This window comes from Brevundimonas sp., assembly GCF_035999125.1.
Lineage (GTDB): Bacteria > Pseudomonadota > Alphaproteobacteria > Caulobacterales > Caulobacteraceae > Brevundimonas.
Map to the genome: position 1 here is coordinate 163,307 of NZ_DASYGX010000006.1, position 55,869 is coordinate 219,175.

The 55,869-nt window shown below is 66.3% G+C and carries 57 protein-coding genes and 2 pseudogenes (2 of these 59 only partly in view); 35 read left to right on the forward strand and 24 right to left on the reverse strand.

Translation table 11 applies throughout. The features are described 5' to 3' along the window. Positions 1-147 carry the 3' portion of a helix-turn-helix domain-containing protein gene (locus VGN45_RS14645; RefSeq protein ID WP_414643387.1) on the forward strand. It extends 126 nt beyond the left edge of the window, so 147 of the gene's 273 nt are visible here — the last part of the coding sequence; its start codon lies off the left edge, out of view; its stop codon occupies positions 145-147. Between the two features lie 88 nt (positions 148-235). Here the strand turns inward: VGN45_RS14645 and VGN45_RS04725 are convergent, their stop codons facing one another. The 3 genes from VGN45_RS04725 to VGN45_RS04735 all read right to left on the reverse strand — a co-directional run bounded on the left by VGN45_RS04725 (position 236) and on the right by VGN45_RS04735 (position 2,512). Further along, positions 236-1,021: a hypothetical protein gene (locus VGN45_RS04725; RefSeq protein ID WP_327459884.1), complete on the reverse strand. Its 786-nt coding sequence runs from the start codon at positions 1,019-1,021 to the stop codon at positions 236-238. A gap of 117 nt (positions 1,022-1,138) precedes the next feature. After that, positions 1,139-1,354 (reverse strand): hypothetical protein, encoded by a 216-nt coding sequence (locus tag VGN45_RS04730; protein WP_327459886.1) that lies wholly within the window; start codon positions 1,352-1,354, stop codon positions 1,139-1,141. 246 nt (positions 1,355-1,600) lie between these two features. Continuing rightward, the gene (locus VGN45_RS04735; protein WP_327459888.1) at positions 1,601-2,512 is read right to left on the reverse strand and encodes a WYL domain-containing protein; all 912 of its coding nucleotides are present in this window, start codon (positions 2,510-2,512) and stop codon (positions 1,601-1,603) included. Positions 2,513-2,641: 129 nt separating this feature from the next. Between VGN45_RS04735 and VGN45_RS04740 the strand changes: the two genes are divergently transcribed. The 4 genes from VGN45_RS04740 to VGN45_RS04755 are packed head-to-tail and all read left to right on the forward strand — an operon-like array spanning position 2,642 to position 4,747. Beyond that, the gene (locus VGN45_RS04740) at positions 2,642-2,848 is read left to right on the forward strand and encodes a hypothetical protein (protein WP_327459890.1); all 207 of its coding nucleotides are present in this window, start codon (positions 2,642-2,644) and stop codon (positions 2,846-2,848) included. A gap of 15 nt (positions 2,849-2,863) precedes the next feature. Then, a complete protein-coding gene (locus VGN45_RS04745; RefSeq protein ID WP_327459892.1) occupies positions 2,864-3,148 on the forward strand; it encodes a multiubiquitin domain-containing protein in 285 nt (94 codons plus the stop codon). Beyond that, positions 3,123-4,310: a ThiF family adenylyltransferase gene (locus VGN45_RS04750; protein ID WP_327459894.1), complete on the forward strand. Its 1,188-nt coding sequence runs from the start codon at positions 3,123-3,125 to the stop codon at positions 4,308-4,310. Before VGN45_RS04745 ends, VGN45_RS04750 begins: the two co-directional genes overlap by 26 nt. Next, positions 4,307-4,747 (forward strand): DUF6527 family protein, encoded by a 441-nt coding sequence (locus tag VGN45_RS04755; RefSeq protein ID WP_327459896.1) that lies wholly within the window; start codon positions 4,307-4,309, stop codon positions 4,745-4,747. The genes VGN45_RS04750 and VGN45_RS04755 overlap by 4 nt, the downstream gene beginning before the upstream one ends. A 158-nt stretch (positions 4,748-4,905) precedes the next feature. Here the strand turns inward: VGN45_RS04755 and VGN45_RS04760 are convergent, their stop codons facing one another. From VGN45_RS04760 to VGN45_RS04780, 5 genes are all read right to left on the reverse strand, one after another. Then, entirely contained in the window at positions 4,906-6,075 is a 1,170-nt protein-coding gene (locus VGN45_RS04760; RefSeq protein ID WP_327459898.1) for a type IV secretory system conjugative DNA transfer family protein, read from the reverse strand. Positions 6,076-6,129: 54 nt separating this feature from the next. Further along, entirely contained in the window at positions 6,130-8,808 is a 2,679-nt protein-coding gene (locus VGN45_RS04765) for a type IV secretory system conjugative DNA transfer family protein (protein WP_327459900.1), read from the reverse strand. Then, positions 8,808-9,194: a hypothetical protein gene (locus VGN45_RS04770; RefSeq protein WP_327459902.1), complete on the reverse strand. Its 387-nt coding sequence runs from the start codon at positions 9,192-9,194 to the stop codon at positions 8,808-8,810. The genes VGN45_RS04765 and VGN45_RS04770 overlap by 1 nt, the downstream gene beginning before the upstream one ends. Before the next feature lie 951 nt (positions 9,195-10,145). Next, positions 10,146-11,600: a hypothetical protein gene (locus tag VGN45_RS04775; RefSeq protein WP_327459904.1), complete on the reverse strand. Its 1,455-nt coding sequence runs from the start codon at positions 11,598-11,600 to the stop codon at positions 10,146-10,148. 287 nt (positions 11,601-11,887) lie between these two features. After that, a complete protein-coding gene (locus VGN45_RS04780) occupies positions 11,888-12,145 on the reverse strand; it encodes a helix-turn-helix transcriptional regulator (protein ID WP_327459906.1) in 258 nt (85 codons plus the stop codon). A 254-nt stretch (positions 12,146-12,399) separates the two neighbouring features. Between VGN45_RS04780 and VGN45_RS04785 the strand changes: the two genes are divergently transcribed. From VGN45_RS04785 to VGN45_RS04845, 14 genes are all read left to right on the forward strand, one after another. Beyond that, entirely contained in the window at positions 12,400-12,885 is a 486-nt protein-coding gene (locus tag VGN45_RS04785) for a hypothetical protein (RefSeq protein WP_327459908.1), read from the forward strand. Positions 12,886-12,903: 18 nt separating this feature from the next. Continuing rightward, complete coding sequence (locus VGN45_RS04790) at positions 12,904-13,326, forward strand: hypothetical protein (protein ID WP_327459910.1); 423 nt, start codon at positions 12,904-12,906, stop codon at positions 13,324-13,326. A gap of 112 nt (positions 13,327-13,438) precedes the next feature. Beyond that, complete coding sequence (locus tag VGN45_RS04795; protein WP_327459912.1) at positions 13,439-13,888, forward strand: hypothetical protein; 450 nt, start codon at positions 13,439-13,441, stop codon at positions 13,886-13,888. A gap of 132 nt (positions 13,889-14,020) precedes the next feature. Continuing rightward, positions 14,021-14,551: an excalibur calcium-binding domain-containing protein gene (locus VGN45_RS14635; RefSeq protein ID WP_349256088.1), complete on the forward strand. Its 531-nt coding sequence runs from the start codon at positions 14,021-14,023 to the stop codon at positions 14,549-14,551. Positions 14,552-14,661: 110 nt separating this feature from the next. Further along, a complete protein-coding gene (locus tag VGN45_RS04800; RefSeq protein WP_327459914.1) occupies positions 14,662-15,132 on the forward strand; it encodes a helix-turn-helix transcriptional regulator in 471 nt (156 codons plus the stop codon). An 8-nt stretch (positions 15,133-15,140) separates the two neighbouring features. Continuing rightward, positions 15,141-15,500 (forward strand): hypothetical protein, encoded by a 360-nt coding sequence (locus VGN45_RS04805; RefSeq protein WP_327459916.1) that lies wholly within the window; start codon positions 15,141-15,143, stop codon positions 15,498-15,500. Next, positions 15,497-15,943 (forward strand): hypothetical protein, encoded by a 447-nt coding sequence (locus tag VGN45_RS04810; RefSeq protein WP_327459918.1) that lies wholly within the window; start codon positions 15,497-15,499, stop codon positions 15,941-15,943. The genes VGN45_RS04805 and VGN45_RS04810 overlap by 4 nt, the downstream gene beginning before the upstream one ends. After that, positions 15,915-16,163, forward strand: coding sequence for a hypothetical protein (locus tag VGN45_RS04815; protein WP_327459920.1), 249 nt, complete (start codon positions 15,915-15,917; stop codon positions 16,161-16,163). The genes VGN45_RS04810 and VGN45_RS04815 overlap by 29 nt, the downstream gene beginning before the upstream one ends. 831 nt (positions 16,164-16,994) lie before the next feature. Further along, a complete protein-coding gene (locus VGN45_RS04820; protein WP_327459922.1) occupies positions 16,995-18,539 on the forward strand; it encodes a DNA polymerase Y family protein in 1,545 nt (514 codons plus the stop codon). Next, the gene (locus tag VGN45_RS04825) at positions 18,536-21,865 is read left to right on the forward strand and encodes an error-prone DNA polymerase (protein ID WP_327459924.1); all 3,330 of its coding nucleotides are present in this window, start codon (positions 18,536-18,538) and stop codon (positions 21,863-21,865) included. Before VGN45_RS04820 ends, VGN45_RS04825 begins: the two co-directional genes overlap by 4 nt. A 404-nt stretch (positions 21,866-22,269) precedes the next feature. Beyond that, positions 22,270-23,634: a recombinase family protein gene (locus VGN45_RS04830; protein ID WP_327459926.1), complete on the forward strand. Its 1,365-nt coding sequence runs from the start codon at positions 22,270-22,272 to the stop codon at positions 23,632-23,634. A gap of 246 nt (positions 23,635-23,880) precedes the next feature. Further along, positions 23,881-24,414, forward strand: coding sequence for an RHS repeat domain-containing protein (locus VGN45_RS04835; RefSeq protein WP_327459928.1), 534 nt, complete (start codon positions 23,881-23,883; stop codon positions 24,412-24,414). A 4-nt stretch (positions 24,415-24,418) separates the two neighbouring features. After that, positions 24,419-28,699: an RHS repeat-associated core domain-containing protein gene (locus tag VGN45_RS04840; RefSeq protein WP_327459930.1), complete on the forward strand. Its 4,281-nt coding sequence runs from the start codon at positions 24,419-24,421 to the stop codon at positions 28,697-28,699. After that, complete coding sequence (locus VGN45_RS04845) at positions 28,696-28,920, forward strand: hypothetical protein (protein ID WP_327459932.1); 225 nt, start codon at positions 28,696-28,698, stop codon at positions 28,918-28,920. Before VGN45_RS04840 ends, VGN45_RS04845 begins: the two co-directional genes overlap by 4 nt. 199 nt (positions 28,921-29,119) lie before the next feature. On the opposite strand, the gene VGN45_RS04850 is transcribed toward VGN45_RS04845, so the two are convergent. Together VGN45_RS04850 and VGN45_RS04855 are read right to left on the reverse strand one after the other, a co-directional pair. Then, complete coding sequence (locus VGN45_RS04850; protein ID WP_327459934.1) at positions 29,120-30,736, reverse strand: recombinase family protein; 1,617 nt, start codon at positions 30,734-30,736, stop codon at positions 29,120-29,122. Next, complete coding sequence (locus VGN45_RS04855; RefSeq protein ID WP_327459936.1) at positions 30,733-30,939, reverse strand: hypothetical protein; 207 nt, start codon at positions 30,937-30,939, stop codon at positions 30,733-30,735. The genes VGN45_RS04850 and VGN45_RS04855 overlap by 4 nt, the downstream gene beginning before the upstream one ends. 107 nt (positions 30,940-31,046) lie before the next feature. On the opposite strand from VGN45_RS04855, the gene VGN45_RS04860 reads away from it, so the two are divergent. The 5 genes and pseudogenes from VGN45_RS04860 to VGN45_RS04880 all read left to right on the forward strand — a co-directional run. Then, the gene (locus tag VGN45_RS04860; RefSeq protein WP_327459938.1) at positions 31,047-32,411 is read left to right on the forward strand and encodes a hypothetical protein; all 1,365 of its coding nucleotides are present in this window, start codon (positions 31,047-31,049) and stop codon (positions 32,409-32,411) included. A gap of 99 nt (positions 32,412-32,510) precedes the next feature. Then, positions 32,511-32,834, forward strand: a complete 324-nt coding sequence (locus tag VGN45_RS04865; RefSeq protein ID WP_327459940.1) for a helix-turn-helix transcriptional regulator — start codon at positions 32,511-32,513, stop codon at positions 32,832-32,834. Next, the gene (locus VGN45_RS04870; protein ID WP_327459942.1) at positions 32,831-33,400 is read left to right on the forward strand and encodes a hypothetical protein; all 570 of its coding nucleotides are present in this window, start codon (positions 32,831-32,833) and stop codon (positions 33,398-33,400) included. Before VGN45_RS04865 ends, VGN45_RS04870 begins: the two co-directional genes overlap by 4 nt. Positions 33,401-33,462: 62 nt before the next feature. Then, positions 33,463-34,287 (forward strand): annotated as a pseudogene (locus VGN45_RS14650) (recombinase family protein); the annotation flags it as partial. A gap of 641 nt (positions 34,288-34,928) precedes the next feature. Continuing rightward, positions 34,929-35,444 (forward strand): annotated as a pseudogene (locus VGN45_RS04880) (ATP-binding protein); the annotation flags it as partial. A gap of 6 nt (positions 35,445-35,450) precedes the next feature. Here the strand turns inward: VGN45_RS04880 and VGN45_RS04885 are convergent. Continuing rightward, complete coding sequence (locus VGN45_RS04885) at positions 35,451-36,149, reverse strand: MarC family protein (protein ID WP_327459946.1); 699 nt, start codon at positions 36,147-36,149, stop codon at positions 35,451-35,453. Between the two features lie 102 nt (positions 36,150-36,251). On the opposite strand from VGN45_RS04885, the gene pyrF reads away from it, so the two are divergent. Then, positions 36,252-36,962 carry an orotidine-5'-phosphate decarboxylase gene (pyrF, locus tag VGN45_RS04890; protein ID WP_327460184.1) on the forward strand — a complete coding sequence of 237 codons (711 nt, stop codon included), beginning with the start codon at positions 36,252-36,254 and terminating at the stop codon, positions 36,960-36,962. A gap of 9 nt (positions 36,963-36,971) precedes the next feature. On the opposite strand, the gene VGN45_RS04895 is transcribed toward pyrF, so the two are convergent. Together VGN45_RS04895 and VGN45_RS04900 are read right to left on the reverse strand one after the other, a co-directional pair. Then, positions 36,972-37,625, reverse strand: coding sequence for a hypothetical protein (locus VGN45_RS04895; protein WP_327459948.1), 654 nt, complete (start codon positions 37,623-37,625; stop codon positions 36,972-36,974). Between the two features lie 97 nt (positions 37,626-37,722). Further along, complete coding sequence (locus VGN45_RS04900; RefSeq protein WP_327459950.1) at positions 37,723-37,950, reverse strand: DUF1674 domain-containing protein; 228 nt, start codon at positions 37,948-37,950, stop codon at positions 37,723-37,725. Between the two features lie 75 nt (positions 37,951-38,025). Between VGN45_RS04900 and htpX the strand changes: the two genes are divergently transcribed. Together htpX and arfB are read left to right on the forward strand one after the other, a co-directional pair. Then, positions 38,026-38,988 carry a zinc metalloprotease HtpX gene (gene htpX / locus VGN45_RS04905; protein ID WP_327459952.1) on the forward strand — a complete coding sequence of 321 codons (963 nt, stop codon included), beginning with the start codon at positions 38,026-38,028 and terminating at the stop codon, positions 38,986-38,988. Positions 38,989-39,013: 25 nt separating this feature from the next. Beyond that, a complete protein-coding gene (arfB, locus tag VGN45_RS04910) occupies positions 39,014-39,415 on the forward strand; it encodes an alternative ribosome rescue aminoacyl-tRNA hydrolase ArfB (protein ID WP_327459954.1) in 402 nt (133 codons plus the stop codon). Positions 39,416-39,417: 2 nt separating this feature from the next. Here arfB and VGN45_RS04915 read toward each other — a convergent pair whose 3' ends face one another. Genes VGN45_RS04915 through VGN45_RS04935 form a run of 5 tightly spaced genes read right to left on the reverse strand, consistent with a single transcriptional unit; the run spans position 39,418 to position 43,743 of the window. Then, entirely contained in the window at positions 39,418-39,894 is a 477-nt protein-coding gene (locus VGN45_RS04915; protein WP_327459956.1) for a hypothetical protein, read from the reverse strand. Between the two features lie 28 nt (positions 39,895-39,922). Continuing rightward, positions 39,923-41,524 (reverse strand): 2-polyprenylphenol 6-hydroxylase, encoded by a 1,602-nt coding sequence (ubiB, locus tag VGN45_RS04920; protein WP_327459958.1) that lies wholly within the window; start codon positions 41,522-41,524, stop codon positions 39,923-39,925. Then, entirely contained in the window at positions 41,512-42,285 is a 774-nt protein-coding gene (locus tag VGN45_RS04925; protein ID WP_327459961.1) for a class I SAM-dependent methyltransferase, read from the reverse strand. The genes ubiB and VGN45_RS04925 overlap by 13 nt, the downstream gene beginning before the upstream one ends. A gap of 9 nt (positions 42,286-42,294) precedes the next feature. Then, positions 42,295-42,984: a hypothetical protein gene (locus VGN45_RS04930; protein ID WP_327459963.1), complete on the reverse strand. Its 690-nt coding sequence runs from the start codon at positions 42,982-42,984 to the stop codon at positions 42,295-42,297. A 39-nt stretch (positions 42,985-43,023) separates the two neighbouring features. Then, the gene (locus VGN45_RS04935) at positions 43,024-43,743 is read right to left on the reverse strand and encodes a Crp/Fnr family transcriptional regulator (RefSeq protein ID WP_327459965.1); all 720 of its coding nucleotides are present in this window, start codon (positions 43,741-43,743) and stop codon (positions 43,024-43,026) included. A 93-nt stretch (positions 43,744-43,836) separates the two neighbouring features. Between VGN45_RS04935 and VGN45_RS04940 the strand changes: the two genes are divergently transcribed. After that, a complete protein-coding gene (locus VGN45_RS04940; protein ID WP_327459967.1) occupies positions 43,837-44,136 on the forward strand; it encodes a 4a-hydroxytetrahydrobiopterin dehydratase in 300 nt (99 codons plus the stop codon). Then, positions 44,136-44,918, forward strand: a complete 783-nt coding sequence (locus VGN45_RS04945; protein ID WP_327459969.1) for an SDR family oxidoreductase — start codon at positions 44,136-44,138, stop codon at positions 44,916-44,918. Before VGN45_RS04940 ends, VGN45_RS04945 begins: the two co-directional genes overlap by 1 nt. 3 nt (positions 44,919-44,921) lie before the next feature. On the opposite strand, the gene rph is transcribed toward VGN45_RS04945, so the two are convergent. After that, complete coding sequence (gene rph / locus VGN45_RS04950; protein ID WP_327459971.1) at positions 44,922-45,635, reverse strand: ribonuclease PH; 714 nt, start codon at positions 45,633-45,635, stop codon at positions 44,922-44,924. A 44-nt stretch (positions 45,636-45,679) separates the two neighbouring features. Between rph and VGN45_RS04955 the strand changes: the two genes are divergently transcribed. Genes VGN45_RS04955 through grpE form a run of 3 tightly spaced genes read left to right on the forward strand, consistent with a single transcriptional unit; the run spans position 45,680 to position 47,894 of the window. Beyond that, on the forward strand, positions 45,680-46,216 hold the full coding sequence (locus VGN45_RS04955) for a GNAT family N-acetyltransferase (protein ID WP_327459973.1): 537 nt from the start codon (positions 45,680-45,682) through the stop codon (positions 46,214-46,216). After that, a complete protein-coding gene (gene hrcA / locus VGN45_RS04960; protein ID WP_327459975.1) occupies positions 46,213-47,283 on the forward strand; it encodes a heat-inducible transcriptional repressor HrcA in 1,071 nt (356 codons plus the stop codon). The genes VGN45_RS04955 and hrcA overlap by 4 nt, the downstream gene beginning before the upstream one ends. Beyond that, positions 47,280-47,894 carry a nucleotide exchange factor GrpE gene (grpE, locus tag VGN45_RS04965; protein WP_327459977.1) on the forward strand — a complete coding sequence of 205 codons (615 nt, stop codon included), beginning with the start codon at positions 47,280-47,282 and terminating at the stop codon, positions 47,892-47,894. Before hrcA ends, grpE begins: the two co-directional genes overlap by 4 nt. Positions 47,895-48,023: 129 nt before the next feature. On the opposite strand, the gene VGN45_RS04970 is transcribed toward grpE, so the two are convergent. Together VGN45_RS04970 and VGN45_RS04975 are read right to left on the reverse strand one after the other, a co-directional pair. Next, the gene (locus VGN45_RS04970) at positions 48,024-48,932 is read right to left on the reverse strand and encodes a dienelactone hydrolase family protein (protein WP_327459979.1); all 909 of its coding nucleotides are present in this window, start codon (positions 48,930-48,932) and stop codon (positions 48,024-48,026) included. A gap of 75 nt (positions 48,933-49,007) precedes the next feature. Continuing rightward, positions 49,008-49,361 (reverse strand): hypothetical protein, encoded by a 354-nt coding sequence (locus VGN45_RS04975; RefSeq protein ID WP_327459981.1) that lies wholly within the window; start codon positions 49,359-49,361, stop codon positions 49,008-49,010. A gap of 242 nt (positions 49,362-49,603) precedes the next feature. Here VGN45_RS04975 and dnaK point away from each other — a divergent pair, with 242 nt between their 5' ends. The 3 genes from dnaK to dapB all read left to right on the forward strand — a co-directional run bounded on the left by dnaK (position 49,604) and on the right by dapB (position 53,707). Continuing rightward, a complete protein-coding gene (gene dnaK / locus VGN45_RS04980) occupies positions 49,604-51,514 on the forward strand; it encodes a molecular chaperone DnaK (RefSeq protein ID WP_327459983.1) in 1,911 nt (636 codons plus the stop codon). 256 nt (positions 51,515-51,770) lie between these two features. After that, positions 51,771-52,949: a molecular chaperone DnaJ gene (gene dnaJ, locus VGN45_RS04985; RefSeq protein ID WP_327459985.1), complete on the forward strand. Its 1,179-nt coding sequence runs from the start codon at positions 51,771-51,773 to the stop codon at positions 52,947-52,949. Beyond that, positions 52,946-53,707, forward strand: coding sequence for a 4-hydroxy-tetrahydrodipicolinate reductase (dapB, locus tag VGN45_RS04990; RefSeq protein ID WP_327459987.1), 762 nt, complete (start codon positions 52,946-52,948; stop codon positions 53,705-53,707). The genes dnaJ and dapB overlap by 4 nt, the downstream gene beginning before the upstream one ends. 79 nt (positions 53,708-53,786) lie before the next feature. Here the strand turns inward: dapB and VGN45_RS04995 are convergent, their stop codons facing one another. The 3 genes from VGN45_RS04995 to VGN45_RS05005 all read right to left on the reverse strand — a co-directional run. After that, the gene (locus VGN45_RS04995) at positions 53,787-54,209 is read right to left on the reverse strand and encodes a hypothetical protein (RefSeq protein WP_327459989.1); all 423 of its coding nucleotides are present in this window, start codon (positions 54,207-54,209) and stop codon (positions 53,787-53,789) included. Continuing rightward, the gene (locus tag VGN45_RS05000) at positions 54,209-55,324 is read right to left on the reverse strand and encodes an acyl-CoA dehydrogenase family protein (protein WP_327459991.1); all 1,116 of its coding nucleotides are present in this window, start codon (positions 55,322-55,324) and stop codon (positions 54,209-54,211) included. Before VGN45_RS05000 ends, VGN45_RS04995 begins: the two co-directional genes overlap by 1 nt. Before the next feature lie 181 nt (positions 55,325-55,505). Continuing rightward, positions 55,506-55,869, reverse strand: partial view of an acyl-CoA dehydrogenase family protein gene (locus VGN45_RS05005; protein ID WP_327459993.1) — the 3' end only. 821 nt of this gene lie beyond the right edge of the window; only the last 364 of its 1,185 coding nucleotides appear in the window; its start codon lies beyond the right edge, outside the window; the stop codon is at positions 55,506-55,508.

The following is a 55,869-nucleotide window of genomic DNA, read 5'->3' on the forward strand; positions in this document are numbered from 1 at the left end:
CGGCGTGGGCTTTCCATCGCTGAGGCTGCTCGCGGCGTCCCCGTTGACGAAGGGACGTGGCGGCGCTGGGAGCGGGGCGATTGGAAGGTCACGCGCCGCACCGTTGGCAAGCTCGCAACTTTCCTTGGATGCTCACCCGGAAACTAGGAAATGTCGCGGTACCTGAGAGCCGTGTGGCTTGAGCCGAACAGCCGAGACTACAACTTCCATCTGCCGACAAAACGCACCGATTGCATCAATCAGCGAAGATGCGTTTCAGCCCGTTCGGACGGGTAGGTTGAGGCCCGATTCGATGGTGGTGGAGGCCATGCTCCATCATGTGCCGATAATGAGAGACAAGCTCACGATAATCAGGATCATCATCGGACAAGCCGACTGCGCGCCGGTAGTCGGTCCATACACGCTCGATCCAGCCGTGCAGACGCCAGAAGCGTGCATTGTAAATGTTCACAATGGGGTCGCCCAGGTTGACGGGACTCGATCCGTCGGTCCAACGATTGTGCAAATAGTTGTGGACTGCAGTTCGCAAATCCGGTGTGCGCACGGTCGGATCTTCGGCCGTCGGGCGGATGTTGGTTTCTAGAAAAAGCGCGAACTCATCCTCTGAACCAAACCACTGATGATCCGACTCGATCATTCTGATGCCTTCAGCTTTCTCGGCTGAGAAGGCGTCCCCGCTGGCCACAGGGTCGTCAGCATCATGCGGATCGCGGGGCGGTGTCGTCCATCCTTGGAACAGCTCCTGGTGCTGCGGAAAGTTTTCCAACAGCAACTGGAACATGGCGCGATGCATGGCCAGGAAGTGAAGCCCGTGGCCGGGCGCGCCTTCTTGATACTCCCCGCGAGACCATCCCATACTATCGCCGTAGGCGACGATCTCCGCAGCAGCTTGGTTGCCGTTTGCTGCCAGATGACGCCAAAAGTCGTAGCGCTGCTCGTAGTGCCACTGGTCGTGGTGTTCGCCCCATTGGAGTGACTGCATGTATGCATCGATTTCAGTCGGCAATCTCGGATCAGCCATATCGAGCTCCAATCGTGAGTGTTGCGGAGGTTTCCCACCTTCGACGGGTCGCTGACAGTTAACAAGGGTTGAGACGCTGAGAGATGGCGGCCGAGCCGGAGCCCGGCCGCCTCGAACTCACGCAGCGTTAGCCGCCTCCTCGCGCGCACTGATCATCCGCATCACGATCCGCCCCTGAAGCGGCACGGCATCGCAGCTGATGCTGAACCCGCGCCCGTCCTTGTTGGGCCAGGCCGCGCCGATGGGAGTCCAGATCGCGGCGTCACCATCCCCGCTCACGCGGTACAGGCGATGCGTCGGACGGCGGCCGGGAATGAGTGTGGGTTGAGACATGGGACAGGCTCCTCAGCTAGGTGCCGCGGAACCGTCCGCGGCTTCATGGGGAGCAAGGGGAGCGGGACATGAGCTGGCGGTCAGACCCCGCGCGAAGCGCGCCCGCAGGGAGCAAGCTGCACGGAATCGCCGGAAGGCGATGGAGGAAGCGCCGCTGGGTTGACCGGCGGCGGTCCCGCTCCAAAACGCTCAACCCACGAAGCCCGACGAGGCCGCGAGCGTCCGTGGTGGGACACTGCAATCCGGTCAGCCTGCCAGCTCTTTCCGAGCCGCAATACGCGTTCTGGTGTCAGCTTGAGCGTCTCTAATGGCGGCCTGCACCTCTGCCAGGTTGTCGAGTGTGAGTTGCAGGCGTGAAGGTGTCAGTTGCTCCGTCGTGGGCAGGTCGAGGTTCATTCGGTTGATGAAGTAAAATGCCAGGGACGTTCGCACCGAGATTTGCGTGTAGCCGCCCGTCATCCCATAATCTTTCTCGATCGCGCGTTTCTGCTCATCACTCAGCCCTGGGTGCGGGCTGATCTTGAGCGACACGTAGCGCTCCCACTCCAGATCGTCGGCCGGGTCATAGGCTACCGGCACGAGCGGCCCGATGTCGCTGATGCGCGCAAGCACATAGTCGCGAAAGGCCCCCTTCTCGGCAGACCATGCCCGCGCGTGCCACCTATGTCCGTCAAACGCGAGTGCGTGCGGCGCAATCACCCGGCGCCCGGAGCGGGTCAGGGACTGATAGTTGACTTCCATGCCCTGCCGCAGGCGGATCGCCTTCAGGATGTCGCGCAGACACTGCGGGTCGACGCTCCGGACGATATCGGGCGCGACTGATATGGGCGGCATGTCTCGAAACCAGATGTCGCGGCGATCAAGGACACCCGACAGGTAGGCGCGCAGTTGCAGGAGAACGCGATCCGCCGACAACTTCAGGAAGCGCGGTACCAAGCCTGGCGTAGGCAGGAAGCCCTTCTCGGTGGCGTTGTAGTCGAAGTTGCCGGGCTCGATCTCGCGATAATTCTTGATGTCCGCAGACGCTTGCGGGGTCGAGATGTCGAACGCCTGCTCAATGTCGTCCCGAACGAACCGGCCGTCCCAGAACAGCTTCCACTCCATAAATTCGTAGCGCCGACGCTGTGACCACGTCGCGCGTGGGTCGGGCTCGGACATAAAAACCCCCATAGTCTCTTGACGGGTAAATAAACTTGACCCATATAGTTTGTAGCCGGGTCAACCGGCACCGTCTCTCACAATCGGCCGGGACGCAAGCCCGGCACTCCCCGAAAGAAGTCGACGCCCATGCCGAGCTACTACGCCAACACCAACCCCCAGGCCAACGGCGACCACGAGGTGCACACGGACTCGTGCCGCTACCTTCCGTCGCCGCAGAACCGTGATCCGTTGGGCTACCACCTCACGTGCCAGCTCGCCGTCGCCGAGGCCCGCCGCCGCTACCGGCGCGCCGACGGCTGCTACTGGTGCTGCACCGCCTGCCACAAGCGCTAACCAAGGAGAGTTTCTATGAACGACAAGCCGAACCATAAGCCCGACGTCGATCCGCCGCCGCGCAACGAAGTCACCATCATCGTCAACGGCCGCCGCAAGGTGGTGAAGAAGGGCCAGCTTTCTTTTGAGGAGGTGCTCCGACTGGGGCTGGGCGACGTGCCCACAGGCGAGAACTGGGTCTTCACCGTGACCTACACGAAGGGGCCGAAGCAGAACCCGAAAGGCACCCTGACCGCCGGTCAGAAGGTGAAAGTCGACGATGGGATGATCTTCAATGTCACAGCGACTGATAAGTCGTAGCCCCGATCTCCAGCGGCTGCGGGACGAGGGGTATGACGTCCAAGTCCGTGGCGGCTATCTGGTCCTGAACGACGTCCCCTATGTCGATTCCGCCCGCCAGGTCCGGCGCGGGGCGCTCGTGTCGTCCCTGGCATTGGCCGGGGACGTCACGGCCCGTCCGGACGATCATGTGGCGCATTTCGCCGGCGCTCACCCGTGCAACGCGGACGGCTCGGAACTCGTCAAGATCAAGCTCGGGCCGCAGATTCACAGGGTGGATGCAGACCTGCAAACGAGCCACTCGTTCTCCAGCAAGCCGCCCAATGGCTACATCGACTACCACCACAAGATGACCACCTACTGCGCCATCATCGAAAGTCAGGCGCAGCTCATCGACCCGACCGCGTCCGCGCAAACGTATCCTGTCGTCGAACCGGACGCGGACGATGCGAGCGCGGTGTTCAAATATCTCGACACGGCGTCAAGCCGCGCCGGCATCAACGCGGCGAGTCATAGGCTTGAACTCTCTCGTGTGGCGATCGTCGGCGTCGGCGGCACCGGCAGTTACATCCTCGATCTGGTGGCGAAGACGCCCGTCAAGGAAATCCACCTCTTCGACGGTGATGTGCTGTCGCAGCACAACGCGTTTCGTGCGCCAGGCGCCGTGCCCATCGAAGCGCTGCGCCAGCGTCCGAAGAAGGCCGACTATTTCGCGGAACTCTATGGTGCCATGCGGAGCGGCCTTGTGGCCCACGCCGCCTACGTCGATGCGGACAACGTCGCCGAACTTACGTCAATGGACTTCGTGTTCCTGTCGCTCGACGCGAGCGACGACAAGCGAGCGATCATAGAGGCGCTGGAAGCGGCGCAGGTTCCGTTCATCGATGTCGGCATGGGCCTGGAGTTGGTCGGCGATCAACTGCTGGGCCAGCTTCGCGTGACGGCAAGCGTCGAAGGGCAGCGAGATCACGTTCGGGAGAAGTTTCGCATCCCGTTGTCAAAGGGGAACGCGGAGAACGAATACGATCGAAACATCCAGATCGCCGACCTGAATGCGCTCAACGCCGCTCTGGCGGTCGTACGGTGGAAGAAGCACTTCGGATTCTACCTGAACGAGGGCAAAGAGCATCACACCATCTACGCCACGATCGACAACGAGCTGATCAACGAGGACTGCACGTGAGCGCCGTATCACTGCTTCGCCACGAGTTCGTGGAGTTCATTCCGGAGACGATCGAACGAGGCACGCTCTATGTGTCGATGCCGTATGCGACGGCCGTGCATAGCTGCTGCTGCGGGTGCGGGCGCGAGGTGGTGACGCCGTTCAGTCCCACCGACTGGCGTCTCACGTTCGACGGCGAGACCGTGTCACTCGCACCGTCCATCGGCAACTGGAGCTTTGAATGCCAGTCTCATTACTGGATTGAACGCGGCAGGATCCGGTGGTCGACGCAGTGGACGCCGGAGGAGATCGCCGCTGGTCGTCTGCGCGATCAAGCGGCGAAGGCACAGCACTACGGCACCATCGATACCGGTGTGGATCGCCCGGCTGCGGGTCCGGCCAAGACGTCGTGGTGGAAGTCGATCGCGGATTGGTTCTTCGGTCGCGGCGAAGCCTGAGAGGCGCACGTGGGAAACAAGGAATGGCCGGACGACTGGAAGGTGGGAAACGGTCCTGCCTACACCACGCTCGGATGCCTCTTCGCGCCGCTCCTTGGCATCGGACTTGGACTCATGATCCGGTGGGCTTGGCCGCACGTCGTGGGCCTGTGGAGTGGCTAGGCCCAGGGCGCAATTCGAGCGCTGAAGGGGCGGCTCGGCGCTCCATCAATCATGAGCTTCAGATAGAAGTTCTGGTTCGGCAGGTTGATGAGGTCGAGCACGTTGAAGGTCGGCTGAAACTCCTTCGCCATCACATCGGCGTCCTCCGGCCCCACGCGAAACGAGATGGTGGTGCCGACGTTGCCCAGCACGGCGTGACGAACCTCCGTATCGAGCTGGTGGAGATGCTGGTGCGCGAGCGTAAGGCCAACGCCATATTTTCGCAGTTCCGCGAGCATGTTTACGAACGAGAGCGTCGTGAAGCTCTGGAACTCGTCGATGTAGAGGAAGAAGGGGCGGCGGGTGTCTGATGGTGAGTCGGCGCGGCTGAGCGCCGCAAGCCCGATGGTGGAGGCGATAAGCCCGCCCAAGAGCGCCGCGCCGTCCTCGCCCAGCCGGCCCTTGGCAAGGTTCACCACGAGCGCGCCTCCCTCGTCCATGATCGTGCGGAAGCTGACTGGCTGCTCGGGCGCGACCAGGACGCGGTAAAGGCGGGGGTCGGTGAGGAGCGCTCCCAGCTTGTTCTGGATCGGAGCGACCGCTTCGGCCTTGAGGCGGTCGGGGTATTTGGCGAACTCGTGGGTCCAGAATCGGCGCACCACGCCGTTCCGAATGTCCTTCGTCACCTGCTTGCGAAATGCCTCATCCCAATAGAGGCGGAGAATGTCGGGGAGCGTTGAGCCGTCGCGCTCCAGAAGCGCGAACAGGCTGTTCCTCAGAACGTGCTCCATGCGTACGCCCCACGCGTCGGGCCAGAGCTTGCGAAGCGCGTCGAGGAAGCCGCTTGCGGCCAATGGGATGCGGTCGTCACGGATGCGACGGAGTGGATTGTACCCAAACGGCTGCGAGAGATCGGCGGCGTCAAGGTAGGTCAGCCGCTCGCCGCGGGTGGGACGGGGGGCGTCACGCACCCGCTCAGCCAGGTCTCCATGCGGGTCGATGAGGGCAAAGCCTCGGCCTTCCCAGATGTCTTGAACCGCAAGCGCCTCCAGGAGCGTCGATTTGCCCACGCCCGTTTTGCCGAGGACGTAGACGTGAGACAGGCGATCGGTCTGTCGGATGCCGAAGCGCTGATAGCGGCGATGGAAGGTGGTGTCGCCCAGGTATGAGACGGTGTGCTCGTCCATGCCCACACGATGGCGCATACGCTGGGAGATGACACGGGGCCACCTCCGGCGGTGCTACTCGTCCTTGGGAAGACCGCGTAGCGATCCCGCGACCACGCGCGCGATTGCCGCGCGGCGGTCCTTGGCCTCATCCGCTCCGACGACCGTTCTCGACACCTTCACCTTGTAGCCCCGCACCACGCTCGTCTCGTCGTCCGGGGTCCCGAAGGCGTCGAGCGCGCCTGGAATCTCCTCGGGCGTAAAGAAATCGATGCAGGCGAGCTGCTCGGGCGACAACCGGTCCTTCGCGGCGCTCTCGATAGCCTTTAAGCGCTTGGCATCGGCGGCAATGGCGAAGACGCGCGTGAAGCGGCCTTGGCTGCATTTCGCAAGGTTCTGGGCTTCGTATGCGGGCTTTGAGGTGACGGAAATCTCGCACGCGATCGAAAGGTCGCCCTTATAGAGGGCGACGTCGATCTGGCCGCCCTCAACTGGTTCCTCGATCACGGCCCGGAACCCCCGCTCCTCGGCCAGGCCCTTCACGAGGTGCTGCACGTAGCGGTGCTGCGACCCGCCCTTGCCGAGTTCCTGAGCTTCGAGGGTCGGCCGTGGCGCGGGAGCTTTCGGCTCGGATGGCTCGGGTGCGTGTCGCTCTTCCGGCGGGTCTCGCCGGATGGGCACGTCGTTTGCAGTCGTGGTGGGATCGGGCGCGGGCGTTGGCGGATCGGGAGCCCTCGCGGACGCAAGATCGAAGCCCAGCACGTCGTCGAGCGTGCCGCAGTATCGCTCGCGGTTCGCGTCGAGCACCTCCTCCAGCGCTTCCTCGGTGAGAAGGGGCTGGCGCTCCAGGAAGCCGAGCGGAACCGACAGCCGGATGGCCTGCGGCGTGGTCTGTTTGAGCCAGACGGCGAACTCGCTACGCCCATGCCGGCGCTTCATGCTCTCGATGAAGTCGGCCGTGGTGTGCAGCTCGTCGGCGAGCGCGCGCGCGTCTTTGGCGGAAACGCCGCCGACGCATTTGAGGCTCGTGTTCGAATGGATGGCTGAGCGAAGCCGTGGCGTAAGCTGGTCGAGCGTCTGGTGCGCGAGGGTGAGCCCGACGCGGTATTTTCGGGCTTGATTGAGAATGGTCTCAATCGAGTCGTCGAAATACTCCTGAGCCTCGTCGATGTAGACGAAGGTAGGCGTGCGATCCTCGGCAGGGATGGTGGAGCGCTCAAGCGCTGCCTGCGCCAGCATGGCGATGAAGAAGCGCCCGAGGAGCGAGCTGCCATCGGACTTCAGGAGATCCTTGGCGGTCGAGACGAGGATGATCTTGCCCTCGTTCATGGCCTCGAACAGGTCGAGCTTGTTTTCCGTCTGCGCGAACATGCGTTCGAAGGCGGGGGTTGAGAGCACGCCCCACAGCCGCTTCAGAATCTGCTTCCTCGTGGCGGCGAACGAGGGATGGAAAAACTCCGACTCGAAGAAGTAGCGGGCTGAGCCTTCCAGCTTCTCCATATGTGGCTTGAAGGGCCTTCCGTCCTCCATGAGGCGCATGAGGGTGTGGATGGTGGCGCCTGGGATCGTGAGCATGAGGCGCGCCAGATACCGGAAGATCACCCCCTGCTTCTGGGTTAGCTCCGCGCCCAGCATCGCGCCGAAGAACACCTCGTAGAGCTCGATCACGCCGTTCAGGACGCGCTCGCGGTCTATGGGCCGATATGCGCGAAGCCTGTCCAGGTGCGCGTCGAACAGATTGAGCGCGGCCGGAAATTCGATGTCGGCAGGGTCAATCAGCACGAGCCGATCGGCGAGGCTTTCCGGCACGTTTGGATCAAACAACGCAAGACGCACCAGCTTGTTGATCAGGTCGCCTTGGCTGTCGATCACGATAACGGAGCGGCGCTCGCGTTGGGCAACTGCGAGGTCCGCATGGATCATCCGCTGCATGAGCTGCGTTTTGCCGTGCCCGGTGCCGCCGACGATGTGACAGTGCTCGAACCGAGCTTCCTCGGGGATGTGGAAAGGCACCGGCAACTCAAGCACGTCGAGCAGTGGCGTGCCGCCGAGGTAGAGGCGGGCGAGGTCGGAGGGGCTCTTGCCCTTCTGGTCCTGCGGGCGGAGGAGCCGATCTGCGCGCGCGTAGATGTCGTCGTCCGGCCGGAAACCCGACGCCACGAGCATTTTCGTCGCAAGATGGTCCCGCAGTCGCAGAAACAGGCCGAGCCGTATCGTTTCATCGTCGTACGGAAAGAGCACGAGCTGGTGAATGGCCTCAGCCGGCTGATCCAGGAGCTCGACGAGCGGGACGCCAAAGGCGTCCTCGGCCTCGCGCCACTCTCCGAAGGCGGTCTCCGGGAGGGCACGGAAGAGGGTCTCGTAGGCGTCAAGGAAACGCGCCCGCGCGATGCCGCTCATCTGGTCGAAGTTGGCCGCCCAGCGCTTTCGGCGCACCATCATCTGGCGGAAGTTCGACGCCACTTCGACGTCGGCATCAATCGCGGTCCAGACCGCTTCGGCCGGCTCTATGTCTTCATGCAGGAGTAGGGTCTCTGTGGCGTTCGCAAGCTCGACGATTATTGGGAGCGCCGGGATGCGATCCACCCGCCGCATCAAGTCGCGCATGTAGTCGAGGGTTAGGTCGTTCAATCCGCTTGCCAGCGGTGACGCCTTCCAGAGACGCTCGGTTTCAGCCCAAGCCTCGCGGGTCTCATTGAGCTCCCGGTCGCGGCCGCTCCCGGAAAGCCAATTAGAGAGGTTGCCCCAGCTCACTACGCAGACAGGTCCACGACCTCCTCACCGCCAAACTGCGACGCGGCGGCGAGCACCTGGGCGAAGGTCTTGCCCGCTTCCTTGAGCTGGTCCTCCACGGCGAGCATCTCGATGATGTCCTTGCACTCGATCTTCTTGCCGCCCGTGAGGTCTTTGACCGTGACGTTGATGGTCATGGCCTTGTATGCGAAGCGGGAGGCCACGCCGAGAAGGCCGCTTCCTCGTTCGGTGAGGGTGTGGCTAGCGTAGAGCTCGGTGTCGCCAAGCTTGTACTTCTCGATAGCGGCTCTCTCGTCGGCGCTTATGTCGGCACGGACATTGAGGACAAAGACCGGCTTGGAGCCGATCAGAGCGGAGCGCTGCTCGCGTCGGAGTAGAAGCTTCAAGCGACTTCATCCTTCTCACGCCCAGGCCATCCAGACCAACGGACCTCGTCATCGAGCTGATCGGTGAGGCCGCGTCCATATCTGACGATAGCCATTGGCGCGTCTTGCTCCCAAGCTGCGCCAACGGTGCCGTGACAGGCCGCATAAGCGCCATAGAAAGTGCGAATCGCGCTCGCCGGTACTGGGGTGTGATCGGAGCGAGGCCGGTGATGAATGAATAAGCCGTATCGCCGAAGGCATAGCTGTGGATAGAGTTCCGTATGCTCAATAAGTTTGTGCCACAAGAGGTCGATGTTTCGGCTAATGACCGCCACCGGCGACGAAACTACTCTTGTTAGTACGAAAAACTTATCCAACTCAGCTGCTGCTTCTTCTGGCCGCTGCCCTCCCGCTGCCAAAAACGCCTCAACAGCCCAAGGGGCTTCACGGTAAAGCGGAACGCCTTCTCTCATCAGCTCGACCCCCACGCGTCGCTTCTAAACATGTCTCTTGCCCGCTTCCACTCACGTCCAAGCTTGACGCATAGGTAAAGCATAATTAGGCCAAACCCGATCTCGGCGTAGGGTATATGTATCAGTGACAAGAGGCCGGCCCCTTCATGGGGCTCTATTCCAAGTACAACCTTGAAAATTAATCCTAGCGCCTGAAGTATAGTGGTCAAAAGCAGCACGTGAGAGAGTTCAGTGATATGGTTATCTAGCCAGTGCTCTGTAGCTTCAGCGTAGTAATAAATGCCCAACCTAGAATGTTCTCGAGAGGCATGCTTAAAGCCGCCGACCAGCCCAGAATATTGCAGATCAGTGTGTTCTGCTCCAATCGTACTCACCAACTCCTTGATGTGCCTGAATGGTCGGAATCGCCAAAAAATTGACGGGATGAGCAAGCAAGCGATTGCGATCGCGGCCAGGACTACAATCGAGATAAATCCGTCGGCGAACCCGGCTAGCACATTCAATCTCCGACCAGAACCTCAGGTTCTCTTTTTGGCAACGCGGCCAATGCCAGAGTGACAATCAGGGATGCCGCCACGGTCCCCACCGGAGCCCAGGTATAGAATTCCGGTTGACCCCAGAAACGCCCGCTGATCATCACCCCTCCGACCGCAAGCGCCGCTACGATCGGCGCAAAGCCCATCTTAAGCTGGCCGCCATTTGGTCGCGCCAGGCACAAAAGCACCGGGCCGACCAAGGACATCTGCGCAACTACAACTGCGTACACCAAGTCGAACAAAGAGACATTGCCTAACATCACCAGCCCAAGGACGGCCGCTGCGCCGCCCATGGCAAGCACCAGCACTAGCCCTCTACCGACGGCCAAAATCTTTCGGTCATCGGCGTTGGCTGGCCTGTCGCCGCCCAATGCCAGAAGGCGCTTGACGGTTTTCGGGAATAGGAGATCCCACGTGGTCGCTTGCGCGGCGGCCAGAGCGTAGCCGTCTATCGTGGACAGCATGGAGGCTGCAAAAGCACCCACGAGGAGGAGCGCTATTGCTGGTTCGCCACCAATGGCCACCACGAACTGATTGAGGATGTTCGTGTCAGTCACTTCGCCGACGGCCCCACCAATAGAAGAGAGGCCAACTCCGATCACCGTGCCGATCACACCCGGAAAAAGGAAAACAGCGACAGCCGAAGCCCAGATGGCAACGCCACGTTTTTCCGACGGCGTTGCAGACAGGTTTTGCCACACCGACATATCCACTATCTGCCAGAAAAGACTAAAAGTCAGATTAGCCGCCAAAGCCACTCCACCAAGAAGTCCAATCGCTGTCAAAAGATCGACAGGCTTGGCGGCTTGGAAAATCGACCCGCTGGCTGGAGGCAGGGCAAAAATATAGTATGCGGCCCCGCAAAGGATAACTATCTTGAATATGTTTTGCGCCGCGTTAATAATTGCATTACCGCGAAGTCCGCCGGTGCCGGTATAGAGGCTTGATATGAGCACGAGGGCAAGCGGTGTTGCTAGGTAGATGGTCGCGTTCTGTCCCACGAAATTCTGTATTACGGTCGCCCCGACAACCGCTTCCCAGCCAATCAGGATCGCGAACCCCAAGACTGACGCAAACGCTGCTACTTTCATTGCTCCGACGCCAAATCTACTGCCTATGACGCCATGCATGGTGCCCTGGTCGAGGAGGCCTCGAAACTTTCTCGAGAAGTATCCCAACAAAACAAAGCTAGAGCACCACACCAGTTGAATTAGTAATGCCCACCAGCCTATCAGATAACCAAGCCAGGCCTGATAAAGCAAGCCATTCAGAGAAAAGGAGCTGGATAATATTAGGGATAGAGAGAGCCTCCAAGATATCTTCTGATCGCCCCAGAAAAACCCTTGGATGGTCGGTTTAGAAGAACCGATCATCCAGCTAAGGACCAAACAGGCACCCATCACAAGCGTGAAGGCCATCAAGAGGCTAGTAGCGTTCACAGTTTCCCCCATGTGAGAAATACTACCACGCTTCCCGACGCCTTCGGTGTCGGTTCATGCCCTAGGGCTGGTTCGACGGTGCATCGAAAGACGCCTCCTGACAAGCCACTGGTCCCTCTGGAGCGCCGCGCGCACTGAGTGCCCCCATTATCCGAGGTATGATCTGGCGCGGTGCCTCGTCCGGATCTCATCGATCCTTGGAGTCGAGTTTTTTGGCTCTCTAAGCCGAGCGCACGCCTTGATGGTCGTAAAGGCGGGCTCCCTCCTTACAGGGTATGGTCTTGCGAGACCGCGTCAGTCGCCTTGGCAAACGCTGCTGCCGGCTCCAGTGCCATGGCCCGCGCCAGCACATAGAACTCAACCACGTCCACCCGCCGCACCCCACGCTCAATGAGTGAGATAACCGGCTGCTGGCTGCCCACGCGGCGCGCCAGTTCCGCCTGGGTGAGACCGGCCGTCTTTCGGGCCTCAATCAGCACCCGCAGCACCGACGCGTAGGCGTCGGAGTGGACGGTCTTCGGCATGTGCTGGCCCTACATCGCAACCAGCCCTTCCCGTATATTCGAACTTCAGATATATGATCTTCGAATAATTGGGCGCTTGGGAGGGCGTGATGCGGGTTGGGGTAGCGATACTGGCGAGCGTGTGTCTGGCTGGATGTGCCGGGGGCGGGTTAGGGTTCGGCGGGGCACAGCCCCCACAGGCAATTGCGCTTGAGACCTTCGCGTACGAGGCGGCGGCGAGTCGCTACGTGCGGGTATCGGTCGACGAGGTGATCATGGCCGGGCAGCCCGGCTTCATCCCAAGCGACCCCAACTGGCTCCAGATCCGGATGACGGTCTCAAACGTCGGCGCGCGCACCGTGAGCCTCACGCGGGTCCAGGAACAGATCGAGGGCGGCATCGTGCTTGATGCCGCGCAGGGAGCGGCCGAGCTCATCAAACCGCCCAACCTCGTTCGCGAAGGTCTCCTCACAGCGGGTGTGGGCACGGCCGGCATGGTGGCGGGGATGTTCCTGTTTCCGCCGGCCGCCATCATCGGCGGGGCGCTCGTCGCCTTCCGGCCTCTGTTTGAAGGCGATCGTATGGGCCGCATGGCCGAGCGCCTTTCGCGCGAGAGCCTAAGGGTAGGGCCCATCGCGCCCGGCACCGCGACCCAAGGCTGGGTCTTCGTGCCGGCCGTCCGCGGGCAGACCGGCCTCATCGTCTTCTACGAGGTTGGCGGCTCTGCCGAGTCCCTTGCCATCCCGCGCACCCAGCCCTAACCGAGAAGGATCCGCACCATGGGCAAGAGCCTCGGCATAACCGCCTTCGTCCTGCTTCTCATCTCGCTCCCCATCCCGGTCCTCGGGAACTACCTGAGCCTCCTCGCCGTCCTCATCCTTGCGGGCGCTGCCTGGGCCGGGGAGCGCCAGTGGGTGGTGATCGTCGATCTTCTGGCCTGGGTGAAGATGTTCCTCCTCTCACCGACCTGGCACCTCATGATGTTCGGCGGCGGCTACATGAAGAGCGTCAACCGCGACGTTTCCTCGCTCGGCACCGTTGACTCCGAGAGCCGCGCCCTCATCGAGGGCAGCACCAACGCCATGAGCGGCATGAACACCGTGACGCTCCTTGTGACTGTCGCGATCCTCGCTACCCCGATCGCCATCATGCTGTTGAAGAAGCGCGCGGCGACAGCCGCGACGGCCCCCTCCGATGCGTAAGGCGCTCCTCGGCTTGCTCGTCGCTGGAGCCGCTTCAGCCACCCAAGCCCAAGTCTTCCCCGGACCGTATCCGAAAACGGCTGTTAGCGCGGGTGGCCGGCTCACGTGGTACGTGGGCGAATTCGACATTCGCGGCCGCAAGTTCGGCGAACTGGACGCAATCTGCCAAAGCGTGCCGGTGCCCCAGGTCTCCGGGTGGCGCGCACCGACGATGGCGGAACTCCACACGCTGTTTCAACCGGTCGAGCGCACAAACAGCGTGGCTCGCTGGATCGAGCTCTACAGCTGGGATGAGACGAGCCTCGTGCCGAGCGTGCCGCCATTTCTTTATGGCGCGCGCAGCCACCCGCAGGTGAGCCTGATCTCGCGGGACGTGCAGAACTACAACGGCGGGCTCACCGACCTGCGGCGGGTCGAGCGGGGGAAGATGTACATCCTGCACTGGTACAATCGCTGGACGCACCCGTTTTGGACCCGCCAGCAAACCATCCGGCATAACCCCGCCGACTTCACCCTGGGATCAAGCTATAGACTGCTCTGCGTGTCGAAGCGTGCGCGCTAGGGGGCCGCGTCAGCAAGCACCCTGTGACTCTGGCGCGCACTTTGGTTACCGCTTGGCGGTCACGCGGCCCCTGTACTAGCTTCCCGGTTGTGGGAGTGAGGGGGCGATCTCGCAAGGCGAGAGCGAGCGGACATGGCGAACAAGCAAGCTGGCTGTGCGGGATGGATCGTGGCCGGGATACTCGGCCTTGTCGCGCTCAGCCAATGCATCGGGGACGACCCTGCCCCGCCTGACGAAGGCGACTCGCTCGCGCTCGCGCAAAACACGCCCGCAACAGACGAACCTGAGCGGGCGCGTGAGTTCCTCTACGTGAGAGCTGAGACGCTGAACTGCCGTGCGTCCCCAGATGTAAACAGCGCACCGGTCGCGCGTATCGGCGATCGGCAGTTGGTTGGCGTTGTTCGGGAAGAGAACGGGTGGGCGAAAGTCAGCGAGCCGTCGTGCTGGGTTCGTCGCGATTTCTTGGGCGCAAGTCCGCGTGAACGTCCCTCCGCTCGGCCCCAAACATTCTATGGCGGCGGCGAGTCCCAGCGGGCTAGCCGGTCAGCATATTACGCGAACTGCTCGGCCGCCCGCGCCGCAGGAGCGGCCCCCGTCTACGCGGGCGATCCTGGCTATGCGCGTCGCCTGGATCGCGACGGGGACGGCGTCGGGTGCGAGTAGCGTGCTGGGGGTTCGAGCGAGGTCGTCCACAGACCGCTGATTTGTGATCTCGATGCGCTCTGGACGCATGGCGATTCGCTCTCCAGCCTCGCGTAGGCTCGGAGACGTACATGCCGAAACGCCTGTCGGATCGCCAGCGGGAGTGCATCACGCTCTTTGCGCGCGGGATGATGGCTAAGGAGATCGGCCGGCACCTGGGCATCCAGACGAAGACGGTCCAGGACCACATCGCCGAAGCGTACGAGCGCCTCGGTGTGAACACGCGATGGGCGGCGGCGCAGGCGCTCGGTATTGAGCCCGGTCAGGATCGGACCCCGATACCGTCTCTCGGCTCGGATGCGCTTTCTGAACCCGTCGGCGGGGCCTCTCAGGTTCCGGAGACGGGCACGGGGACGCGCACCCTTTACGATCTCTACGTGGGGCTCGGGAAGTGGCGCGCACCTCCGCGAGGAGCAGTGGGGCGCATCCTTCGCATTCTCCTGTTCGCGTTCCTGATCGCGGTGCTCTTCGGGAGCATCATCGCGGTTGGATCGCTCGTCTTCCGGACCGTGGACGTCCTGCACGACGTGACCCGATCGTGAGGACCAACATGAAGACCAAGGATCAGTTCGCTACCCTCATCGCGCATGACGTGCGCGCCATGGAGATCACCATCGACACCCTGCTCGCCCAAGGCGGCGCGCTGCTCCAGAACTTCGCCGAAGGACGCCGTATGGCGAACCTAGGCGTCCGCGTGGGCCAGCCGGCGCTCGTGAAGCTCACGAGCGCCCTCGCGTCCACCGCGGAAGCCCGCGGGCACCTTGCGCGTGCCCACGACCTCATGGCCGCAACCGCGGACGCGCTCAGCCTCGACTACGACAGCCCCGGTCCCTTCGAGGACAAGGGCAAAGAAGGCGAGAAGGAAGATCCGCGCGCGGCCCTCCGGGAGGGGAGCCCTCTGGACGCATGATCGCGCTCGCCGTGTTCGCGCTTAACCTGGTCGCCCTTGGCCTCGTTGCGTGGCACGGCGGAACGATCGATCGCGCGGCGGGCGCGGCCATTGTGCTCGCCGCTGTGGTCGAGCCGTTCGTCGATCACGTGACGGTGGGTACGTGGCGCGTGGGCGTCGGTGCGCTCAACCTGGCTCAGTTTCTGGTGTTGTGGGCCTTGGCAGAGCGCGGAGGGCGCTGGTGGCTCGAACTCATAGCGAGCCTTCAGCTCCTCATCTTCGCCACGCACCTCATGCCGCTCCTGTCGCCTGATCACTACACCCGCACCGGCGTCTCGCTGCGCCTCGCGCTCTGGGGCCTGGTCTCCGTTCTTCTTTTTGCCGCCGCCTGGGAATGCTGGGCCGCGCGCAAGTTCGCCCGGGAGGGGCACGATCATGTTCAAGACGTTCGAGGAGGCGTTTAACGCCTGGAAAGCGGCCGACAACGATGAGTCAGAAGCAGCTCAAGCGCGCTACGAAGCCGCTGAATGCTACCTGCTTTCGACAAAACCCGAGACGCTCGACGACGCGATCTTCGCGCTCCGTTGCGCCCACGCGAACCTCGCGGGCGGCGGGAGGAGTGACGGCAAAGACTTGAAGCAGTGCCGACGGGTTGAGGGCATGCTTCGATCAATCGCTGCCTGAAGTCTGCCGACCCTTAACACTCGGCCGAGCGACGGCATCTCAGGCTTGCATATAGCGCACATAATAGCTCCGGCGGTTGCCCCGAGGGGTGTCCGCCCGAGCGCCCTCTTGACTCATCCCCGCATCCGGGAGGCATATGAGAACAATACAGGAACATCATGCCTCCTTCCGCCACGCTCTTGGACCTTCGGGCCCGTCTGTCCGCCGTTCCTGCGACTGCCGGAACATGCCCTGTCGCGGGCTTTATGCTCGGCACAGCGAACGTGGACAGGGCCGTGGGCACACTGGCGCGAGGAACAATCCACGACGTCTACGCTGCGACCTCAGCCGACGCCGTGGCCGCGCACGGCTTCGCGCTCGGGCTCGCCCTGCGGGCATCCTCGTCTTGCGTGGTGTGGGTCATGCAGAACCGGGCGAGCACGGAAGCGGGCCGCCTCTATGGTCCGGGCCTCCGTGCCTGGGGCCTTGATCCCGAGCGCCTCATCCTCGCAACGGTGCGGGAGACCCGGCAGCTCCTTGCGGCGGGAGAGGAAGCCCTAGCGAGCGGAGCCGCCGGAGCCGTGATCCTGAGCGGGTGGGGCGAAGCGCGCGACGTCACCCTCACGGCAAGCCGCAGATTGGCCTCAGCGGCGCATCGGAGCGGATCGACGGGTTTTTTCGTGCGGGCGGCGGCCCGTCCCGCGCCGAGCGCCGCCCAAACGCGATGGTCGGTCGCCGCCGCACCGTCGCGGCCATTGGAAGCGGGCGCGCCTGGCCGTCCTGCCTTTCACGCGAGCCTGACCCGCAGCCGCTCCGGCGCGGAGCCCGGCGACTGGGTGCTGGAGTGGGATCGTGAGGCCCGCGCGTTCGTCGACCCGGCGGCATCTGGCGGCGTGGTTCCCGTTCCTGCCCACAGACCGGCTGGCGCACACGCGGCCTGACGGACTGCGCGGCCCGCTGGTGCTGCTCGATAAGCAGAAGAGCGCCCTAAGGCTCTCGGCGGTGAACCCGGCGGCCTTGGCGGCGGGGCTCGCCCCCAGCATGACCTGGGCGGACGCCCAGGCTCAGTGTCCTGAGGTCGAGGCGCGCCCGCACGACGTCGGCGCGGACGCGACATGGGAAGGCCGGGTGCTCCAGGCGTTCGGGCGGTTCTCGCCCATTGCGGCGATGGACCCGCCCTACGGCCTGATGCTCGACGTCACCGGCTGCACGCACCTGTTCGGCGGCGAGGCGGGGGTGGTGCGATCCGCTCAGAGGCTGGCGAGGCAGCTCGGCCTTCAGGTGCGCTTGGCCCTCGCACGCACGCCTCAGGCCGCCCGCGCCTATGCCCGGTTCGGCCCCGGCGGCATCATCCCTTCAGGAGAAGAGGCGGCCGCGCTGCGCCGCCTGCCGATCACGGCGCTGGAGCTATCGCCGGCTGACGCCGTCGCGCTCAGGCGCGCGGGTCTTCACACCCTGGCCGCCGTGGACGACCGCCCCCGCCAGGCGCTCGCCGCGCGGTTTGGGCAGGACTTTCCATCCCGCCTCGACCGCATCCTCGGGCGGGAGGACACGCGGATCACGCCCGTGCGTCCGTCCACGCCCATCCGCGCGGATCGGGTGCTGCTGGAGCCTATTCAGGACGAGGCAGCAGTACTCGCCGTGCTGAGCGATCTTCTGCACGACGTCGAGCGGCAATTGCGAACCCGAAGCCAGGGTGCACGCGGTTTCGCGCTCAGCCTGTTCCGGGTGGACGGCCACGTGAGGCGCATCGGGGTAGGCACGGCGCGCGCTGAACGCGATCCCGGCCTCGTCCATCGGCTGTTCCGGGAGCGTCTCGGTGCGCTCGACAACCCGATCGATCCGGGGTTCGGCTTCGATCTCCTGCGTCTGGAGGCCGAACGTCTGGAGACGGTCGCGCCCGCACAGATCAGCTTTGACGCCGCGCCGCGTCAGGACGTGCTGCGTGATGCGCTGGTCGACCGGCTGACCGCGGGGCTCGGGCCCGCGGCGGTGCTCCGCATCCATTCGGCGGACTCGCATTTGCCCGAGCGAGCGACGGCCCTATCTCCGGCGATTTCGGCGGCGAACGAACGTCTGCCCTGGCCAGACGTCGATGACGGCTCGCCGCCACTTCGCCCCTTGCAGCTCTTCGATCCGCCGCAGCCGATCGAGACCCTGGCCGAGCTTCCCGACAGCCCGCCGCGCCGCTTCCGGTGGCGCAGGGTCATGCACGAGGTCGTCCGCGCCGAGGGGCCTGAACGCATCGAGGGCGAGTGGTGGCGGCGCGGCGGCGGGCGGGTGCGCGACTACTATCGAGTCGAGGACGCCCATGGCCGGCGCTTCTGGTTGTTCCGCGCCGGGCACTACGGGCAGGAGCCGGGTGCGCGCTGGTATGTGCACGGGCTCTTCGCATGACCGCGCCCGCCTATGCCGAACTGGTAGCGGCGTCCAACTTCTCCTTCCTGCGCGGGGCGTCGCATCCGAAGTCGCTGGTGCTGAGCGCGGTGCTCAAGGGCCATGCCGGCCTCGGGCTTGCGGATCGCAACACGGTCGCGGGCGTGGTGCGGGCGTGGTGCGCGCTTCGGCAACTGAGGGAAAACGGCTGGTCTCCGCCGGAGAAGGTCCGGGAAGGCGGCTCGCCCGGCGAGATCGGGTGGATCGACGACCCCCTGAACCATCCGGCGCGGTCGGACCTTGTGCGGACCCGCGCACGAGATTTCCGTTTGCTGACCGGGGCGCGTCTCGCGTTTGCGGACGGCACGCCGGACGTCGTAGCCTATCCGGAAGATCGCGCCGGATGGTCCCGGTTGACCCGACTGCTGACCCTGGGCGCCCGTCGCTCGAGAAAGGGGGACTGCCGCCTGGGCCTGAAAGATCTGCTGAACGACCCCGAAGGTCTGCTGCTGATCGTGCGTCCCGAACGAGACCTGTCCGCACTGTCGGGGGTCCTGGCTAGGTTGAACGAGGCCCGGCCCGGCGCCGTCTGGCTGGGCGCGGTCATGCAGCGTCGGGGTGATGACCGGCGCAGGCTGGCGCGGTTCAGAAACCTGGCGGACGAGGCTTGCATCCCGCTGCTGGCGGTCAACGATGTGCTCTATCACGACCCCTCCGAGCGGGATCTGCAGGACGTGCTGACCTGCATCCGGGAAGGCACGTCGATAGACCGGGCCGGCCGACGCCTGGCGGCGAACGCGGAGCGGCACCTCAAATCTGCCGAGGAGATGGCGCGGCTCTTCGCGGATGCGCCCGACGCCCTTGCCGAGACTTTGGAGTTCCTGCGGCGTCCGCTCTTCGATCTGGCGGACCTTCGCTATGAATATCCCGAAGAGCCGATACCCCCCGGCCATTCGCCTCAAGGCTGGCTGGAGACCTTGGTCGAAACCCGCCTGCCCGTTCGCTACCCGGACGGCGTGCCGGACAAGGTACGCGACCTGATCCGCAAGGAGCTGGCCTACATCGGCGAGCGGAATCTGGCCCCCTATTTCCTGACCATCCACGACGTCGTGCGGGTGGCCGAGGACAAGCGCATCCTGTGTCAGGGCCGCGGGTCGGCGGCCAATTCGGCGGTCTGCTACGTCCTGGGCATCACCAGCGTGGACCCCGCCAGCCACGACCTGCTGTTCGAGCGGTTCATGTCCGCCGACCGCAACGAGCCGCCGGACATCGACGTCGATTTCGAGCACGAGCGACGCGAGGAGATCATCCAGCACATCTATGACCGCTATGGCCGTGAGCGCGCCGGCATCGTCGCCACGGTGATCCGGTATCGACCCCGAAGCGCCATCCGCGACGTCGGAAAGGCGCTGGGCCTGACGGAAGACGTCACCGCCCGCATCGCCGCAAGCCAATGGGGAAGCTGGGGATCGGCGATCCCGGACAGTCAGGTCGAACAGGCGGGACTGGACCCGACCAATCCCATGATCCGCCGCGCCGTGGACATGGCCGGTCGCATTCTCGGCTTTCCCAGACACCTCAGCCAGCACGTGGGCGGCTTCATCCTGACGCGCGGGCGGCTGGATGAACTGGTGCCGATCGGCAACGCCGCCATGGCTGACCGAACCTTCATCGAATGGGACAAGGACGACGTCGATGAGCTGGGCCTGATGAAGGTCGACGTCTTGGCTCTGGGCATGCTGACCTGCATCAGGAAGGCGCTGGACCTGATGCGGGTCCATGAGGGCGTCGATCACGACCTCGCCACGGTCCCGGGCGACCAGTCCGACGTCTACGACATGCTCTGCAAGGGCGATTCCATCGGCGTCTTCCAGGTCGAGAGCCGGGCTCAGATCAACATGCTGCCGCGCCTGAAGCCGCGCGCGTTCTACGATCTGGTGATTCAGGTGGCGATCGTGCGGCCGGGCCCGATCCAGGGCGACATGGTGCACCCCTACCTGCGGCGACGGAACGGGCTGGAACCTGTCGAGTATGTTCGTCCCGCCCCCCCTCACGATCCCGACGAACTGAAGAAGGTGCTGAACAAGACCTTGGGCGTGCCGCTGTTCCAGGAACAGGCGATGAAGGTCGCCATGGTCGCCGCCGAATTCGACGACCGCGAGGCCAACGGCCTGCGCAAGGCCATGGGCACGTTCAGGGGCGACGGCTCCTTGCACACCTATGAGGAACGCTTCGTGGGCCGCATGATCGCGCGGGGCTACGATCCGGACTTCGCCCGACGCTGTTTCGACCAGATCAAGGGCTTCGGATCTTACGGCTTCCCGGAAAGTCACGCGGCCAGCTTCGCGCGGCTGGTCTACGTGTCCAGCTACATCAAATGCCGGCATCCGGCCGCCTTCGCCTGCGCCCTTCTGAACAGCCAGCCGATGGGATTCTACGCCCCGGCCCAAATCGTGCGAGACGCCCAAGAACATGGCGTGGAGATCCGCCAAATCGACGTCAATCACTCCGCTTGGGACAACACGCTTGAACCTGGAACGGAGGGGCTGGCCTTAAGGCTGGGCTTTCGTCAGATCGACGGCTTCCGGCAGGCCTGGGCCGAGGCTTTGCAGGATGCCCGCGGGTCGGGGTTCGGCGGATTGGAAAGCCTGATGCGGCGCGCGCGTCTGCCGGTCGCGGCGATCTGCAAACTGGCTGACGCCGACGCCTTCCGATCCCTCGGCATGGATCGACGCCAGGCTCTGTGGGAAGCGCGCCGTCTCCCGGACGACGATGCCCTGCCGCTGTTCCAGGCGGCCGCAGCCCATGAGCTGGGCGAGGAAGCCGACGCGCGTTTGCCCGTCATGGCGCTCGGCGAGCATGTGGCGGCGGACTATCAGACCACCCGTCTCAGCCTGAAGGCGCACCCCATGGCCGTCCTTCGTCCCCACTTCGCCGAACGGGGCCTTCTGACCTGCGCCGAGGTGGAAGCCCGTCGATCTGGCTCACGCGTTCGAACGGCGGGGGTGGTGCTGGTCCGCCAGCGCCCTGGAAACGGGAAGGCCATCTTCATCACCCTTGAGGACGATACCGGCATCACCAACCTCGTTCTTTGGGTTTCCACCTTCGAGGCGCACCGCCGCGTGGTCATGTCCGCCCGGCTGCTGGAGGTCGAGGGAACGGTCGAGAAAAGTCCCGAAGGCGTGGTCCACCTGATGGCCCAGCGCCTGTTCGACCGCACGGACGCGTTGAACCGCCTTTCGCCGGCCCATGAACCGATCATCCAACTGTCAGGAGCCGACGAGTTCGTGCACCCGCAACATCCAAGGGACTTACGGATGCTGCCGGGATCGCGGGATTTTCACTGACAGACGAGGTGTAGGATGACTGTGGGACCAGAGCCGTATCCACGCCCCTTAATGTCCAAGTGCCGGCCGATCTCCTCGACCATCATCCCACGCTCAAAGAGCGTGATGCACTCGCGTTGGCGGTCCGGAAAGGTGCCTTCACATGCTGGTCTCCGGGCACGGGAAAGGCGGCGTGCCCGGTGATCTTCATAGCGATGTACGGATCCTCGTAGGACGGTACGCTGGGCCGGGTCAAAGCTGAAGCACCGGCGGTCATTGCCCGCGCCCTTAATCCTACTAGTTGCTGCCCAACTTAAGCGGAATCTAGGCCGCATCTACAGATCGTTGGCCCACGGGTCGTGCAACTTTCTGAAAAGTGAAGTCGTGACGACGTAGCCTTTCGAAAGTGGGCGCGTTTCCTGACTATGATCAAAGCAGCCCAATACGTCCGCATGTCCACCGAGCGCCAGGATTTCTCGCTGGAGTATCAGCTGGCTGCACTCGCTGCGTACGCACAAAGGTATGCCTACACGATTGTCCGCACCTACAAGGATGAGGGAATAAGCGGGGTCGGGATCGAAAAGCGCCTAGCGCTAAAGGCGCTACTAGCTGACGTACTCGCCGGCACGGCCGAGTTTTCAACGATCCTTGTGTATGATGTGAGCCGCTGGGGGCGTTTCCAGAACCCTGACCAAGCCGCGCACTACGAGTTTATCTGTTCAGAAGCCGGCGTATCCGTTCAGTACTGCGCCGAGCCGTTCGAGAATGACGGCAGCCCCACGGCAATTTTGATTAAGCAGTTCAAGCGCGCAATGGCCGCTGAGTTCAGCCGCGAGCTTTCGGTGAAGACGAAGCGCGGCAAGGAAGGGCTGCGCAAGCTCGGCTACTGGGTATCCGGGAAGCCTGGATACGGATTGCGGCGCATGGCCGTGACCCTGGATGGCGTGGTTCTTGGCGTCCGCGAGGATGGACACTGGAACAGCGGCCCGGGCCAGCGGGCCCGAACCCGCTTGGCGTGGGGCCCTCCGGGCGAAGTCGCCGTGGTGCGGCGAATATTCCGCATGTTCTTGGGCGGTGCGTCCCTAAGCAAGATCGCTGCAGATCTCAATAAGGCTGGGTTTGCTCCCGCCGGGAGTTCTTGGAATCACAGCCGCGTACGCGACGTCATCACAAACGAAGCGTATGCTGGAACACTCGTCTCCGGCCGACAGGAGCAAACGCTGCGTGGTCGTCCTGTGTTCTATCCACCCGAGCGTTGGGTGCGTGCCGAGGGCGCCGTAAAGCCGATGGTCACTCCGGATCGCTTCAAGGCGGCACAAATCGAGCTTGCTCGGCGTAAGCGAGGCCCCAGTGAAGGGGAGCTCACACGCTCGCTGCAATGTCTGCTTCAGGAACACGGGCAGCTCAGCGCGCTCCTCATCCGACGTCATGCGCCGTATCCGATCTGTCGGTACGAGCGGCAATTCGGCACCCTGGCCGTGGCGTTCGAACGCGTGGGGTATGTTGAGGCCTGCAGCAAGAGAAAGCCTTGGGGGCCAGACGGTCATCTTCGAAAACGACGGGACGCTCTGAGGCCCACGGACGAAGCGCTATTGCTTGAACTACGGGATATCTGGATGGCTTCGGGCCATCTGGACCAAGCCACTATTAACGGTGCCCCAGGTGCTCGGAGCTGGGCGATATATACGCGTCATTTTGGAGGTGCTGCCCAGATGTACGAACGATTGGGCTACCCTCTATCTCTGCCGCAACAGGCGAGCCTGAGATCAGCCGACAGGGCTCCGAGGTAAGGCGTAGGTTCTCCGTGAGCCCCATCGACACAGCATGACCGTGCGTCGCCCCTTAACGCCACACATGCTGGCCGCGAGGCATCAGTGGTAGATCGATGACTCGACCGATAACGGTTGCTTCATCAGCGAAATGTCCCGCCTCCACCGCCAAGCCCGCGACCGATTCTGACGTACTCGCCTGCTAGTTGACGACCTACGTTATCCGTGTGCCCATTGGGGGAAGACGCGGGGATATGGAGGGGGCTCTTGTCACACGATCGTCGATCCACCCTACGCCAGCTATTGGCGGCGAGCGCATTCCTTGCAGCCTCCTGGCCAAAGGCAGCCTTCGCCAAAGATCCCGTCATCTACACGTATGACGCCTTAGGCCGTCTCACGTCGGCCGCGTACCCGAACGGCGTTACCATCACCTACGCCTACGACCCGGCGGGCAACCGGATCCAAGTCGTCGCTGCCTCCCCGCCGCCCCCACCCCCACCCGGCCCACTGACCGCTTCGGCCTCGGCCTCGACCTGGTTCAGCGGCCCGTCCGGCGAAGATCCGCCGGTGGCGGTGACGATCTCTGGGGGCACACCGCCGTACTTCCTGACCTGGCAAAAGGTTTCTGGAAACCCGGCGACGCAAGCCGTCAACCCAAGCGGCACGCCGACGACGTGGGTGTTCACTGGAACGCCTGGCTTCCCCTGGCAGAAGGTCTCCACCTGGCGGTGCCAGGTCTCCGACTCGGCCTCGGCAGTCGTGTTCACGAGTGACGTCGCCGTCACCATCGATGTGAGCTGAAGTCATGAAGACGCATGTGCTCCACCTCACTCCGCTGAAGTCCCTGCTGGCCATCACCGCCAGCGCTGTCGCTCTGGCCGCCGCTCCGGCGCTGGCGCAGAGCAGCATTCCGCCGCCGCAGACCTTCGATCCCATCGACGCCAACGGCGTGAACCTGTTCACGGGCGGCATTCAGGGGCCGAAGCACACGGTCAGCATCGGCCAGCCCGGCCAGGGAGGGCTGAGCGTCGATCTGTTCTACGACAGCTCGGCCGGGAACGGCATCTGGCGGCACAGTCTGGTCGGTACGCTGAATCGGGATCCGCTCGTTCCAGGGTCGCCCGGCTACAACACCCCTCAGTATCAACTCACGCTGCCGGGTTTCAGCGCTCTGTACCTGCGCGACGTGAACGGCGTCTTCGTGCTCCAGGACGGGACCGGCACGTTCGAAGAGACCGCGACCGACATCTTCACCTACACGGCGCTCGACGGCACGGTGGCGACCGTCGATCGCACCAAGCGGACGCTTTATCCCTACCTCGCCTTCATGGGCCAGGTGACGACGATCGCGCGCCCAAGCGGCGAGGTGCTGACCTATCACTACACGCAGGTGCTGACCGGAGAGTCGCTGCCGCTGTATGCGCGCCGGCTTCAGTCGGTGACCAACAACTTCGGCTACCAGATCCATTTCCAGTACGCCTCCAACACCTACGGGCCGGACTGGACAACGATCACCAAGATCACTGGCGTGAACAATGCGGTGGACTGGTGTGAGCCGCTTGCAAACAGCTGCACCTTCAGCCGCACGTGGCCGAGCATCACCATCGGCGGGACCAGCGCAGACCGCACGATCACGGACGCGACTGACAACACGACGCACTATCTGTTCGACAGCAGCCTGCTGACCGGCATCCGCCGGCCGAGTCAGTCGACGGGGACGAGCCTCTCCTACACCCGCTCCACAAGTCCCTATTCGCCGAACTACGTCGAGACCGTCTCTGACGGAAAAGGCACGTGGACGTACGGCTATTCGACCCCGCCGCCCGACCCGAACAACACCCCCTACTATTTCATCCGCACGACGGTCACCGATCCGACGGGCGGCGTGACCAAGGTCGACAACGGCTCCTGGCTTGAGGAAACCTGGGGCCGGCGCAGCACGCGGCTGGTGGCCGTCACCGACGGCATGAACAACACCACGACGTGGGAGTGGGGCGGGCCGGGCTGGCAGGTCTCGGCCGTGGTCCAACCGGAAGGCAATCGCCTGAGCTATGGATACACCGAACGCGGCGACCTCCAGGAGCTGTCGCGCACCGGCAAGCCGGGATCGGGCCTCGGGCCGCAGGTTGTGGCATTCGCCCAGTTCACGGACTGTTCCACTGCAATTCTCTGCGGACGTCCGACGTCGGTGCAGGACGCTCGCGGCGGCGTGACGAACTACACCTACGCCTCGCATGGCGGCGTGCTGACGGAGACGCGGCCGGCCCCCGCGCCGGGGCAAGATCGGCCGCAGACCCGCTACACTTATCAGTCCCTCCAGGCATGGCGGCGCACCAGTTCTTCGGCGACCCAGTCGGCGGCGCCGGCGGTAACCCTGCCGGTGCAGGTGTCGGCCTGCGCCACCGGCACCTCGCCCTCCTGCGTCGGTAGCCCGCAGGAAGTGCGGACCACGACAGCGTATCAGGCGGGGAACGCCTCGACCGGATCGAACCTGCTGCCGGTGACGGTCATCTCCGGCGCCGGCGACGGCTCGCTGCTGGCGACCACCACCATGACTTGGGACGCGAACGGGGATCAGAAGACAGTCGACGGCCCGCTGGCCGGCACGGCCGACACGACGTGGTACGCCTATGACGTCATGCGCCGGAACGTCGGCGTCATCGCGCCCGACCCGGACGGTTCCGGTTCCCTGCCTTATCCGGCGACCCGGACGGTCTTCAACGCCGACGGCCAACCGGTCGAAGTCGAGCAGGGCTCGGCCCCAGGGCAGTCAGAGGCCGCGCTGGCCTCGATGACGGTGCTGAGCGAGACACTCACCGCCTATGACGCCCAGGCCCGCACGGCCAAGGAGACCCAGGTTCTGGGCACGGGCACAATCGGCGTGACCCAATATGCCTATGACGCCGAGGGCAGGCTCAGATGCGCCGCCGTGCGGATGAACCCCGCTGAATACGGCGCCCTGCCGTCCGACGCCTGCGCCCAAGGCACGCCGGGCGCGTTCGGCCAGGATCGGATCACGAGGAACGGCTATGACGCCGCCGACCGGCTGACGCAGGTGGAGATGGGCGTCGGTACAGCCGTGGCGCAGGTCGCCCGGCTTCAGAGCTGGACGACGAACGGCAAAGTCGGCTGGGTCCAGGACGCCAACCAGAACCGCTCAAACTACACCTACGACGGATACGACCGGCTGCTAAAGCTAGAGTTCCCTCTGCCCACGGTGAGCGCGCAGGCGGCCAATCCGAACGACTACGAGCTGTACGGCTACGACGCGAACGACAAACTGACATCCCGCCGACTGCGCGACGGGCAAGAGATCACATTCCAATACGACGCCCTAAACCGGGAGACGCTGAAAACCGTCCCCGGCTACGGGCTCACCAACGACGTGGCGACGACCTACGATCTGCTCGACCGTCGATTGACTGCCGCTTTCCTAGAAGACCCAGGTGTTGGTCCTTTGGCCTGGACCTGGGACGCGCTCGGCCGACCGACGAGTGAGAGCCAGGGCATCTTCGTCATCGGCTCCACTTATGACCTAGCCGGCCGGCGAACGCGGATGACGTTGCCGTCGGGGCAGGGCGTGGATTTCGAGTGGGATCTCGCCAATCGCCTGGTCCTGGCCTGGGAGGCCAATCAATCTCCATCCGGGTCCGCCCTGTTTGGGAGCTACCAATACGACGCGCTAGGCCGCAGAATTTCTCTAGCGCGCGGCAACGGCGTCCTGACGAGCTGGAACTATGCCACCAACAGTCGCGACTGGTCGATGACGCATAACCTCTCTGGCTCGACCAGTGACGTCACGTATGCGTTCGTCTTCAACCCGGCCGGTCAGGCGGTGAGTCGGGATATCTCGAACTCGGCCTATCAGTTCGCGATGCCGACCCAGGCGGCCACACCCTATATCCGCGATGGCCTGAACCAGTACGATTCCGTCAACGGCGTCGCGTTCACCCACGATGCGCGCGGCAACCTGACGTCCGACGGGGTGCGGACCTATCAGTTTGACGCAGAGAACAAGCTGCAATGGGTCTATGGCCCAACGGTCTCGACACGCACCGACAACGACCCTATCGGCCGGCTGCGCACCATCCATCAGAACGGCGTGGTCACCGTCCTGCTATGGGATGGCAACCGGCTGGTGGGCCAACTGGACGGCTCGGGCAACTGGCAGGCGCGCTGGGCCCATGGCCGTGGGCCCGACGAGCCGTTGGCGGAATGGTACAAGCCCGCTCGGACGTGGCTGTTGGCCGACCACCAAGGCTCGATCGCGGCTGAGACTGACGCCTCCGGCACCCTGGTCGGCACGCCCTACACCTACGACCCCTACGGCCGCCCCGACGCCGCCCACGGCTTCGCCGGCCCCCGCTTCCGCTACACCGGTCAGACCAGCCTGATGCCGGACATCCCGCTCTGGCACTACAAGGCCAGGACCTACGATCCGGCGTTGGGAAGGTTCCTCCAGACCGACCCCATCGGCTATGAGGACTCGCTCAACCTCTACGCCTATGTCGGCAACGATCCGTTCAACGGGACGGATCCGACGGGGATGTGCGACCCAGAAAGTCGGAGCTTCTGGTGCTTTCTCAAGGGAGTCGGGGAAGGCCTTTGGGAGTCAGCAGTAGGTTCAGATGCGCCAGAGGTGTTACCAAACGGCTCTTATCGGCCGCCCGAACTAATGGACGATTTTCGACGACCGACCTTAGGACCGACCCAAAACCGTGAGCAAGCGAGAGGACGGACTATTGGAGGAATAGTAGGATTTGCTGCGGCCGCGCGATCGGGGCGAGTCCAGGGTCTGAGCCGAGCGACTATGACCGCCCTTCAACCGCGCGGTCGCCACGCCGGCCTGCTAGCTCAGTTCGACCGCATGGACTCCCGCTCGATCCAAAGGGGCATTCGCAGCGACGAGAGGGTGAGAGACGAGCATCTTGCAAAAATCGCTGATCCGGGTCGCTATATGCAGCGTGGAGATCCGAACAATCCAGCTGATGTGGCGGCTGCCGTGTCTGCATGGCGAGAGAGCGCGGAGAATGCGCAGGACAGAATTGATATTGCCACTGATGTCTTGAGGTTCAGGGACCAATGAACGCGTACGTACTCGCTTTAGGGGATTATCTACTCGATCTGGATGCGCTGATCGCGCAGGAAGATTCAGCCGATACACCTAACACACCATTCATCATTGGCCTGGAAGCGGCCCGTGAAGCGCTGAAAGTTAAGCTTTGCGCTTTTGGGTTAGATTTGGATGCCGACTATGACGCCACGTTGCGGGAAGCTGGGACGCCCCAACCTCGTCCCGTTGATTGATCGGCACATTGAACGTCCTGCCCGGTTCGAATGGCTACGACGTTGAAGAGACGGTACGTCACTTCTCGGGAAAAAAGGGCCTCAAGGTTCGTGCCATCGCCGATCGTCCCGCACTCCTTCGCCGGAGCACTTTGCTGCAGAACCTACTCGCGAACTTCGCCATGGTGTTGAAGCACAAGAACATGTCGCCACACAGCCTCTATCTGCTGTATCGGTCGCTATTCTCCGAGCGGAGTTCCTTCGACGGCGGAGGTAGAGGGGTTTTGGGCATGTTGGCTCGAAGCGTTCGATAGAAAGACGAAGGATTGGGTCGCTTTCTGTCATGAGCCCGTCTCGGTATGCCGGGCAAGAATAGAGTGGCCCCCTTTCGAGACTCGGTCCGACACGGTGCACCGCAGTGTACGATCCGCCATTTGGCGATCTCATCGAACGGAAAAAGCAAGGGAATACCTAGCTCTTTTCCGTGTGCGACCAAGTTCGAGTTTATGTTTTTGACCGTATCGCGCTTTTCGGCGGGAAATCCCGAACGGAAGCGTAGGTAAGCCGTTTGGCCGAGTTCGAGTTTTTTCGTGAGTTGGGTGGCAGGGCTGTCCGGTTCCGGGCTTTCCAGAGCGTCCAAGAGACCCCGCTTTTCGAGGATGAGCTCCGCTTTTCGATGCTCGAAGGTCTCCTTGTCGATGGAGGCGTCGAGGAAAGCGTCCGTCAGACGCGCGAGGCGGTCGCCACAGCGGCCGACGGCCATCTGGAGTTTCTGTCGCCGGACTGCGCTCGATTGGACTTCGGCCGCGTCTGCCGCCCTCAGGCGGTCGCGCAGCTCGGCGAGCTCCAGGTCGTCGAAGGCCAACAGGTGCAAGAGCTCAGCGATGCTCCGCTCTACGTCGGCTTCGCGGAAGGAGGTGCCGCGACAGGCGCGGGTATGGCACCGATAGTAGACGTTGCCCTTCTGGCGCTCGCCCACGAGTGAGCGTCCGCAGCCGTCGCACTGGATGAGCCGGCGGTAGGTGAAGTCGTTGCGCTCGATGGCCTCGCTGAAGCGGCCCGCCATCACGGCCTGGACGCGGTCAAAGAGCGCCTTGGTGACCAGCGGCTCATGGCAGCCCTCAAACGTCTCGCCCGTTCGCTCGACGCGGATGACGCCCATGTAGAACGGGTTATGGAGCATTCGGGAGAGGCCGTTCTTCGAGAACGCGCGCCCGGCGCGCCCAGTCAGTCCGCGCACGTGCATCGCCTCGCGCAGGGTGTCGAGCGAGTAGCGCCCGGTGGCGTAGCGCTCGAACGTCTCGCGGACCAAGGGGCCTGTGAGCGGGTCGATCTCCTTGGCCCTGGCCTTGCCCCGGTCGATGTATCCGGCAGGGGCGGGAAGCGGATAGAAGCCCTGTTTCAGGCGGCCGTAGAAGCCCTTGCGGACCTCTTGGCGGAGGTTGCGGATGTAGTCTGCGGCCACTACGGCCTGAATATCCGCCGACAGCCGTCCGCCCCGCGACGCGAGGTCAAGGCTCTCGTGCGCGAAATGCACTTCAACCCCTCGGTCAATGAGTTCTCCCAGGTGCGCCCAGTCTTTGAGGTTGCGGGCGCTGCGGTCGATCTTGTGAATGATCACGCCTGCGGCGCGCTCCCTGTCGAGCTCGCCGAGCATACGGTTGAACATCCGCCGGCCAATCTTGGCGGCCGTCTCCGTCTCCTCGAACCACGCCGAGATCGTGAGCCCATGCCGAGCCGCATACGCCTCGATGGCGCTCTTCTGTTCCTGGAGTGATGATCCGCGCTCGCCCTGCTTCACTGTCGAGACGCGGGTGTAGGCGAAATAGGCCTTCATAGAGGGGGCGTATCGACTCTACGGCGCCCGTCGAGTTCTGGCGAATTCTCGCCTTGTTCCAACAGCGCTCGCTCCCCCCAGCGCATCAAAATTCGGGCGTGCCGAAGAAGCGCCGCACGGGCCTCCACGCGCTCCTCAGGCGTCGCGTTGGGCAGGTAGCGGTCGATGATCAGGTCCGGTGGCTCGGGGTGATCGCGCTCCATACGGAAAGGATCGCAAACGCCCCTTCCTTCCAACAGGGGCCGCTCGATGCTTTCCGCGAATATGGTGGCCCCTGTCTCGGAAGCTGGGCGCTCCGCAGACTTGGAGCATGACCGACACCAAACCGACGCCCATCGTCTCCCGCGTGCTTGAAGACGGCACGCTCATCGAGGCGCTCTACGACCCCGCAACGTCCTCGAAGTCCTCAACGTCCCTCGCGGTCTGCACGCCGGACGGCACAATCGACATTGTGGCGTCGCACACCGGCCCGAGCGGCGAGCGTTTCCTTGCCTATTCCGCCGGCAACAACCTGCTCGCAACCGGCTGCGTCCTGCTCCCATCCGGCGTGGACATAGAGGACGTCGGGGATGTTGAGGACGTAGTGCGGGCTATCCGGGCCTTCCTGCATCGCTACGTCGATCTCTCGCCCGCGTTCGAGACGATCGCCGCCTACTACGTGCTCCTCACCTGGGTCTATGACGCTTTCAACGAGCTCGGCTACCTGCGCTTCCGCGGCGACTACGGCACGGGGAAGACCCGAGCGCTCCTTGCGGTCGGCTCGCTCTGCTACAAGCCGTTCTTCGCCTCGGGTGCGTCCACCGTCTCGCCGATCTTCCACGTGCTTGACGCCGTCGGCGGAACGCTCGTGCTCGACGAAGCGGACCTGCGCTTCTCGGATGCCACCGCCGACCTCACGAAGATCCTCAACAACGGCACCGTCAACGGCCTGCCCGTCCTGCGCACGATGGCGAACCGGCATCGCGAGCTCAGTCCTCAAGCGTTCCGCGTCTTCGGCCCTAAGCTCATCGCCATGCGCCACCGCTTCGCCGACGACGCGCTTGAAAGCCGGTTCTTGACCGAAGAGACGGGCGGTCGAACCCTGCGATCGGACATCCCGATCCATCTGCCAAACTCCCTTAAAGAGGAAGCCACCGCGCTTCGGAATCGGCTTCTCGCTTGGCGTTTTCATGCTCGCCATCGCGTCGGCCCCGATCCGTCGCGCCTCGTCCCAGGCATCGAGCCTAGGCGAAACCAGACGGCGCTTGCGCTCTTGTCGCTCGTGGATGATCCCGCCACTCGCGAGCTTATTGCGGCGGAGCTCGTGGGCGATGAGGCGCGCGTGCTGCATGAGCGCGCCTCCTCACTCGAAGCCACGATGCTCCGCGCTGTGCGGGGCGCACTCGCAGACTGTCCGGGCGCTTCCGCTCAGGTCTCGGACATAGCCTGCCGGTTCAATGCGCTGCTCGATCGCGACGACACGCCGCGAAGCGCACGGTTCGTGGGCTCATTCTTGCGCACGAAACTGCGGATCAGGACGGAGCGCAGCCGAGGGGTCTACGTCGTGCCCCGGAGCGAACAGAAGCTGATCGACGCGCTCGCCCTGCGGCACGGGATTGCGGGGTCCGACGACGACTCAGTCGTCACCGAGGCGGGATTGGCGCGCGAAGCGCGCGCGTATGCGTCGGGCGCATAAAGTGGCCCCGTGTGCACCGCTCGGCCTTGAGAGACGATACTGAAAGCGACGAGTTGCGCGTCGCCTAATCCCAACCCCTCTATGCCGCATCTCACACACGTGCGCCGCACCCGCCGGCGCTGGGCGCTCTCCCAGGCAGAGCTCGCCCATTTGATCGGGAGCACGCAAAGCGTGGTCTCACGCCTGGAAGCGGGCTCGGTTGTGCCCGACCTCGCCTTGGCCTTTCGGCTTCAGGCGGTGTTCGGAAGTTCGCCGCGTGCGCTGTTCCCGGAGCTCTATGGACGCGCCGAAGAAATCGCGATGGCGAACGGTGCCGTGCTCGACGCGAAGCTCGGGTCGCGTACCGACTATGCCGCAGGCCAACAGCGCAGGCTTCTGGCGTCCATGGTCCATCGCGCAAGCCCTAACAACCGCGAGGCATGACCGCGCCCACGCGCTCGATTACCCTCGCAGTCCATCCTGACCGGCGCGGCTTCGGCTGGGTCGCGTTCACCGGGCCGTTTGCGGTGTATGACTGGGGCCGGTCCTCTGCGAAGCGCGACAAGAACGCCGAGTGCCTCGCCAAGATCGAGGCGCTGATCGAGCGCCTCAGTCCCGAAACCCTCGTGCTCGAAGCTTTTGATCGGCGCTACTCGGTGCGTCGCGACCGCGTCGCTCGTCTCAGCCGGGCAATCATCGCTCTCGCCACCTCGCGCGGCGTCGAGGTTGCCATCTACACGCGCGCCGACGTCACCGCGTCATTCGCTGACGCCGGTGCTCGGACGCGCTACGAGATTGCGCAGACGGTTGCGCGCCATGTGCCCGCGTTTGACCAGAAGCTGCCGAAGCGCCGCAAAGCATGGCATGCGGAAGACCCGCGCATGGCTGCCTTTTCAGCCGGCGCGCTCGTCCTCACGCACTATCGCCTCGGGGCGTCGTCGCTCTTGGATCAGTTGATCGCTGAGTGCGCGGAAGGCTCAGGCGAGCAGAAGAACAACGAGGCCACATAGGGCCAGGACGTGCTTGGCGAGCGCTCATACAGGCGTAGAATTCCGCTCTGAAGGAGACCGGCATGTCTACGCACATCGCACCCAAATCAGTCGGCATCTGGATACGGGTCTCAACCGAGGACCAGGTGAAAGGCGAGAGCCCTGAGCACCACGAGAAGCGTGCCCGCGCCTATGCTGAGGCGCGCGGCTGGGAGGTGGCCGAGGTCTATCGACTGGAAGCCGTGAGCGGAAAGTCCGTCATGGGCCATGCCGAAGCCAAGCGGATGCTCGCGGACGTGCGCTCGGGCGCGATCTCCGGCCTCGTGTTCTCGAAACTCGCCCGGCTCGCGCGCAACACCCGTGAACTTCTCGAGTTCTCCGAAATCTTCCGATCCTGCGGCGCGGACCTCGTGTCGCTCCAGGAAGCCATCGACACGAGCTCTCCGGCTGGCCGGCTCTTCTTCACGATGATCGCAGCCATGGCGCAGTGGGAGCGCGAGGAGATCGCTGAGCGCGTCCAGGCGTCGGTCCCCATTCGAGCGAAGCTGGGCAAGCCCCTCGGGGGCGCAGCGCCGTTCGGCTACCGCTGGGTCGACAAGAAGCTGGAGCCGGACCCCAAGGAAGCACCGGTTCGCGTCCTTCTGCACGAGCTCTTCCTCGAACATCGCCGCCGCAAGACCGTCGCGCGCATTCTGAACGAGCGAGGCTATCGCACCCGGAACGGCTCGCGTTTCTCCGACACCACTGTTGCGCGCCTCCTCGAAGATCCCACTGCTAAGGGCCTTCATCGCGGGAACTACACCCGCACGAACGACCGCAACGGCTCATGGCACCTGAAGCCCGAGAGCGACTGGGTCTATACGCAGGTCGAGCCCATCATCGCGGAAGAACTCTGGGACGAATGCGCCCGCCTCGTCGCCACCCAGCGCGCGAGCGTGAAGCGCCCGGCGCGCAAGTCCACGCACCTCTTTGCGGGCTACGCGTTCTGCGCCTGCGGTCAGAAGATGTACGTGTGGAAGGCGACGCCCAAATACGTGTGCTCGGCCTGCCGCAACAAGATTCCGGTGGCGGACCTCGAAGCGGTGTTCCGTGACCAGCTCCGACACTTCCTCGTCTCTCCGGACGAGATCGCGATGCACGATAGGGCGGCCCAAGACGCCATGGGCGAGAAGGCGCGGCTCATCGCGTCGGCCGAAACCGAACTCAAAAAGATCGCTTCCGAAGAAGACACCGTCTTCCAGCTCTACGCTGCTCGCGAGCTCTCGAAGGAAGACTTTGGCCGCAGGCATCGCCCGCTCTCCGAGCGCCGCGCTCAGCTCGAATACGAGCTGCCGCGTCTCCAGGCGGAACTGGACGTGCTGCGTATCGCAAGCGTGTCACGGGCCGAAGCGCTTGAAGAAGCCCGAGACCTCACCAAGCGATGGGAAGGTCTGCCCCATGAAGAGAAGCGGCAGATCGTCGAGGCGATCACCGACAGAATCGACGTGGGTCGAGGCGAGGTGGAGATCACGCTTCTCCACCTCGGAAGGTCGGAACTAGCGGTGACAAGGCAACACGGCCATGCCGCTGCGGCCTCGGCGGGGCGGGCAAGGGGGCGTGCGGCAAGGCGCCCCGGTGCCAGCGAGACTATGCCGGCCGCATCTCCGGCCCCCTGTTCGACCGCATCGACCTGACTGTGGAGGTGCCGGCCGTCACCGCGGCCGACATGGCCCTGCCGCCCCCGGCGGAGGGCACGGCCGAGGCCGCCGCCCGCGTCGCCGCCGCCCGCGACGCCCAGACCGCCCGCACCGGCGGGATCAACGCCCGGCTGGAGGGTGAGGCGCTGGACCGCTTCGCCACGCCGGACGAGGCGGGCAGGGCCCTGCTGACCCGGGCGGGTGAGGCGGCGGGCCTGACCGCGCGCGGCTGGACCCGCACCCTGCGGCTGGCGCGCACCATCGCCGACCTGGACGGCGCCGACGGCATCCGCCGCACGCACGTGGCCGAGGCCCTGCTTTACCGCCGCTCGACCGTCGCGGCCCAGGACGACTTCGACCGGCGCACGGCGACGGCCCCCGCGTTCTGATCCGCCTCAGTGACCGGAGTCCGGATAGGGCGTGGTGACGGCGCCGCTGATCATTCCCGGGATGGCCTCAGACAGTCCCAGAAGGATGAACTGGATGGCGAGCGCGCACAGGATCAGGCCCAGCACGCGCACGATGATCGCCATGCCGACCTCGCCCAGCAGGCGGCTGATCGGTCCGGTCAGGGCGAAGCAGATGAAGGTGACGAACGCGGCGGCGGCGATGGCGACGTAGCCCGCCACCGTGGCCGCCGGCCCGATCTTGGCCGCCTCCCCCGCCTGGATGATCATGGTCGAGATGGCGCCGGGGCCGATCATCAGCGGCATGGCGAAGGGCACCACCAGACGCTGGAACCGGCGCCGGGCATAGCCCCGCACGTCCTTCAGGTCCGCCCCGGCGTCGGCGTCGGTGAAGCTCTTCAGGAAGTCGTCGCCCGTCATGTGCAGGCCCAGCAGCAGCAGCAGGATGCCGCCCGCGATCCGGAACGCCGCCAGCGAGATGCCGAAGAACTGCAGCAGCGACAGACCCGTCAGGAAGAAGAAGCCCAGCAGGAAGGCCGCGAAGATGCAGATCAGCGCCGCCAGCGAGGCTCTCTGCCGCAGGCTGGCCCCCGCCGTGGCGGCCGCGAAGATCGGGATGTTGCCGATGGGATCGACCAGGGCGAACAGCGCCACGAACAGGTTGACCCCCAGATCGACCGCGTCCATGTGATCCCCTTGCCGACAAATCAGCCCGAGCGCCCATTTGGGCGGACGCGACCGCGCGCGTCCACCCCCGAACGCGCCGAAAGGACCGTCATGACCTCGCCCCTGCTCGCCGACCCGCGCCTGATCGTCGGACTGGACCTGCCGTCGATCGACGAGGCGCGCGCCATGGTCGATCGGCTGGCCGACGGGGTCGAAAGCTACAAGGTCGGCCTGACCCTTCTGGCCCGCCCCGGCGGCGTCGCCTTCGCCCATGAGCTGCGGACGCGCGGCAAGATGGTGTTCCAGGACTGGAAGCTGCACGACATCGGCGCCCAGGTGGAAAGCGCGGCCCGCGCCGTGACCGAGGGCGGGTGCGACCTGCTGACCGTTCACGCACATCCTCAGGTCATGCGCGCGGCGGTGAAGGGTCGCGACGTCGGCGGCAAGGGCACGAAGATCCTCGGCGTCACGGTTCTGACCAGTCTGTCGGCCGCCGATCTGGTCGAGCTGGGCCACGCGGACGACGCCGCCACCCTGGTTGAGCGCCGCGTGCGTCAGGCGCTGGACTGTGGAGTCGACGGCGTGGTCTCAAGCCCGCTGGAGGCCGCTCGCGTCCGCGAGATCGCGCGTCAGGCGGGCCGCCAAGACTTCCTGATCGTCACGCCCGGCGTCCGGCCCGCCGGAGCCGACGTCGGCGACCAGCGTCGCGTCGCCACGCCTGCCGAGGCGTTGAATGCCGGGGCCACGCATCTGGTGGTCGCCCGTCCGGTTCTGGTCGACCCCGACCCTCTCATGGCCGCCGCGCGGATCGCGGCCGAGATGGCCCACGCCTGATACGTCCGCTCAACGGTCGTCGAGAACGGTGTAGCAGTCGCAGTCGCGGTCGGTACGACGCCGGCGATGATCGCGACCTGCCGGCGGTCGGTCGTCGTGATAGCCGTCGCGCTCATAATAGCCGCGCCCGCCACGTTCGACGCTGTACCCATAGCGCCCCCCCCGGTCGTGTCGGCCATAGGCCTGGTAGCGGCTCCAATGACCGCGGCGTTCCGACCAATGCGTGGCCTGCGAATAGGCATATCCGCCCGCATGGCCATGCCCCTGGCCGTATCCGCCGCACGGGCTGTGGCAGCCCTGCGGCGGCAGCGGGGGCACATAACCTCCGCAGGACGAACCGCAGTTTCCGTAGACGGGCGGCGGGTATCCTCCGCAGCGGTCGTGGCAGCCGCCTCCGTGGCCCACTCCTCCATAGCCGTAGCCGTAACCCGAACGCCCGTCCGCCCAGGCGCCCGTGGCGGCATAGGCGCCCGGCCGCGTCTCGACCACGGCCACCTGCCCGCCGTGGGCGTAACGGTAATCCTGAACCGTGGGCTGGCCATAGGTCACGTGCGCCTGGGCCCCGTAGCCGGGCTGGCCGTAGGTGACGTACTGGGCCGAGACGGCGCCGGCCGCCGCCAGCATGGCGGCGCCCGCCAGAGCTCCGAAGACGATGCGGCGCATGGGTCCCTCCTCCGCGTGGTTGCGCAAAGGTTAACGCCATTCGTGCCGGGCGGTTCGAAAATCCTGCGAAAGGCGAAATTCGCCTGTCCGGGGAGCGTCAGAAGTCGATCGCCAGGCCCTTCTTCTCCCAGTCGCCGTAGCGCGTAGGCTCCGGCCCGCGCGGACCGCCGTCCTCGGGCGGCAGGTCGGGGGCCGGGGCCGCGCGCCGACGCGCCTCGGCCTCCATCAGAACCGCGCGCTCGACTGCGGTCAGCGGCCGGTCCGGGCGCGCGCCCGGAACGTCGGGGTTCAGGTTTGCGTGAAGGTCGGTGGGCGCTTCGGTCACAGGGGCGATCTCTTGAGGCGGAGGGGCGGCTTCTCATTTAATGCAGCGCGGCGCGTTCCGCGACGAGGCCCGACCATGAACCATCTGAAGACCTTCATCCTGCTGGCGGCGCTGACCGCCCTGTTCGGCGCCGTCGGCCTGTGGCTGGGCGGCGTGAACGGCATGCTGATCGCGCTAGGGGTCGCGGGCGCGATGAACCTGTTCAGCTGGTGGAACGCCGACAAGATCGTGATGCGGCTGTACAAGGCCCAGGTGGTCGACGAGGCGCACCCCAACGCCATGGTCCGCGCCTATGTCGCCGACGTGCTGGAAATGGCCCGCGACGCCGGCCTGCCGCGGCCCAAGGTCGCGATCATTCCGTCGGATCAGCCGAACGCCTTCGCCACCGGCCGTGATCCGAAAAACGCCGCGGTCTGCGCCACGACCGGCCTACTTGACCTTCTCACCCGCGAGGAGGTGCGCGGCGTGATGGCTCATGAGTTGGCGCACGTGAAGAACCACGACACCCTGACCATGACGGTGACGGCGACGATCGCCGGCGCCATCTCGGCGTTGGCCAACTTCGCTCTGATCTTCGGCGGGGACAGGGAACGCCCCGGTGGGATCGTGGGCACGGTCGCCCTGATGCTGCTGGCGCCCATGGCGGCGGCCCTGGTGCAGATGGCCATCAGCCGCTCGCGCGAATACGAGGCTGACCGCGTCGGCGCGGAGATCGCCGGCGATCCCCAAGCTTTGGCCAGCGCCTTGCAGAAGATCGAGACCCATGCCCGGCGCATCGTCAACCTGACCGCCGAGCGCAATCCCGCCTCGGCCCAGCTGTTCATCATCAATCCCTTGGCGGGCAAGGGGGCGGACAATCTGTTCTCGACCCATCCGGCGACGGGCAATCGCGTGAAGGCGCTGATGGAACTCGCGCAGAAGATGGACATGCCGAGGCGGGCCGCGCCCGCGCCCATCCCGGCAGCCGTGATCAGCGCGCCATGGTCCGGGACCAGCGTGCCCGAAACGCCCGCGACGCGGTCCGGCCCTTGGGGCTGAGCGCCGGGCGCCGCATCATGGCGGCATGATCCGCCCGCCCGAGTCAGAGCTGGAGTTCCGCTTCTTCCGAGCCGGCGGGCCGGGCGGCCAGAACGTCAACAAGGTGGCCACGGCGGTGCAACTGCGCTTCGACGCGCGCGGCTCGCTCAGTCTGCCGGAAGACGTGCGTGAGCGGCTGATGCGGCTGGCGGGGTCGCGGCTGACCACCGACGGGGTGATCGTCATCCAGGCGGTCCGTTTCCGGACCCAGGAGCGGAACCGCCAGGACGCCCTCGACCGTCTGCACGAATTGATCGACCGCGCCGCAGTCCGTCCGGTCAAAAGGGTCGCGACGAAGCCCACGCGCGCCTCCCGCGAGCGGCGACTTCAGGCCAAAACCGCCCGATCCGGGATCAAGGCTGGGCGTGGAAAGCCCGCCCTCGACTGAGCTCATTCCTCGGGAGAGTCGTCGGCAGAAGTGGGAATGGGCGGGGCAGGGCGGAACAGAAGGGCGGCGATCCGGTCATCCTCATCGAATCCGATGATCCACTGCGTGTCGGCGTTCTCGAACCGAACCAGATAGTGGTCCGCGCCGTCGCGATGCTGGAACCATTCGACGCTTTCCAGCGCGCCCAGACTCCGCACCACCTCCACGGCCTGGGCTTCGCCGGGCCGCATCTGTTCGGCGACGTTCGGGGTGAAGGCGTTCCAATCGACCGTGCCGGTCTGAAGTCCGCCTATGAAGGCTCGGATCGCGGGCTCGGATCGCGGGTCCGGCTCGCTCCGCGCAGGAACCGCGACGGCAGTCTGCCGCCCCGTTCCGTCGAAGGTGTTCTGGATTCGTCCGGCCGCGACCGTCTCCTGAGCGGCGGCGGTTCCGGCCATGCCGGCGGCGAGCGCCGTCAGGACGACGAGGACGGTCTTCATGGCGCGGAACTCCTGAACAGGGCGCGTGTCATCCCAGAATGTCCGGCCAAAACGACCGAACGAGGGCAAGGGCTCCCGCCGCGAAGGCGATCACGGCCAGAACGGACGGCCACAGGGGCGCCTGGATTCGCTCGACCACGACGGCGGGAGGCGTGTTCGGGGTTTGCGCCTGCCGCGACAGGGCCTTCAGCACGGCCCGCGCCTCTTCCAGCAGGTCGCGGACCTGGGCCTGCGGGCCCAGTTCGCGCCGGATCCAGGCCGCGACCACAGGCTGGGCGGCGGCCCAAAGGTCATGATCGGGATTCAGCCGTCGCGCCACGCCCTCCACCGAGACCATGGTCTTCTGCAGCAGGATCAGCTCGGGCCTCAGGTGCATGTCGAACAGTTCGGTGATCTCGAACAGCTGGCCCAGCAGCCGCCCCATCGACACCTGCGACGCCTGCTTGCCGATCACGGGCTCCCCGACCGCCCGCAACGCCTGGGCGAAGGCCTCCACCGAATGCTCGGGCGGCACATAGCCGGCCTCGAAATGCACCGCGGCGATGCGGTCGTAGTTGCGGTTCAGGAACCCCCACAGGATCTCGGCCAGGTACTTGCGCTCGGCCGGGCCCAGCCGACCCACGATGCCGAAATCGACGGCCGTCAGCTCGGCCGGGGCGTGGCAGAACAGGTTTCCCTCGTGCAGGTCGGCGTGAAACGTGCCGTGGTCCAGCGCCTGGATGAGGAAGGCCCGCACCACGTTGTCGGCCAGGGCGTCCTTGTCGAGGCCCGGCTGCTCGGACGCCGCCGGATCGGTCATCGGCAGGCCGCGCGCCCATTCCAGCGTCAGCACCCGCTTGCCCACGCCGTCCCAGACGACGGCGGGGGCCGACATGTGGGCGCGGCCGGCGTCGCGGGTCCGGGCCATCACCTCGCCCAGTTCGGACGCGGCGGCGGCCTCCAGCCGCATGTCCAGTTCGATGACCATCGACCGCGCCACGATCTCGACGAAGGCGCGCGGCTCCAGCCGTCGGGACAAGGGCACGAAGCGGTGCGCCAGTCGCGCCGCCAGCCGCATGGCGTCCAGCCCCCGCGCCACGCGCCGCTCCACGCCGGGACGCAGCACCTTGACCGCCACCTTTCGACCGTCGTGCAGGCGGGCCGGGTGCGCCTGAGCCAGCGAGGCGGCGGCGACCGCAGGCTCCAGATCGACGAACAGGGCCTCGACCGGCCGCCCGAGCCCGCGCTCGATCTCGCGCCGCGCGTCGGCCAGCGGAAAGGCGGGCAGCTTGTCCTTCAGCCGCCCCAGATCGCGGGCGAACTCGATGCCGAAGATGTCGGCGCGCGTCGCCAGCACCTGCCCCAGTTTGATCGCGACGGGCCCCAGATGCTCGAAGGCGCGACCCAGCCTCTGACCCGGCCGGCCGTCGCGGGCCTGACGGCCGGCGAACAGGTGAATCAGGCCGGCCAGCAGCCGCGCGCCAGGCGGCAGCAGCGGCGTGGTCTCGCGGGGGATCAGGGCGTCGTGCCGCAGCAGCACCCAGCCCCAGCGCAGCAGTTGTATCAGGGCGTCGAGCGGCCGCCGCACCGGCTGGGCCGGCGGCGGGGGCGGGGGGGTGGCGACGTCGGCCAGCCGGGTCAGATCGCCCACCCCTGATGCAGGGCCGCGACCCCGCCCGACAGATTGGTCACGGTCACGCGGCCGAAGCCGGCGGCCTCGATCATGGTCTTGAAGGTCTGCTGATCGGGAAAGCGGCGGATGCTCTCGACCAGATAGACGTAGCTGTCCTCGTCCTTCGCCACCCACTTGCCGATCTTCGGGATGGCGCGGAACGACCAGGCGTCATAGGCGGCGCGGATCGGCGCGGCGACCGGACGGCTGAACTCCAGACACAGGAAGCGGCCGCCCGGCTTCAGCACGCGCCGCGCCTCGCGCAGGGCCTGGGCCACGTCGGCCACGTTGCGGATGCCGAACCCGATCGAATAGGCGTCGACCGAGGCGTCGGGCAGGGGCAGGGCCATGGCGTCGCCGACCACCCACGTCAACTCCGGCTCATGCCCCCGCGCGATGCCCGCGCGGATCATCTCGGCGTTGTAGTCGAGCACGACGACCGAGGCGTCGGGGCCGCCGTTGCGCTTCTGCGCCCTGCGGACCATGGCCGCATAACGCCGCGCCAGGTCGCCGGTGCCGCCCGCGACGTCCAGGATGGTCTCACCTGGGCGCGGGTTCATCCGCGCCGCGACGGCGTCCTTCCACAGCCGGTGCACGCCGCCCGACATCAGGTCGTTCATGCGGTCGTAGCTGGGGGCCACGCTTTCGAAGACGCCGCGCACCGCGCGCACCTTCTCGCCCGCCTCCAGATCGCGGAAGCCGAAGGGCGAGGTCTTCTGGGGGCCGGCGGCGTCGCTCATCGGGGCGGTTTAGCCGCCCGCGCGGCCCACGTCACTGGGCGGCGAAGTCGCGGGCGCATCGTCCGGATCCAGCCGAGCCAGAGCGCGGTCGTAGAGGCGGACCAAACCTTCCTCGCCCGCCACCACGTCCCCGAGGTGCAGCTGGCCCGAAACGATGGCCGCGCGCACGCCGTCGCCGCGTTCGAGGCTCGCCAGCATGGGCGGGAGGGTGGTGAAGAACTGGTCGTTCATGTCGGCCATGCGCGACTGGGCGGCGTAGACGTCGGCGAGCAGGAACACGTCCTCCAGCGGCATTTCGCCCAGCAGGTCGCCGGTCTGGACGCTTCGCCAGACGGCGTCGCGCAGCGGCGGCACGTGCAGGCCCGTCTCGAACATGGCGCCGTAGGCCCGCATCGCGTCCCCAACGGTCGGGGCGGGCAGCGACGCCGCGTCGTTGAAGGCGCCGCGCAAACGCCGATGGTGCGGCAGGATCGGGTCGCCGACCAGGATCGCCCGATTGGCGCGAATCTCGGCGATGAAGAAGGCGCGCGCCTCGGCCACCTCTGCGGCGACCCTGCGTTGCTCCGCCCAGTTGGTCAGCGCCAGCGCCAGCACCACGGAAAAGACGATCAGCAGGCTCTCGAAGACCGCGCGCGGGCCCCAGCGCCGCCAGTCGCGACGGGTTCTGCGGGGCGGCGGGGCGTCGGCGGGCGCGTCCATGCCGCACCATGGCCCGCCGAACGCCGTCCTGCCAAGCCGTCAGCCGAACTTCGGCAGCGGCACGCCCAGATCGGCCGAGACCGCGCGCATCATCCGGTAACAGCCGCAGGACGCCTTCTCCAGGCCCTTGCGGTCCAGGATCTCGACCCAGCCCCGACCGCGGGCGATCAGGCTGCGATCCTCCAGCATCGTGCCGATCTCGCTGACGGTGGCGCGGCGGACGCCCAGCATGCCGGCGATGTCCTGCTGCGTCAGCTCGAAGCGATCCGCGTCTGCGCGGTCATGCAGCGTCAGCAGCCAGCGCGCCAAGCGCTCGTCCAGCCGATGCTGGGCGTTGCAGGCGGCGGTCTGCTGCACATGGGCAAGCAGGCTTTCGGTGAAGCGCGACAGGGCCGCGCGCATCTTCTCGCTTTTGGACAGGGCGTCGGAGAAGACGTCGGCCGGACAGCAGGCGGCCGAGCCCTCGATCTGGGCGATGGCGCGGCTGGAGGCGCGGGCGTTCAGCGGGCCGCACGTGACGCCCACCAGCCCCTCGCGGCCGATGGCGGCGGTCTCGACCATCCGCTCGTCGGCCAGCACGGTCATCAGGGAGACCACGCCGTCCATGGGGAACCAGACCTCGTCCACCGCCTCGCCGGCGTCGAACAGGACCTGGCCCTGGGTGAAGGGGCGCTCGTTCAGGTGCGGCTCGATCCGCTTCCGGTCGGCGGGGTCGAGCGAGGCGATCCAGAGATTGTCCACGATGAGTTCCCACGACATGACGACGTTCGACAACGCCAAGCGTGGCCGTGCGTTCCGCGACGCTTGTCGGATGCGGCGCCCTGCCCTAGGCGGGTCTGGACGGAGGACGACATGACCGATCGGCTGGACCTGGACGTGGTTCTGAATGACCTGCCCCACTGGCGGGCGGAGGCGGGCGATCGCCCGGCGATCCGGCGCGATCTGAAGTTCGCCGACTTCAACGCCGCCTTCGGCTTCATGACCCGCGTCGCCCTGCATGCCGACAAGGCCGACCACCATCCGGAATGGTCGAACGTCTATGACGGCGTCCAAATCGTGCTGACCACCCATGACGCCGGGGGGGTGACGCACAAGGACGTGACCCTGGCGCGCTTCATCGACGAGGCGGCCGCCGCAATGGGGGGCAAGTGATGACCGGGCGGGTCGCAGGCAAAAAGGCCCTGATCACCGGCGGCGCGGGCGGCCTGGGCCGGTCGATGGCCTGGATGCTGGCGCGCGAGGGCGCCAAGGTCGCGATCACCGACGTGGACGGCGAGGCGGCGCGGGGGCTGGCCGCCGAGATCAATGCGGAGATCGACGGCGCCGCCTTCGGCTTCGACCATGACGTGGCGGACGAGGATCAGTGGGCCGCCGTGATCGCCCAGGCCGTGGCGGCCATGGGCGGCCTGTCGGTGCTGGTGAACAACGCCGGCGTCGGGGGCGACCTGGTCTTCGTCGAAGGCGACACGGCCGCCAACTGGGACCGGCAGTACCAGATCAACCTCCGCTCGGTGATGTTCGGCTGCAAGCACGCCATGCCGCACCTGCGAGACGCCGCCCCGGCCTCGATCGTCAACATCTCCTCGATCGCCGCCCTGGCCGCGGGGCCGGGCATGGGCGCCTACAACGCCACCAAGGCCGGGGTCTGGATGTACACCAAGACCATCGCGCTGGAGGCCGCCCGCGCCGAGTGGAACGTGCGCTGCAACTCGGTCCACCCCGTCTTCATCAAGACGCCGATCCTCGATCCCTTCGTCGCCAAGGCCGGCGGCGACGAGGGCATGGCGCATCAAAAGCTGGCGCGCGGCATCCCATTGAAGCGCATCGGCGAGCCGGACGACGTGGCCTACTGCGTCCTCTACCTCGCCTCGGACGAGTCGAAGTTCGTCACGGGGTCGGAGTTCAAGATCGACGGCGGCATGACCGCCCAGTGAGCCTCAGGCCAGGGCGGCGCGCTGCAGGGCGAACAGCTCGGCGCAACCGCCCTCGGCAAGGCTGAACAGACGTTCGAACTCGGCGCGGGTGAAGCCGCGCTTCTCGCCCGTGGCCTGGATCTCCACGATCGAGCCGGCGCCCGTGAGGACGAAGTTGGAATCGGCCTCGGCCTGCGAATCCTCTTCGTAGTCGAGGTCGAGCACAGGCACGTCGGCGAAGACGCCGCAGCTGACGGCCGCGACCTGATCCAGGATCGGATCGGTCTTCAGCACGCCCTCGGCGCGCAGATAGGCGAAGGCCGACGCCATAGCGGTCCACGCCCCTGTGATCGCCGCGGTGCGGGTGCCGCCGTCGGCCTGGATGACGTCGCAGTCCAGCGTCACCTGCCGCTCGCCCAGGGCCTTCAGGTCGACCACGGCGCGCAGCGACCGGCCGATCAGGCGCTGGATCTCCTGCGTCCGGCCCGACTGTTTCCCGGCCGCCGCCTCGCGTCGGCCGCGCGTGTGTGTGGCGCGCGGCAGCATGCCGTATTCCGCCGTCACCCAGCCCTGCCCCTTGCCGCGCAGCCAGCCCGGCACGCCGTCCTCGACCGAACAGGTCACCAGCACGCGCGTATGGCCGAACGTGACCAGGCACGACCCCTCGGCATGGCGGTTCACACCGGTCTCGAGGGTGACGGCGCGAAGCTGATCGGGGCGGCGGTCGGACGGGCGCATGAGCATCTCTTGGAAGCGGGAAGCGCCCCGCTTATCCTGAAAGCGTGAGCCCGGATACCGTCACCCTCAGACCCGCGACGGTCGCCGACGCCGCCCTGCTGGCGGCTTGGGATCGGCAGCCGCACGTCATCGCCTGCTCCAGCGACGACCCGGACGCCGAGGTGGCCTTCGACGGCATCGACTGGGCCGACGAGCTGTCGAACTCCGCCTATGAGCTCACCTATGTGATCGCCGAGGTCGCGGGCGAGCCGGTCGGGGTCATGGCCGTGTGCGACCCCCACACCGAACCCAGCCACTACTGGGGAGATATCGAGCCGGGCCTGCGGGCGATCGACGTCTGGATCGGCCCGCCGGAGTGGCTGAACCGGGGCGTGGGCACGCGGATGATGACGCAGATGCTGGACCGCTGTTTCGCCGAGCCGGGGGTGGAGGCCGTGGTGATCGACCCGCTGAACTCGAACGTGGCGGCGCACAGGTTCTATCGCCGATTGGGTTTCCGCGACGAGGGACGGCGGATGTTCGACGCCGACGACTGCCTCGTCATGCGGCTGACGCGGCAGGACTGGGAGGGACGCGCATGACGTATCTGGGCGCCTCCGCCCCCCTGACCGTGCTGGACCAACGGGCGCGCGACATCTTCCGGCGGATTGTCGAGAGCTATCTGCAGACGGGCGAGCCGGTGGGGTCGCGGACCCTGTCGCTGACGGGGGTGTCGCTGTCGCCCGCGTCGATCCGCAACACCATGCAGGACCTGACGATGGCCGGCCTGCTGGCGTCGCCCTACACGTCCGCGGGGCGCATCCCGACGCACGCCGGCCTGCGCCTGTTCGTCGACGGCCTGCTGGAGGTCGGCGACGTCGGCGCGGAGGAGCGGCGCGAGATCGACGCGCGTCTGGTGAGCCGGGGCCGCGGCTTCGACGAGGTGCTGAACGAGGCGTCGTCCCTGCTGTCGGGCCTCGCGGGCGGCGCGGGGATCGTCGCCAGCCCGGTGCGCGACGCGGGCGTGAAGCACGTCGAGTTCGTGGCTCTGGGGCACGATCAGGCGCTGGCGGTGCTGGTGGGCGACGACGGCACGGTCGAGAACCGGCTGATGCCGCTGAAGGCCGGCGTCACGCCCTCCACGCTGCAGGAGGCGTCCAACTTCCTGAACGCCCGGCTGAAGGGTCGTCCGCTGCACGAGGCGCGGACCGAAATGCGCACCGAGCTGGACGCGGCGCGGCAGGAACTGGACGCGGCGGCCGCCCGTCTGGTCGAGGACGGACTGGCGGCGTGGTCCGGCGGCGGCGAGCGCGAGCGGGCCCTGATCGTGCGCGGTCGGGCCAACCTGCTGCAGGACCGCGAGGCGGTGGAGGATCTGGAGCGGGTGCGCGTCCTGTTCGACGATCTGGAGCAAAAGGAACAGCTGATCGGCCTGCTGGACGGGGTGTCGGCGGCGCAGGGCGTGCGCATCTTCATCGGCTCGGAAACGCGGCTGTTTTCGCTTTCGGGTTCCGCCGTGATCGCGGCGCCCTATATGACGGGCCGGCAGCGGGTGATCGGGGCTCTGGGAGTCATCGGGCCCGCGCGGCTGAACTATGCCCGAGTGATCCCGTTGGTGGACTACACCGCCCGGGTTCTGGGCCGGATTCTGGACGGACAAGAGACGTGACCGACGCGACGAACGACCCCACCGACGCCGAAATCGACGCGGCCATCGCCGACGACGTCTTGGCCGACGACGACCTGGGCCCGATCGACCAGCTGATCGCCGAGCGCGACCAGTGGAAGGACCGCGCCCTGCGCGCCGTGGCCGAGGCCGAGAACACCAAGAAGCGCGCCGAGGCGCAGAACAACGACGCCCGCGCCTACGCCATCCAGCGGTTCGCGCGCGACCTGCTGGGCGTGGCCGACAATCTGGAGCGCGCGCTGCAGGCCGCGCCGAAGGATGCGGAGGGGGCCGCCGCCGGCCTGATCACCGGGCTGGAAATGACGCAGAAATCGCTGCTGTCGGCCTTCGAGGCCAACAATCTGGTGCGGGTCGCCCCGGCGGCCGGCGAGGCCTTCGACCCGCACCTGCACCAGGCCATGATGGAGCAGCCCTCGACCGAGGTGGACGGCGGCAAGGTGATCCAGACGCTGCAGGCCGGCTACGCCCTGTTCGGCCGCACGGTGCGCCCGGCCATGGTCGTGGTCGCGGCGAAAGGCTCGGGCGCGCAGGCGTCGGCGTCGGACCAGGTCGCGGGGGCGGCGGCCTATGCGAAGGCGAACGAGCAGGGGTGAGGCGAGGTCTTTCCCTCCCCTTCAGGGGAGGGACGGCGGCGCAGCCGCCAGGGTGGGGTCCGAACGACAATGCCCCACCCGGATCGCTCCGCGATCCTCCCTCCCCTGAAGGGGAGGGAAACGCCGGGGTCACACCTTCAGCCGGCTTTCAAACAACCCCAGCAATTTCGCCCAGCCGTCCCGCGCGTCGGCCTCGCGATAGCTGTCGCGATAGTCGGCGTGGAAGCCGTGGGGCGCGGCCGGGTAGACGTGGATGCCGCTGTCCGTGCGGTCCGCCCGCTGCAGCGCCGTGTTCATCGCCTCCACCGACGGCAGGGGGATGCCCCGGTCCGCCTCGCCGTAGAGGCCCAGCACCGGGCATTTCAGGTCGTCGGCCAGATCGACGGGCCACGGCTCGCCGGCGGCCCGCTGCTCCGGCGTGGCCTCGGCGGCGGGGGCCAGACGACCGTACCAGGCGACGCCGGCGTCCAGCGACGCGAACCGGGCGCAGGCCTGCCAGACCACCTTGCCGCCCCAGCAGAATCCGGTGATGCCCATCCTGTCGGCGTTGGCCCACAACTGGGCCGACGCCCACTCCATCGTCGCCGACAGGTCGCCCATGACCTGGGGATGCCGGGCCTGGGCCACGATCTCCTGCACCCGGCGCATGTCCGAGAGGGGCGCGGGGTCTTCCACCCGAACGAAAAAGGCCGGCGCGATCGCCGCATAGCCGGCCTTGGCCAGGCGACGGCAGACGTCGCGGATGTATTCGTGCACGCCGAAGATCTCGGACACGACGATCACGACGGGGAACGGCCCGGCCCCCTGCGGCCGCGCGACATAGGCGGGCAGTGCGAAGCCGTCGGGCGCCGGATAGGTGACGTCGCCGACCTCCAGCCCCTCGGCGTCGGTGCGGATCGGCGCGGCCTGCGCCGCCAGCGCGGCGGGGGCGTATCCCGCGAAGAACAGGCCGCCGGCCGAGACGCCCGCCAAGGCGCGGCGGCTGAGGGCGAGGTCCTGGGGCTCGGAGCCCTCGGGGCGGGTCAGGCGGACGGTCATGGGCGCGCTCCTTCGACTGAGGCGCGGACCTTGGCGGGCGGGGGCGCGGGCGTCGAGTCCCGGCGGCGTGACGGATCAGCGCGTCAGATAGACGTCCGCCACGCGGCACACGTTCACGGCGGCCTTCTCGACCGTGCGGCCGTCGGCCAGGGAGGCGCGCAGGGTGAAGACGCAGGATCCGTCGCCCGCGTCGATCAGGGTCGGGCGGCTCTGCCCCGGCTCCAGCGGTCCCGACAGCAGGTCGCCGCCGAACCCGCCGCCCGGCGTCGCCGCGCTGAGCGCGCGGATGGAGACGCCGGTCTGGTTATGGACGCGGACGCGCCGGTTCTCGCCGTCCGACGACCGCGTCTGGGCGGCCGCCGCGTACGCCGCCGCCAGCGCGACGACCGCGAACGCCACCGGCAGGGCGAAACGGAGGGCGGACGACATGACGAAACTCCTCACTGCCGCGCCATACTGCGCCGTTCGCCGCGCCTTCGCCAGTGACGGCGCCTGACGACGAAAGCCCTTGCAGGCGAGGGTGCGCTTCCCATATGCCGCCTGACCCGAGAAACCCCGAAACCGATGGGGCTTTCTCACCGATCGACCACAAACCCCCGGGGGCGGTCACGCGCGGCGCTTGATCCAAGGCCGCCGCATCGCCCGCTGAAACGAAAGACGAAGACCAGACCATGGCCAAGATCATCGGCATCGACCTCGGCACCACCAACTCCTGCGTCGCGGTGATGGAGGGCGGTTCGCCCAAGGTCATCGAGAACGCCGAGGGCGCCCGCACCACCCCGTCGGTGGTCGCCATCCAGGACGGCGGCGAAATCCTCGTCGGCCAGCCGGCCAAGCGCCAGGCGGTGACCAACCCGTCCAACACCTTCTTCGCCATCAAGCGCCTGATCGGCCGCAACTTCGACGACCCCGTCGTGGCGAAGGACAAGGGCATGGTGCCCTATGAGATCGTCAAGGGCCCGACCGGCGACGCCTGGGTGAAGGCCCACGGCAAGGACTATTCGCCCCAGCAGATCAGCGCCTTCACCCTGACCAAGATGAAGGAGGCCGCGGAGGCCTATCTGGGCGAGAAGGTCACCCAGGCCGTCATCACCGTGCCCGCCTATTTCAACGACAGCCAGCGCCAGGCGACCAAGGACGCCGGCAAGATCGCCGGTCTGGAAGTCCTGCGCATCATCAACGAGCCGACCGCCGCGGCCCTGGCCTATGGCCTGGAGAAGAACGACGGCCAGAAGATCGCGGTCTATGACCTGGGCGGCGGCACCTTCGACGTCTCGATCCTGGAGATCGGCGACGGCGTGTTCGAGGTGAAGTCGACCAACGGCGACACCTTCCTGGGCGGCGAGGACTTCGACCTGCGTCTGGTCGACTATCTGGCCGACGAGTTCAAGAAGGAGCAGGGCGTCGACCTGCGTCAGGACAAGCTGGCGCTGCAACGCCTCAAGGAAGAGGCTGAAAAGGCCAAGAAGGAACTGTCCTCGACGACCCAGTACGAGGTCAACCTGCCGTTCATCACCATGAACGCCTCGGGTCCGCTGCACCTGAACATCAAGCTGTCGCGCGCCAAGCTGGAGGCGCTGGTCGAGGATCTGGTCGCCCGCACCATCGAGCCCTGCAAGAAGGCGCTGGCCGACGCCGGCATGAAGGCGTCCGACATCGACGAGGTCGTCCTGGTCGGCGGCATGACCCGCATGCCCAAGGTGCAGGAGGCCGTGAAGGCCTTCTTCGGCAAGGAGCCGCACAAGGGGGTGAACCCCGACGAGGTCGTGGCTCTGGGCGCCGCGGTCCAGGCCGGCGTGCTTCAGGGCGACGTCAAGGACGTGCTGCTGCTGGACGTGACGCCCCTGACCCTGGGCATCGAGACCCTGGGCGGTGTGTTCACCCCGCTGATCGAGCGCAACACCACCATCCCGACCAAGAAGAGCCAGGTCTTCTCGACCGCCGACGACAATCAGTCGGCCGTGACGATCCGGGTCTTCCAGGGCGAACGCCCGATGGCGGCCGACAACAAGATCCTGGGTCAGTTCGACCTGATGGGCATTCCGCCCGCACCGCGTGGCATGCCCCAGATCGAGGTCGCCTTCGACATCGACGCCAACGGCATCGTCCACGTGACGGCCAAGGACAAGGCGACCAACAAGGAGCAGTCGATCCGCATCCAGGCCAACGGCGGCCTCTCGGACGCCGACATCGACAAGATGGTCAAGGAGGCGGAGGCCAACACGACCGCCGACAAGGCCCGCAAGGAGCTGGTTGAGGCCCAGAACTCGGCCGACGCCCTGATCCACTCGACCGAGAAGGCCCTGTCCGAGCACGGCGACAAGGTCGGCGAGACCGAAAAGGCCGCCATCCAGACGGCGCTGGACGACCTGAAGGCGGCCAAGGACGGCGCCGATCCGGAAGCGATCCGCGAGAAGACCAACACCTTGGCCCAGGCCTCGATGAAGCTGGGCGAGGCCATGTACGCGGCCCAGCAAGGCTCGGGCGAAGGGGCCTCCGCAGAGGGTCAACCCGCCGACGACGGCGTGGTCGACGCGGAGTTCGAGGAAGTCTCGGACGCCGACGACAAGAAGAGCGCCTGAGGCACAGAGGTCAGGTCGTGATGGAAATGAGAGAAATTTTTTTCGCTCTCTCATTTCCATCAGTCCCTTCGGGACCGTATCGCTCCCTCCATCCGGCGCTTCACGCCACCCTCTCCCCATCGGAGGAGTGACGTGAGAGACCGGGACTGTATTTGCATCGTTCAATCCGGCCCCCATGTCAGCCGGAACGTCGATCCTGAAGCGCCCGCCAGAGGCGCGCGGCGATCGATCTGGGAAGCATGAGGACCAACGCCGAATGGCGCAGCGTGATTACTACGAAGTGCTGGGCGTCGAGCGGACGGCCGACGCCGCCGCCCTGAAGGCCGCCTATCGCAAGCTGGCGATGCAGCACCATCCGGACCGCAACGGCGGCTCGGAAGAATCGATGGCCAAGTTCAAGGAGATCTCCGAGGCCTATTCGGTCCTGTCCGACGATCAGAAGCGCGCCCATTACGACCGGTTCGGGCACGCGGGCGGTCCGGGCGGCGGCAACCCGTTCGGTCAGGGTCAGGGCTTCCACGACGTCAACGACATCTTCGCCCAGGTCTTCGGCGACGCCTTCGGGGACGTGTTCGGCGGCCGCGCCGGCGGCGGCGCGCGCGGCGGGCCGCGGCGCGGGTCGGACCTGCGCTACGACCTCGAGATCACGCTGGAGCAGGCCTATCAGGGCGCCGAGGTCGAGATTTCGGTGCCCGCGACCCTGGCCTGCTCGACCTGCGACGGGTCGGGCGCCAAGCCGGGCACCCAGCCGGTCACCTGCACCACCTGCGGCGGTCAGGGCCGCGTGCGCACGGCCAACGGCTTCTTCCAGATGGAGCGGACCTGCCCCCGCTGCGGCGGTCAGGGCAAGATGATCGCGGAGCCTTGCGGATCGTGCATGGGCCACGGACTGGTGCGCAAGACCCGCAGCCTCAGCCTAAAGATTCCCGCCGGCGTGGACGACGGCTCGCGCATCCGGCTGACGGGCGAAGGGGACGCGGGCCAGCGCGGCGGTCCGCGCGGCGACCTGTACGTCTTCCTGTCGGTGACGCCGCACGACCTGTTCGAGCGCGACAACCTCGACCTGCTCGTCACCGTGCCGGTGCCGATGACGGTCGCAGCCCTGGGCGGAGAGATCGAGGCGCCCTGTCTGGTCAGCCAGGCCTGCGACGGCAACTGCAAGGCGCCCGTCAGCGTCCCCGCCGGATCGCAGACGGGCAAGACGGTGCGGATCAAGGGCAAGGGCATGCCGCACCTGAACGGCAAGGCGCGCGGCGACCTGGTCGTCGAACTGTTCGTCGAGACGCCGACCGACCTGACGGCGCGTCAGAAGGAGCTGCTGCAGGAGCTGGCGGATTCGCTGGGCGAGACGCAGACGCCGCGCAACTCCAGCTTCACCGGCAAGGCCAAACGTTTCTGGGCCGACATCCTGGGCACCAACGAGACCGCCCAATGAGCTTCCCGGCGAACGGCGTGCTCCACGTCGGCATCTCCGGCGCCCGCGGACGGATGGGCCGAGCGGTGTCGGCGGCGCTGGACGCGCGCGACGACGTCGTGGTCGCGGCCCGCTTCGACCGGGGCGAGACGCCCGACCTGTCGCGCTGCGACGTGGTCATCGACTTCTCCACGCCCGAGGCGTCGCTGGAACTGGCGCAGGTCTGCGCCGAGGCGGGCGGGCCGGCGCTGGTCATCGGCTCGACCGGCTTCACGCCGGAGCAACTGGCGGGGATCGAGGCGGCGTCGGAGAAGGTCGCCGTGGTCCGCAGCGGCAACTTCTCGCTGGGCGTCAACATCCTGATCGGCCTGGTCGAGCACGCCGCCCAGCGGCTGGACGGCCGCGACTGGGACGTGGAGGTGCTGGAGGCGCATCACCGCCGCAAGGTCGACGCGCCGTCGGGCACGGCCCTGATGCTGGGCGAGGCGGTGGCGAACGGGCGGGACGTGGATCTGGCGGAGGTGCGCGCCGCGCCTCGCGACGGCGTCGGTCAGGTCCGCACGCCGGGCGAGATCGGTTTCGCGGCCCTGCGCGCCGGCGGCATCATCGGCGAGCACTCGGTCATCTTCGCCTCGGACGACGAGACGCTGACGCTCAGCCACTCGGCGGTCGATCGCAGCCTGTTCGCCAAGGGCGCCGTGGTCGCCGCCGCCTGGGTCCGCAGCCGCAAGCCGGGCCTCTACGACATGCAGGACGTGCTGGGCTTCCGCCAGGCTTAGACCGATCAAGGAGCGCGGACCTCCAGGTCCGCGAAACCGGCGGCGGCGCAAGTCGCGGACCTGGAGGTCCGCGCTCCTTTCAGTTGGGTTCCCGCACCCAGACGGCGCAGCGCGCGATCCAGTGTTCCAGCTCGCGGATCAGTTCGGGGAACGACCGGGTCTCGAAGCGGTGAACCACCTCTGCGTCGCCGTCGAAGGCGACCGGCACGTCCTTGCGGCGTCGCCCCTTCGGCGTGCGCGGCCACGGCTGGTAGCCCACGCTCATGACGAAGACGCCGTCGGGATCGAACTCCGGCGTGAACTCGACGTCGATGTCGAAGCGTCGCCCCGGGTTGGTCGCACTGAACTGAGACGAGCCGCCGACCTCGCTCAGGTCCGCGTCCATGCCGACTCGCAGCTTGTTGATCCCCACCGTCCAACCACCCGGGATGCGCAGGGGCACGAGCTCCAGATAGGCCGGCGAGCGGGGGTACAGGTCCTCGTCGCGCGGCAGGCTCCCCATCAGAACCCCTGCGCCCGCGCCAGCGCCTCCTGATGGAAGGCGGCGTCGCCCAGCAGCTCGTTCAGGACGCGGACGCGCTTCATGTAGAGGCCGACGTCGAACTCGTCGGTCATGCCGACGCCGCCGTGCATCTGCACCGCCTCCTGCACCGCCAGTTCGGCGACGCGGCCGGCCTTGGCCTTGGCGACGGAGACGGCCAGACCGGCGTCCTCGCGGCCCGCGTCCAGCGCCTGCAGGGCAGCCAGAACCGCCGCCTGGGCGATCTCGATCTCGGTGAACAGGTGGGCGGCGCGGTGCTGCAGGGCCTGGAACTCGCCGATCGCCTTGCCGAACTGCTTGCGGGTGCGCAGGTACTCCAACATGATCTGGAAGGCTTGGTCCCCCGCCCCGATCAGGGACGCGGCGGCGCAGGCGCGGCCGAGGTTCAGGGCGGCGCTCAGGGGTCCTTCGCCGCCGTCCACCGCGCCGATCACGGCGTCGGCGTCCACGCGGACGTCGCTCAGCGTGACCCGCGCGGCGTTGTGGGCGTCGACCATGACGGTGCGCTCGATCTCGACGCCGTCCGTCTTCGGATCGATCAGGAACAGGGTCGTGCCGCCGTCGGTCTTCGCTGCCACGATCAGGGCGTCGGCGACGTGGCCGTCCAGCACGAAGCCCTTGGCGCCGTTCAGGACGAAGCCGTTGCCCTGACGCTGCGCCGTCACAGCGATGCGGGCGGGCGCGTGCTTGGGCCCCTCGTCCACGGCCAGCGACAGGATCGCCTCGCCCGCCGCGATCCGGGGCAGCCAGGCCTTCTGCGCCCCGGACCCTGCCTGCGTCAGCACGGTCGCGGCCAGCACGGACGAGCTGAGGAAGGGCGAGGGCGTCAGGGTGCGGCCCAGGCTCTCGGCGATGACCCCGGCTTCGACTGCGCCGAGGCCCGAGCCGCCGTCCGCCTCGGGGATCACCACCCCGGCGAAGCCCATCTCCCCGAACGCGGCCCACAGCTCGCGCGAGACGCCGTCGGGGTCGCGGGTATCGCGCAGCTTGCGCAGATGCGCGATCGGCGCGCGCTCGGTCAGGAAGCCGTCGGCGGCCTCCTTCAGCATGGTCTGTTCGTCGGTCAGGATCAGCATGAAGCCTCCGTCCTTCCCCCCTTGCGGGGGAAGGTGGCTCGCGGAGCGAGACGGATGGGGGGTGAAACACGGTAAGCGATGATTGGCGGGCGGTCGGCGCAGGTCAGGCAGCCACCCCATCCGAGCGGCTCCGCCGCCCACCTTCCCCGGCGAGCGGTGAAGGACGCGAGCGACGCCATCCTCACGCCCCCGGCAGCTGGAGGACGTGTTTGGCGAGGATGTTCAGCTGGATCTCGCTGGTCCCGCCCTCGATGGAGTTGGCCTTGGTGCGCAGCCAGTCGCGGGCCATGGCGCCGTCGCGCGACCGCTCGCCCTCCCACTCCAGCGCGCCCGACCCGCCGGCGGCCATCAGCAGCTCGTGCCGCCGCTTGTTCAGCTCCGACCCATAGTATTTCAGCATCGACGCCAGCGCCGGGTGCGCCTGTTTCGCCTTCATCCGGTCTCCGGTGCGCTCCAGCGCCAGGCGGAAGGCCGCGGCGTCCACCTCCAGCTCGGCGATCCGTGCACGGAGCATGGGGTCCAGCAGGCGGCCGTCGTCGTCCGTG

Coding starts and splice junctions, on each gene's coding strand:
- VGN45_RS04725 (WP_327459884.1), bottom strand. CDS start 1,021: ATGGCTGATCCGAGATTGCCGACTGAAATCGATGCATACATGCAGTCA.
- VGN45_RS04730 (WP_327459886.1), bottom strand. CDS start 1,354: ATGTCTCAACCCACACTCATTCCCGGCCGCCGTCCGACGCATCGCCTG.
- VGN45_RS04735 (WP_327459888.1), bottom strand. CDS start 2,512: ATGTCCGAGCCCGACCCACGCGCGACGTGGTCACAGCGTCGGCGCTAC.
- VGN45_RS04740 (WP_327459890.1), top strand. CDS start 2,642: ATGCCGAGCTACTACGCCAACACCAACCCCCAGGCCAACGGCGACCAC.
- VGN45_RS04745 (WP_327459892.1), top strand. CDS start 2,864: ATGAACGACAAGCCGAACCATAAGCCCGACGTCGATCCGCCGCCGCGC.
- VGN45_RS04750 (WP_327459894.1), top strand. CDS start 3,123: ATGTCACAGCGACTGATAAGTCGTAGCCCCGATCTCCAGCGGCTGCGG.
- VGN45_RS04760 (WP_327459898.1), bottom strand. CDS start 6,075: ATGGACGAGCACACCGTCTCATACCTGGGCGACACCACCTTCCATCGC.
- VGN45_RS04775 (WP_327459904.1), bottom strand. CDS start 11,600: ATGGCCTTCACGCTTGTGATGGGTGCCTGTTTGGTCCTTAGCTGGATG.
- VGN45_RS04780 (WP_327459906.1), bottom strand. CDS start 12,145: ATGCCGAAGACCGTCCACTCCGACGCCTACGCGTCGGTGCTGCGGGTG.
- VGN45_RS04785 (WP_327459908.1), top strand. CDS start 12,400: ATGGCCGGGCAGCCCGGCTTCATCCCAAGCGACCCCAACTGGCTCCAG.
- VGN45_RS04790 (WP_327459910.1), top strand. CDS start 12,904: ATGGGCAAGAGCCTCGGCATAACCGCCTTCGTCCTGCTTCTCATCTCG.
- VGN45_RS14635 (WP_349256088.1), top strand. CDS start 14,021: ATGGCGAACAAGCAAGCTGGCTGTGCGGGATGGATCGTGGCCGGGATA.
- VGN45_RS04800 (WP_327459914.1), top strand. CDS start 14,662: ATGCCGAAACGCCTGTCGGATCGCCAGCGGGAGTGCATCACGCTCTTT.
- VGN45_RS04805 (WP_327459916.1), top strand. CDS start 15,141: ATGAAGACCAAGGATCAGTTCGCTACCCTCATCGCGCATGACGTGCGC.
- VGN45_RS04810 (WP_327459918.1), top strand. CDS start 15,497: ATGATCGCGCTCGCCGTGTTCGCGCTTAACCTGGTCGCCCTTGGCCTC.
- VGN45_RS04815 (WP_327459920.1), top strand. CDS start 15,915: ATGTTCAAGACGTTCGAGGAGGCGTTTAACGCCTGGAAAGCGGCCGAC.
- VGN45_RS04825 (WP_327459924.1), top strand. CDS start 18,536: ATGACCGCGCCCGCCTATGCCGAACTGGTAGCGGCGTCCAACTTCTCC.
- VGN45_RS04830 (WP_327459926.1), top strand. CDS start 22,270: ATGATCAAAGCAGCCCAATACGTCCGCATGTCCACCGAGCGCCAGGAT.
- VGN45_RS04840 (WP_327459930.1), top strand. CDS start 24,419: ATGAAGACGCATGTGCTCCACCTCACTCCGCTGAAGTCCCTGCTGGCC.
- VGN45_RS04845 (WP_327459932.1), top strand. CDS start 28,696: ATGAACGCGTACGTACTCGCTTTAGGGGATTATCTACTCGATCTGGAT.
- VGN45_RS04850 (WP_327459934.1), bottom strand. CDS start 30,736: ATGAAGGCCTATTTCGCCTACACCCGCGTCTCGACAGTGAAGCAGGGC.
- VGN45_RS04855 (WP_327459936.1), bottom strand. CDS start 30,939: ATGGAGCGCGATCACCCCGAGCCACCGGACCTGATCATCGACCGCTAC.
- VGN45_RS04860 (WP_327459938.1), top strand. CDS start 31,047: ATGACCGACACCAAACCGACGCCCATCGTCTCCCGCGTGCTTGAAGAC.
- VGN45_RS04870 (WP_327459942.1), top strand. CDS start 32,831: ATGACCGCGCCCACGCGCTCGATTACCCTCGCAGTCCATCCTGACCGG.
- VGN45_RS04885 (WP_327459946.1), bottom strand. CDS start 36,149: ATGGACGCGGTCGATCTGGGGGTCAACCTGTTCGTGGCGCTGTTCGCC.
- VGN45_RS04895 (WP_327459948.1), bottom strand. CDS start 37,625: ATGCGCCGCATCGTCTTCGGAGCTCTGGCGGGCGCCGCCATGCTGGCG.
- htpX (WP_327459952.1), top strand. CDS start 38,026: ATGAACCATCTGAAGACCTTCATCCTGCTGGCGGCGCTGACCGCCCTG.
- arfB (WP_327459954.1), top strand. CDS start 39,014: ATGATCCGCCCGCCCGAGTCAGAGCTGGAGTTCCGCTTCTTCCGAGCC.
- VGN45_RS04915 (WP_327459956.1), bottom strand. CDS start 39,894: ATGAAGACCGTCCTCGTCGTCCTGACGGCGCTCGCCGCCGGCATGGCC.
- VGN45_RS04925 (WP_327459961.1), bottom strand. CDS start 42,285: ATGAGCGACGCCGCCGGCCCCCAGAAGACCTCGCCCTTCGGCTTCCGC.
- VGN45_RS04930 (WP_327459963.1), bottom strand. CDS start 42,984: ATGGACGCGCCCGCCGACGCCCCGCCGCCCCGCAGAACCCGTCGCGAC.
- VGN45_RS04935 (WP_327459965.1), bottom strand. CDS start 43,743: ATGTCGTGGGAACTCATCGTGGACAATCTCTGGATCGCCTCGCTCGAC.
- VGN45_RS04940 (WP_327459967.1), top strand. CDS start 43,837: ATGACCGATCGGCTGGACCTGGACGTGGTTCTGAATGACCTGCCCCAC.
- VGN45_RS04945 (WP_327459969.1), top strand. CDS start 44,136: ATGACCGGGCGGGTCGCAGGCAAAAAGGCCCTGATCACCGGCGGCGCG.
- rph (WP_327459971.1), bottom strand. CDS start 45,635: ATGCGCCCGTCCGACCGCCGCCCCGATCAGCTTCGCGCCGTCACCCTC.
- hrcA (WP_327459975.1), top strand. CDS start 46,213: ATGACGTATCTGGGCGCCTCCGCCCCCCTGACCGTGCTGGACCAACGG.
- VGN45_RS04970 (WP_327459979.1), bottom strand. CDS start 48,932: ATGACCGTCCGCCTGACCCGCCCCGAGGGCTCCGAGCCCCAGGACCTC.
- VGN45_RS04975 (WP_327459981.1), bottom strand. CDS start 49,361: ATGTCGTCCGCCCTCCGTTTCGCCCTGCCGGTGGCGTTCGCGGTCGTC.
- dnaK (WP_327459983.1), top strand. CDS start 49,604: ATGGCCAAGATCATCGGCATCGACCTCGGCACCACCAACTCCTGCGTC.
- dnaJ (WP_327459985.1), top strand. CDS start 51,771: ATGGCGCAGCGTGATTACTACGAAGTGCTGGGCGTCGAGCGGACGGCC.
- dapB (WP_327459987.1), top strand. CDS start 52,946: ATGAGCTTCCCGGCGAACGGCGTGCTCCACGTCGGCATCTCCGGCGCC.
- VGN45_RS04995 (WP_327459989.1), bottom strand. CDS start 54,209: ATGGGGAGCCTGCCGCGCGACGAGGACCTGTACCCCCGCTCGCCGGCC.
- VGN45_RS05000 (WP_327459991.1), bottom strand. CDS start 55,324: ATGCTGATCCTGACCGACGAACAGACCATGCTGAAGGAGGCCGCCGAC.